This is a genomic window from Rhodovulum visakhapatnamense (assembly GCF_004365965.1).
In the GTDB taxonomy this organism is placed as follows: Bacteria; Pseudomonadota; Alphaproteobacteria; order Rhodobacterales; family Rhodobacteraceae; genus Rhodovulum; species Rhodovulum visakhapatnamense.
The window spans coordinates 1-56571 of record NZ_SOEB01000021.1 but is presented as its reverse complement, the minus strand read 5'-3'; the positions used below and the strand labels follow the sequence as shown (position 1 = coordinate 56571).

At 68.2% G+C, this 56571-nt stretch carries 54 protein-coding genes and 1 pseudogene (1 of these 55 only partly in view); 23 read left to right on the top strand and 32 right to left on the bottom strand.

From position 1 onward, the window contains the following. The 6 genes from EV657_RS16345 to EV657_RS16320 all read right to left on the bottom strand — a co-directional run. On the bottom strand, positions 1–101 hold the beginning of the coding sequence (locus EV657_RS16345) for a DUF1217 domain-containing protein (protein WP_134078906.1). Its footprint begins 1231 nt before the window's first position; the window shows 101 of its 1332 coding nt (coding positions 1–101); its start codon is at positions 99–101; the stop codon falls past the left edge of the window. Continuing rightward, the gene (flbT, locus tag EV657_RS16340; protein ID WP_113670923.1) at positions 98–508 is read right to left on the bottom strand and encodes a flagellar biosynthesis repressor FlbT; all 411 of its coding nucleotides are present in this window, start codon (positions 506–508) and stop codon (positions 98–100) included. The genes EV657_RS16345 and flbT overlap by 4 nt, the downstream gene beginning before the upstream one ends. After that, positions 505–888 carry a flagellar biosynthesis regulator FlaF gene (gene flaF, locus EV657_RS16335; RefSeq protein ID WP_165828196.1) on the bottom strand — a complete coding sequence of 128 codons (384 nt, stop codon included), beginning with the start codon at positions 886–888 and terminating at the stop codon, positions 505–507. Before flaF ends, flbT begins: the two co-directional genes overlap by 4 nt. Positions 889–968: 80 nt before the next feature. Continuing rightward, positions 969–2207, bottom strand: a complete 1239-nt coding sequence (locus EV657_RS16330; protein ID WP_134078905.1) for a flagellin — start codon at positions 2205–2207, stop codon at positions 969–971. A 209-nt stretch (positions 2208–2416) separates the two neighbouring features. Then, a complete protein-coding gene (locus EV657_RS16325) occupies positions 2417–2755 on the bottom strand; it encodes a hypothetical protein (RefSeq protein WP_075784559.1) in 339 nt (112 codons plus the stop codon). Next, positions 2742–3050, bottom strand: a complete 309-nt coding sequence (locus tag EV657_RS16320) for a rod-binding protein (protein ID WP_075784558.1) — start codon at positions 3048–3050, stop codon at positions 2742–2744. The genes EV657_RS16325 and EV657_RS16320 overlap by 14 nt, the downstream gene beginning before the upstream one ends. Before the next feature lie 116 nt (positions 3051–3166). On the opposite strand from EV657_RS16320, the gene EV657_RS16315 reads away from it, so the two are divergent. Further along, positions 3167–4888, top strand: a complete 1722-nt coding sequence (locus EV657_RS16315; protein WP_134078903.1) for a flagellar hook-length control protein FliK — start codon at positions 3167–3169, stop codon at positions 4886–4888. A 12-nt stretch (positions 4889–4900) separates the two neighbouring features. Continuing rightward, a complete protein-coding gene (locus EV657_RS16310; RefSeq protein WP_075784556.1) occupies positions 4901–5566 on the top strand; it encodes a flagellar hook capping FlgD N-terminal domain-containing protein in 666 nt (221 codons plus the stop codon). A 39-nt stretch (positions 5567–5605) separates the two neighbouring features. Here EV657_RS16310 and ubiB read toward each other — a convergent pair whose 3' ends face one another. Continuing rightward, positions 5606–7141, bottom strand: a complete 1536-nt coding sequence (gene ubiB, locus EV657_RS16305) for a 2-polyprenylphenol 6-hydroxylase (RefSeq protein WP_113670926.1) — start codon at positions 7139–7141, stop codon at positions 5606–5608. Then, positions 7142–7894, bottom strand: a complete 753-nt coding sequence (ubiE, locus tag EV657_RS16300; protein WP_075784554.1) for a bifunctional demethylmenaquinone methyltransferase/2-methoxy-6-polyprenyl-1,4-benzoquinol methylase UbiE — start codon at positions 7892–7894, stop codon at positions 7142–7144. Positions 7895–7979: 85 nt separating this feature from the next. On the opposite strand from ubiE, the gene mutM reads away from it, so the two are divergent. The 9 genes from mutM to gyrB all read left to right on the top strand — a co-directional run bounded on the left by mutM (position 7980) and on the right by gyrB (position 18049). Continuing rightward, a complete protein-coding gene (gene mutM / locus EV657_RS16295) occupies positions 7980–8831 on the top strand; it encodes a bifunctional DNA-formamidopyrimidine glycosylase/DNA-(apurinic or apyrimidinic site) lyase (protein ID WP_134078901.1) in 852 nt (283 codons plus the stop codon). A 62-nt stretch (positions 8832–8893) separates the two neighbouring features. Next, a complete protein-coding gene (locus EV657_RS16290; protein ID WP_075784552.1) occupies positions 8894–9670 on the top strand; it encodes an enoyl-CoA hydratase in 777 nt (258 codons plus the stop codon). A gap of 182 nt (positions 9671–9852) precedes the next feature. Next, positions 9853–10119, top strand: coding sequence for a 30S ribosomal protein S20 (gene rpsT / locus EV657_RS16285; RefSeq protein WP_075784551.1), 267 nt, complete (start codon positions 9853–9855; stop codon positions 10117–10119). Positions 10120–10708: 589 nt separating this feature from the next. Next, positions 10709–12064: a chromosomal replication initiator protein DnaA gene (dnaA, locus tag EV657_RS16280; protein ID WP_075784550.1), complete on the top strand. Its 1356-nt coding sequence runs from the start codon at positions 10709–10711 to the stop codon at positions 12062–12064. A 123-nt stretch (positions 12065–12187) separates the two neighbouring features. Further along, positions 12188–13306 carry a DNA polymerase III subunit beta gene (gene dnaN, locus EV657_RS16275; protein WP_134078899.1) on the top strand — a complete coding sequence of 373 codons (1119 nt, stop codon included), beginning with the start codon at positions 12188–12190 and terminating at the stop codon, positions 13304–13306. Positions 13307–13386: 80 nt separating this feature from the next. Continuing rightward, a complete protein-coding gene (gene recF, locus EV657_RS16270) occupies positions 13387–14499 on the top strand; it encodes a DNA replication/repair protein RecF (protein ID WP_113670995.1) in 1113 nt (370 codons plus the stop codon). Continuing rightward, positions 14496–14936 carry a VOC family protein gene (locus tag EV657_RS16265; protein WP_075784548.1) on the top strand — a complete coding sequence of 147 codons (441 nt, stop codon included), beginning with the start codon at positions 14496–14498 and terminating at the stop codon, positions 14934–14936. The genes recF and EV657_RS16265 overlap by 4 nt, the downstream gene beginning before the upstream one ends. Then, the gene (locus tag EV657_RS16260; protein WP_075784547.1) at positions 14933–15553 is read left to right on the top strand and encodes a LysE family translocator; all 621 of its coding nucleotides are present in this window, start codon (positions 14933–14935) and stop codon (positions 15551–15553) included. The genes EV657_RS16265 and EV657_RS16260 overlap by 4 nt, the downstream gene beginning before the upstream one ends. A gap of 78 nt (positions 15554–15631) precedes the next feature. Next, on the top strand, positions 15632–18049 hold the full coding sequence (gene gyrB, locus EV657_RS16255; protein ID WP_075784546.1) for a DNA topoisomerase (ATP-hydrolyzing) subunit B: 2418 nt from the start codon (positions 15632–15634) through the stop codon (positions 18047–18049). A 24-nt stretch (positions 18050–18073) separates the two neighbouring features. On the opposite strand, the gene EV657_RS16250 is transcribed toward gyrB, so the two are convergent. Then, positions 18074–18481 carry a hypothetical protein gene (locus EV657_RS16250; RefSeq protein WP_134078897.1) on the bottom strand — a complete coding sequence of 136 codons (408 nt, stop codon included), beginning with the start codon at positions 18479–18481 and terminating at the stop codon, positions 18074–18076. Positions 18482–18709: 228 nt separating this feature from the next. Between EV657_RS16250 and EV657_RS16245 the strand changes: the two genes are divergently transcribed. Continuing rightward, the gene (locus tag EV657_RS16245; protein WP_134078895.1) at positions 18710–19936 is read left to right on the top strand and encodes a S41 family peptidase; all 1227 of its coding nucleotides are present in this window, start codon (positions 18710–18712) and stop codon (positions 19934–19936) included. A gap of 9 nt (positions 19937–19945) precedes the next feature. On the opposite strand, the gene EV657_RS16240 is transcribed toward EV657_RS16245, so the two are convergent. From EV657_RS16240 to EV657_RS16185, 12 genes are all read right to left on the bottom strand, one after another. Further along, positions 19946–20359 (bottom strand): hypothetical protein, encoded by a 414-nt coding sequence (locus tag EV657_RS16240; RefSeq protein WP_113670930.1) that lies wholly within the window; start codon positions 20357–20359, stop codon positions 19946–19948. Then, entirely contained in the window at positions 20352–21509 is a 1158-nt protein-coding gene (locus EV657_RS16235; RefSeq protein WP_166673723.1) for an aldo/keto reductase, read from the bottom strand. Before EV657_RS16235 ends, EV657_RS16240 begins: the two co-directional genes overlap by 8 nt. A gap of 4 nt (positions 21510–21513) precedes the next feature. Then, positions 21514–22923: a radical SAM/SPASM domain-containing protein gene (locus EV657_RS16230; RefSeq protein ID WP_166673722.1), complete on the bottom strand. Its 1410-nt coding sequence runs from the start codon at positions 22921–22923 to the stop codon at positions 21514–21516. A gap of 135 nt (positions 22924–23058) precedes the next feature. After that, positions 23059–23844: a nickel pincer cofactor biosynthesis protein LarC gene (larC, locus tag EV657_RS16225; RefSeq protein WP_134078890.1), complete on the bottom strand. Its 786-nt coding sequence runs from the start codon at positions 23842–23844 to the stop codon at positions 23059–23061. Beyond that, positions 23841–24476 carry a nickel pincer cofactor biosynthesis protein LarB gene (gene larB / locus EV657_RS16220; protein ID WP_113670934.1) on the bottom strand — a complete coding sequence of 212 codons (636 nt, stop codon included), beginning with the start codon at positions 24474–24476 and terminating at the stop codon, positions 23841–23843. The genes larC and larB overlap by 4 nt, the downstream gene beginning before the upstream one ends. Further along, positions 24473–25300 (bottom strand): ATP-dependent sacrificial sulfur transferase LarE, encoded by an 828-nt coding sequence (larE, locus tag EV657_RS16215; protein WP_075784539.1) that lies wholly within the window; start codon positions 25298–25300, stop codon positions 24473–24475. Before larE ends, larB begins: the two co-directional genes overlap by 4 nt. Further along, positions 25266–25871 carry a nicotinate (nicotinamide) nucleotide adenylyltransferase gene (gene nadD, locus EV657_RS16210; protein ID WP_134078888.1) on the bottom strand — a complete coding sequence of 202 codons (606 nt, stop codon included), beginning with the start codon at positions 25869–25871 and terminating at the stop codon, positions 25266–25268. Before nadD ends, larE begins: the two co-directional genes overlap by 35 nt. A gap of 97 nt (positions 25872–25968) precedes the next feature. Then, entirely contained in the window at positions 25969–27471 is a 1503-nt protein-coding gene (gene ggpS, locus EV657_RS16205; protein ID WP_113670937.1) for a glucosylglycerol-phosphate synthase, read from the bottom strand. A 3-nt stretch (positions 27472–27474) separates the two neighbouring features. Then, positions 27475–28257 (bottom strand): HAD-IIB family hydrolase, encoded by a 783-nt coding sequence (locus EV657_RS16200; RefSeq protein ID WP_134078886.1) that lies wholly within the window; start codon positions 28255–28257, stop codon positions 27475–27477. Then, positions 28254–29378 (bottom strand): NAD(P)H-dependent glycerol-3-phosphate dehydrogenase, encoded by a 1125-nt coding sequence (locus EV657_RS16195; RefSeq protein ID WP_134078884.1) that lies wholly within the window; start codon positions 29376–29378, stop codon positions 28254–28256. Before EV657_RS16195 ends, EV657_RS16200 begins: the two co-directional genes overlap by 4 nt. A 495-nt stretch (positions 29379–29873) precedes the next feature. After that, positions 29874–30596: an LrgB family protein gene (locus tag EV657_RS16190; protein WP_113670939.1), complete on the bottom strand. Its 723-nt coding sequence runs from the start codon at positions 30594–30596 to the stop codon at positions 29874–29876. Next, a complete protein-coding gene (locus EV657_RS16185; RefSeq protein WP_134078882.1) occupies positions 30571–30993 on the bottom strand; it encodes a CidA/LrgA family protein in 423 nt (140 codons plus the stop codon). The genes EV657_RS16190 and EV657_RS16185 overlap by 26 nt, the downstream gene beginning before the upstream one ends. A 119-nt stretch (positions 30994–31112) precedes the next feature. Between EV657_RS16185 and EV657_RS16180 the strand changes: the two genes are divergently transcribed. From EV657_RS16180 to EV657_RS16170, 3 genes are read left to right on the top strand one after another with little or no spacing between them, the layout of a single operon-like run. Next, complete coding sequence (locus EV657_RS16180; protein WP_134078881.1) at positions 31113–31994, top strand: LysR family transcriptional regulator; 882 nt, start codon at positions 31113–31115, stop codon at positions 31992–31994. A 57-nt stretch (positions 31995–32051) separates the two neighbouring features. Beyond that, entirely contained in the window at positions 32052–34916 is a 2865-nt protein-coding gene (locus EV657_RS16175) for an error-prone DNA polymerase (RefSeq protein WP_134078879.1), read from the top strand. A 47-nt stretch (positions 34917–34963) separates the two neighbouring features. Continuing rightward, positions 34964–35845, top strand: a complete 882-nt coding sequence (locus EV657_RS16170; protein WP_134078877.1) for a hypothetical protein — start codon at positions 34964–34966, stop codon at positions 35843–35845. Between the two features lie 15 nt (positions 35846–35860). On the opposite strand, the gene EV657_RS16165 is transcribed toward EV657_RS16170, so the two are convergent. From EV657_RS16165 to EV657_RS16140, 6 genes are all read right to left on the bottom strand, one after another. Further along, complete coding sequence (locus tag EV657_RS16165) at positions 35861–37207, bottom strand: lytic murein transglycosylase (protein WP_166673721.1); 1347 nt, start codon at positions 37205–37207, stop codon at positions 35861–35863. Positions 37208–37324: 117 nt separating this feature from the next. Further along, positions 37325–39580, bottom strand: a complete 2256-nt coding sequence (gene rnr / locus EV657_RS16160; RefSeq protein WP_134078873.1) for a ribonuclease R — start codon at positions 39578–39580, stop codon at positions 37325–37327. Positions 39581–39646: 66 nt separating this feature from the next. Next, a complete protein-coding gene (gene dapE, locus EV657_RS16155) occupies positions 39647–40786 on the bottom strand; it encodes a succinyl-diaminopimelate desuccinylase (protein ID WP_134078872.1) in 1140 nt (379 codons plus the stop codon). Between the two features lie 147 nt (positions 40787–40933). Beyond that, positions 40934–41620: a fumarylacetoacetate hydrolase family protein gene (locus EV657_RS16150; protein ID WP_134078870.1), complete on the bottom strand. Its 687-nt coding sequence runs from the start codon at positions 41618–41620 to the stop codon at positions 40934–40936. A 7-nt stretch (positions 41621–41627) separates the two neighbouring features. Beyond that, positions 41628–43250, bottom strand: coding sequence for a D-alanyl-D-alanine carboxypeptidase family protein (locus EV657_RS16145; RefSeq protein ID WP_134078868.1), 1623 nt, complete (start codon positions 43248–43250; stop codon positions 41628–41630). 174 nt (positions 43251–43424) lie between these two features. Further along, complete coding sequence (locus tag EV657_RS16140) at positions 43425–44126, bottom strand: HAD family hydrolase (protein WP_075784483.1); 702 nt, start codon at positions 44124–44126, stop codon at positions 43425–43427. Positions 44127–44265: 139 nt separating this feature from the next. Between EV657_RS16140 and clpS the strand changes: the two genes are divergently transcribed. From clpS to EV657_RS16125, 3 genes are read left to right on the top strand one after another with little or no spacing between them, the layout of a single operon-like run. Next, on the top strand, positions 44266–44586 hold the full coding sequence (gene clpS / locus EV657_RS16135) for an ATP-dependent Clp protease adapter ClpS (RefSeq protein ID WP_134078919.1): 321 nt from the start codon (positions 44266–44268) through the stop codon (positions 44584–44586). 20 nt (positions 44587–44606) lie between these two features. Further along, complete coding sequence (locus EV657_RS16130) at positions 44607–45608, top strand: class I SAM-dependent methyltransferase (RefSeq protein ID WP_134078866.1); 1002 nt, start codon at positions 44607–44609, stop codon at positions 45606–45608. A 39-nt stretch (positions 45609–45647) separates the two neighbouring features. Next, a complete protein-coding gene (locus EV657_RS16125; RefSeq protein ID WP_113670948.1) occupies positions 45648–46457 on the top strand; it encodes an SDR family NAD(P)-dependent oxidoreductase in 810 nt (269 codons plus the stop codon). 14 nt (positions 46458–46471) lie between these two features. On the opposite strand, the gene EV657_RS16120 is transcribed toward EV657_RS16125, so the two are convergent. Then, positions 46472–46873, bottom strand: a complete 402-nt coding sequence (locus EV657_RS16120; RefSeq protein ID WP_075784486.1) for a hypothetical protein — start codon at positions 46871–46873, stop codon at positions 46472–46474. Between the two features lie 122 nt (positions 46874–46995). Between EV657_RS16120 and hemF the strand changes: the two genes are divergently transcribed. After that, positions 46996–47889, top strand: a complete 894-nt coding sequence (gene hemF, locus EV657_RS16115; protein ID WP_075784487.1) for an oxygen-dependent coproporphyrinogen oxidase — start codon at positions 46996–46998, stop codon at positions 47887–47889. A gap of 21 nt (positions 47890–47910) precedes the next feature. Here hemF and EV657_RS16110 read toward each other — a convergent pair whose 3' ends face one another. After that, positions 47911–48528, bottom strand: a complete 618-nt coding sequence (locus tag EV657_RS16110) for a TetR/AcrR family transcriptional regulator (RefSeq protein ID WP_075784488.1) — start codon at positions 48526–48528, stop codon at positions 47911–47913. 153 nt (positions 48529–48681) lie between these two features. Beyond that, positions 48682–49713: a uroporphyrinogen decarboxylase gene (gene hemE / locus EV657_RS16105; RefSeq protein WP_075784489.1), complete on the bottom strand. Its 1032-nt coding sequence runs from the start codon at positions 49711–49713 to the stop codon at positions 48682–48684. 104 nt (positions 49714–49817) lie between these two features. Here hemE and hemC point away from each other — a divergent pair, with 104 nt between their 5' ends. Continuing rightward, a complete protein-coding gene (hemC, locus tag EV657_RS16100) occupies positions 49818–50762 on the top strand; it encodes a hydroxymethylbilane synthase (RefSeq protein WP_113670949.1) in 945 nt (314 codons plus the stop codon). A gap of 136 nt (positions 50763–50898) precedes the next feature. Here hemC and EV657_RS16095 read toward each other — a convergent pair whose 3' ends face one another. Next, positions 50899–52317: an FAD-binding oxidoreductase gene (locus EV657_RS16095; RefSeq protein WP_243837680.1), complete on the bottom strand. Its 1419-nt coding sequence runs from the start codon at positions 52315–52317 to the stop codon at positions 50899–50901. Positions 52318–52495: 178 nt separating this feature from the next. Continuing rightward, entirely contained in the window at positions 52496–53116 is a 621-nt protein-coding gene (locus EV657_RS16090; RefSeq protein WP_243628185.1) for an arylesterase, read from the bottom strand. A 76-nt stretch (positions 53117–53192) separates the two neighbouring features. On the opposite strand from EV657_RS16090, the gene EV657_RS16085 reads away from it, so the two are divergent. From EV657_RS16085 to EV657_RS16075, 3 genes and pseudogenes are all read left to right on the top strand, one after another. Next, positions 53193–53888: an ABC transporter ATP-binding protein gene (locus EV657_RS16085; protein ID WP_113670951.1), complete on the top strand. Its 696-nt coding sequence runs from the start codon at positions 53193–53195 to the stop codon at positions 53886–53888. After that, the gene (locus EV657_RS16080) at positions 53885–56407 is read left to right on the top strand and encodes an ABC transporter permease (RefSeq protein ID WP_134078862.1); all 2523 of its coding nucleotides are present in this window, start codon (positions 53885–53887) and stop codon (positions 56405–56407) included. The genes EV657_RS16085 and EV657_RS16080 overlap by 4 nt, the downstream gene beginning before the upstream one ends. A gap of 80 nt (positions 56408–56487) precedes the next feature. Further along, positions 56488–56571 (top strand): annotated as a pseudogene (locus EV657_RS16075) (IS5/IS1182 family transposase); the annotation flags it as partial.

Below are 56571 nucleotides of genomic sequence, written 5' to 3'. Positions count from 1 at the left end.
GTCGGGCTCTTGTTGAAAGCATCCTGCTGGCGCTCCATCGAGCGTTCGAGGAAGCGCCAGCCGGCATAACCCGTCAGAGGGAGAACCGGCTGGAAACTCATTGGTCCCGAAGCCCCGCAAGAAGACGCTCTTCGCGCGGAAGAAGGCCGCGCAATGCCTTGAGCGCCTGGTAGTACTGGTCCTGCAGGACTGCATCGGTGGCCGCGGCAAGCTGCGCGCGGCTGTCCGGATCGGTCAACGCCTGGCTCAGTTGCTCGATCCCGCGCAGAAGTTGCGGACGCGCCTCGGTCGGCGTCGAGTCGCCGGAGAGCACCAGCTGGGCCAAATAGCAGACGCGGCGGACCGGAGTGTTGACCTCTTCGGGGTGGATCGCATCGCGCAGACGCAAGATGTTGGCATTCGGGGTCTTGATCGAAAGCCGGGTGCGCCGGTCGCCATTTTCGATCACCGCGCCATTCACCAGAACACGTTCTTTCGGACCGAGTTTAAGAACGAGGCCGCCACTCATGATGAGGCCTCCACCCGGACGGCGAGACCGCGCATGATTGCCGTATTGATCTCGATCAGAGGCAATGCCGTTGCACGACCGGCCAAGACCTCACCGGTATGGTGATCAGTGAATTCGTAGAGATAGAAGATCCGGGCGCGCAGGTCCGTGGGAAGTCCATTGTCCTTGTCTGCGACGTCTGCCGCGAGAATTCGCCACAGCTTGCGGTTTTGGTGCAGCGCGGCAGCCAACGCGGGAAAGGCGAGTTTGCCCGAATCGTGGGCTTGCTTGATCAGACTTGTGACCCTGCCGAAGGCGGCGTACTCGGTGGCGCGGGGGCTGCGGGTCTTGTTCTGGTTCGGCGCAGAATAGGCCGTTCGGGCCATCTGAAGTGCATTCACGTTCTGTCCTTCCATTCCTATCGTAGCTTTCAGCTCTCAGGCGGAGAAGGCCGGGGCGCTTCGGCCCCGGCCAGCCCTCCTTAACGGAAGAGCGACAGAAGGTTCTGCGGCCCCTGGTTGGCAATCGACAGCGCCTGGGTGCCCAGCTGCTGCTGCACCTGCAGCGCCTGGAGGCGGGCCGAAGCTTCCTCCATGTCGGCGTCGACGAGAGCGCCGATACCGGTTTTCAGCGAGTCGGTCAGGTTCTTGACGAATTCCGACTGGATTTCGAGACGCGACTCGATCGCACCGAATTGCGCCGCAGCATCGATCGAAGCGTTGATCATGGTTTCGACGTCCGCAATGGCCGTGGCGCCGGTGATGCTGAACCCGTTCAGCGCCCCAAGACCGCCGGTGCCCGCACCTTCGACACGAACCGTCACGGCCATGTCACTGCCGTCGCCCTTGCCGTTGCTGAAGACCAGGTCGCCAGGGGTGCCCGAGTCGTACTCGCCCGTGATCCCGTAGTTCGTGACGTTTCCGGCCGCATCGAAAGTCTTGCCAACGCCAGCAGCGTTGATCATGTCGGCCAGTTTGACCGCCACAAGATCCGAGGCCGTGTTGGAACCATTCACGTCGTCGGCGGTCACGGAATAGCTGTAGTTCTTGTTGTCGATCGTGACGGTGACGGTATCGCCAACGTCAAGGCCAGACAAGGCCACGCTTGCAGTGCTGCTATCCGTAATTGTGCCGCTGATCACGTTGGCGCCACCGGCGACAAAGGAAGTCCCATTGGTCGAGCCCGCGGCGACCGCACCGGTCGCGGCGGCGGCCGTGGTCGACAGGTCGATGGCGTCAACGGCAATGGTCGAGGCCGACACGCGGTTTCCGGAACGGTCAAGAGACGACAGGACAGTCTCGTTCGCAGCGCCGCTCTTGATCAGGTTCACCCCGTTGAACTGGGCAGCCCCGATGATCGATTCGACCTGGCCGATCAGCTGGTCAGCCTCGTTCTGCAGCTTGGCGGTATCGGCAGAGGGGTCCTGAGCCGCCACGACCTTGTCCTTGACCTGTCTCAGCAGATCGGTGATCGATTCGGTCGCGGTCCGGGCCACGCCGACCATCGCCTGACCGGTGGCAAGGCTGTCAGCGATGCCGCTGAAGCCCGACACGTCCGATTCCATCACTTTCGAGATGGCCCAGACGGCCGAGTTGTCCTTGGCGCTCGCGACCGCCTTGCCGGTGGAGATCTGAGCCTGGGTTTGATTGAGGTTCGAGTTGATGCTGCGAAGGGTCTGCAGCGCAACCATCGAGCTGGCGTTCGTCAGAATGCTGGTCATGGGTATGGTCCTTCCAAGTACAAGGCGCTTTGCGCCCAAGGGGTTAAGCCGCGTATAAGCGGCAATTGAAGGCGTTCTGACCCATACGGCTGCGGAGTTTCCCCGTGCCGTGCCACCCGTCTCAGGGTGCGCCCCGAACCTTTCAGTCCGGGGTTAAGGGACGACTAACTGGGGAAGGTTGTAATCGTCGGATTTGGCTAAAATAGGGCTCAGGCGCGGCGCGTGAGCGCCGAAGGGGTGGCACCGATACGGGTGCGCTCGCCGCGCTGCGTGTAGGTGTCCAGCGCCGCCGCCGGTTCGCGCAGCCGCTTCAGCGAGGCGCGGGCGGAGTCGAGCCCTTTCTCGACCGCCGCCAGCAGGCGATCGTTTCGCCGCGCCTTGCTGCGCAGCCGGTCCAGCGCGTCTCGGTCGGCCTCGGAAGGCATCTGTAACCGGGCGACCAGTTGTTCCTTCTCGTCGGTCAATGCGCGCAGCGCCGTGAAGTCGCTGTCCCGGAGCGCCTGATACTCGCGCTCGAGAAGGTCGGCGATCGTGTCAATCGAGGTCATCCATCCGCTCCTTGAGTGATTCGAAGATGCTTTCGGCAAGGCCGATACCCCCCGCGCGCGCCATTTCCGTGGCCTGGGCGTCGCGGAGGAAAGAGTTGAACTGGGATTCCCCGATGCCGCCACTGAACGCACCGCTGGACAATTCGCCGGACAGGTCGCCCAGACCGGCCGATTCGAGCATCTCGGACAGGAACTGGGCCTCGAGCTTCTCGGCGGCGGCACGGAGTTGGGCCAGACGGGCCTCGCGATCGGTGGCGCCGGTCGCGCCGGTCGGAGGCAGGGTGGGAGGCAGCATGGCGGAACTCCTAAACTGCGAGTCGTTTTTTCCGTTATTGGGGGAATCCGGTAAAGGACCGGTAACCGATCCCGGTCCAATCTGCGGCCAACTCCGACAGAAGTCTGGCGATACGCATGCAGGTTCCTTTCCCCTTCGATACGCTCGGCCCCTCCGGGCCTTCCCGATTCGACGCACCGGGCAGTTCCCGGCCTTCCAACACGGAGGGGTCGGATTTCCGCTCGGTCTTCGACGAGTCGACGCCCCCGGACCGGACCGAGCCGCCCGCTCGCGCCAAGGCCAGGGACAAGGCGTCCGAGGCCCCGCCGCGACGCGACGCCCCCCCCCCGGCCCCCGAAGATGCCGCGTCGGCCAAGACCGGCCCGGCAGAGACCGCCAAAGCGCCGGTGACCGAGGCCGAAGGCAAAGAAGCGCCCGGATCCGAAGCTGAGGCGGGCACCGCCAGCGACGGCCCGGCGGCGTCCGAGGGCGCGGCGCAGCTTGCATCCCTGGACCTTGCGCCCTCGGTTCCGCCCTCCTTGGCCGTGCCGTCGTCGGCTGCCGCCACACCGGATGTCGCGGCGGCCGAACCCGCAGCCCGGCCGACTCCGGTGGGAGCCGTCGAAACGGCGCGCGCGGCCACGGCCGAAACCGTCCTCCCCTCCGACCCTGCGGGACGAACGCCTACGACGGCCCCCGCCCCGGGAGGCACGCTCACGGAAAATGCGACGCTCCCGTCGGCGACGACCCTCCCCAAAACCGCAGCAGAGACCGCAACGGCGCCCGCCGTGCCTGGGACCATCGTCCCTGATGCCAAAGACCCGCAGGCTGGCGACGCCGCTTCCGTCGACACCGCCGCACAGGCTGCGATCAGGGCGACCACCAAACCGCAGCCAACGGCGACCGATCAAGGCGCACCGCAATCCCCGGCGGAAGGTGTCCAGGCGCAATCGGCCTCGGCGGCCGATTTGCACGTAGAAAGCCAGAAGACCGAACTCCGAACCGGCAAGGGAACCGAAACCGCATCGGCCCCGTCGCCCGAGCCCTCACAGGCGAAAGCTTCGGCAACGCAGCAACAGACCCAGGCGACCGTCGATCCCGCCGCCCAGACGCCCCGCGACACCCTGCAGGCCGCTGCGGCTCAGGCCAGTGCGGCATCGGCCTCTGGCGGCAGGTCGGAGGGGCGCGGCGAGCATCGGGGCCGCGACTCGCTCCGGCAGGAGGCCGCGGCCCCTGCCACGGGACCGCAGACGGCCTCCGCTCCGGCGGCGCTGGCGCAGGCGGATGGCGCGGCCGCCCCCCAATTGGCGGGCGCCGGGTCCGATGGGTCGGCGGTCGCCGACGGTGGCCGCGCCGATCCGGCTGCGGCGACCGAAGGCGGCCTGTCAGATCGCGCCGGATCCGACCAGGCGCGGTCTTCCGAGGCCGCACGCTCTGCGTCGGCTTCTCCCCAACTGGCCGATGCGCCGCGCACGGCGATGCGCCAGATGGCCGAATCGCTTCACCGCGCCGCGGACGGGTCGGTCCATCTGACGCTCAGCCCGGAAGAGCTTGGCCGCGTGCGGTTGACCCTGACCCCAAGCGATCACGGCATCACGGTCAGCATTCTGGCCGATCGCGGCGATACGCTCGACCTGATGCGGCGCCATGGCGACATGCTGGCCAGCGCGATGCGGGATCTGGGCTATGGCGAGGTCGTCCTCGATTTCGCCGGGCAGCAGCGCAGCAATCAGGGCCAGGCGCGCGGTTTTGCCGCCGCCGGGCTCACGCCGGGTGAAGACGGGGCCGACACGGGCCCGCTTGCCACGAACAGTACCTCTGCCCGCACGTCGGGCGGTGGCCTCGATCTTCGTCTTTGAAGGGAATTTACCATGGTTGACAGCGTCTCCTCCGCCGCCAGCGCCGCCACGAACTCGTCCTCCGCTTCGACCAGCGGCAACTCGAAGACGATGATCAGCAGCGACTTCGAAACCTTCCTGCGCATGCTGACCACGCAACTCGAGAATCAGGACCCTCTGAACCCGATGGAATCGTCGGATTATGCGCTGCAGATCGCGACCTTCTCGGGGGTCGAACAGCAGGTGCAGACCAACGAATTGCTCAAGGCCCTCTCGGCCAATCTGGGCGGCGGTGGCCTGTCCCAATACGGATCCTGGGTCGGAATGGAAGGCCAGGCCGCTGTTCCCGCGAACTATGACGGAGTGACGCCCGTCACGGTTTTCCCGGAGATCGACAAGGACGCTTCGACTGCCAAGCTTGTGGTGCGCGATGACACCGGCGCCATCGTGCAGTCCGAGCCCATCCCCCCCGACACCAAGACCATACTCTGGTCCGGCGGCGAGGACCACGAGGCAGGGCTCTACGATTTCATCGTGGAAAGCTATGCCGAGGATGGCAGCAAACTGTCAGAGGCCCAGGCCCGGATCTATGCCCAGATCGCGGAAGTCCGCACCAACGAGGGTGAGATCAGCATCGTCTTCGACAGCGGCACCATCGTCAAGGCGTCGGAGGTTTCGGCACTGCGCGATCCGGTCTGATCGCCGCGAAGGCGGCCCTCACGGGCCGCCTGACGGGTTTCAGGACAGCAGCAGCAGGGCCAATCCGGCGCCGATCCAGGTCAGCGCGGCGCCGGCGCCCATCCATAGCAGTGGCTGCAGCCAGGGACGCGGCGGTCGCGCAGCCTCGGACTGCGACTGGCGGATCAGCGCGGCTTCGGCCAGTTCCGGCAGCCGAGGCCCGAAGCGCGACAACACCCGCACGGTGCGGCTGAGATCGCGGACCACCGCCTTTGGCCCGATGTTCTCCTTGATGTATTCCTCGACGATCGGCCGGGCGACTTCCCAGATGTTGATCGACGGGTTGAGCGAGCGCGCCACGCCCTCGACCACGACCATGGTCCGCTGCAACAGGATCAGCTCGGTCCGGGTCGCCATGCCGAACCGCTCGGTCACCTCGAACAGATAGGCCAGGAGCTTCGCCATCGAGATATGGGTCGCGTCCATGCCGAAGATCGGCTCGCCGACCGACCGCAGGGCTTGGGCGAATTCGTCGATCTCGCGGTCGGCGGGCACGTAGCCCGCCTCGAAATGCACCTCGGCCACCCGGCGGTAATCGCGGCGGATGAACCCGTACAGGATCTCGGCATAGACCCGGCGGGTATATTCGTCGATCCGGCCCATGATGCCGAAATCGAAGCACTGGATGTCGCCGTTCGCACCGACCTTCATGTTGCCCTGGTGCATGTCGGCATGGAAATAGCCGTCGCGCAGCGCATGGCGCAGGAACATCGACAGCACGCGCTCCCCAATCACTCGGCGGTCATGACCCGCAGCGTCCAGAGCGGCGTTGTCGCCGATCGGCACGCCCTCGCACCAGGACATGGTCATGACCCGCTTCGAGGACAGCGGCCAGATCACCCGGGGCACGGTAAAGCCCTTGTCGTTCTCGGTATTGGCGGCGAATTCGGCCGCCTGGGCAGTCTCGATCCGCAGGTCCAGCTCGCCCGTCACCACCCCGTCGAAATGGGCGATCACATCGGTCGGGCGCAGCCGACGCGAGAACGGCGCCAACAGTTCGATGGTCGAGGCGGCGAAATAGAAGGCGTCGATATCCTTGCGGAAGTTACGCTCGACCCCGGGCCGCAGCACCTTGACCGCCACCAGCTCGCCGGTCCGGGCGATCCGCGCCCGGTGCACCTGGGCGATAGACGCGGCAGCGATCGGCTCGGAGAATTCCGAGAACAGCTCGTCGGCAGGCTGGCCCAACTCTTGGGCGATGGTTTCCTTGGCGATCTCTGTCGGGAAGGGCGGCAGCTTGTCCTGCAGGACCCGAAGCTGCACCGCCAGTTCGTCGCCCACCACATCCGGCCGGGTCGAGAGGATCTGGCCGAACTTGATATAGGCCGGGCCCAGCGCGGTGATCGCCCGGGTCGCGGGCGGCAGCGCCGGATCGCCCTTCTCGCCCAGCACCTTGAACGGCCAGCCCATGACCCGCGCCGCGGCGCGGACACTGGCGGGCGCCCCAAGTTGCTCCAGCACAAAGCGGTTCGCACCGGTGCGCTCCATGGTGGCCAGTGTCTGCACCAGCCGCCAGATGTTGTGAGGCCCGCGCACCTAGATCTTCCAGCCCGAATGCAGCGCCGCGATGCCCATCGACAGGTTGCGGTAGCTTACCTGCTCGAACCCGGCGGTCCGGATCATCCCGGCGAAGGTTTCCTGATCGGGGAACTTGCGGATCGATTCCACCAGGTACTGATAGCTGTCGCGGTCATTGACCACGAACTGGCCCAGCGGCGGGATCACGTTGAACGAATACCGGTCATAGGCCCATTGCAGCAGCGGGTTCGGCATCTGGCTGAACTCGAGGATCATCATCCGCCCGCCGGGTTTCAGCACCCGGTAGGCCTCGTTCAGCGCATCCTGAATGCGGGTGATGTTCCGCGTGCCGAAGGAATTGGTGAAGACATCGAAGCTGTTATCGGCGAAGGGCAGCGCCATGCCGTCGCCCACCACCCAGTCGAGACTGGCGGCGAGGTTGTCGGCCTCGGCCCGCTTGCGGCCCTCGACCAGCATCGATTCCGTCATGTCGCAGACTACCGCCGTCGCGCCGGGCGCGCGGCCGAGGAACCGGAAGGCGATGTCGCCGGTGCCGCCCGCCACGTCCAGAAGCCGCTGATGCGGCTGCGGCGCGAGCCAGTCCATCATCGCGTCCTTCCAGACCCGGTGGATGCCGCCCGACATCAGGTCGTTCATCAGGTCGTAACGCGAGGCGACGCGGGTGAAGACCCCGTGCACGAGCCCCGCCTTTTCTTCTTCGGCGACGGTCTGGAACCCGAAATGGGTGGTTTTCTGGGCACTCTCGGTCATGGGGCCTTGCCGTTCATTTGTCCGGCCCTTCTTATAGGGCGCTCTGCGGGGACTACAATCCGTTCTGCCATGAAGTGAAGGTCCGATGCCGGAATTGCCAGAGGTAGAGACAGTGCGTCGCGGCCTGGTCCCCGTGCTGGAAGGTCGCACCATCCTCGCGACGCATCTCAACCGCCCCGACCTGCGCTGGCCCCTGCCCGAGCGCATGGCCGAGCGGCTGACCGGGGCACGGGTGCTGCGGCTCGGGCGGCGCTCGAAATACCTGCTTGCCGAGCTTTCGACCGGCGAGACGCTGATCGTGCATCTGGGCATGTCGGGCCGGATCCTGGTCTCGGGGGTCACGCTGGGCCACTTTGTCCATGACCATCCGGCGCCGCAGAAGCACGATCATGTCGTGTTCGAGATCGAGGGCGGCGCACGGATCACCTTCAACGACCCCCGCCGCTTCGGCGCCATGGATTTGACCGCCACCACCGCGCTGGATTGTCACCGGCTGCTGGCCGGACTTGGCCCCGAACCGCTGGGCAACGGCTTTCATGAGCTTTACCTGATCGGGCGGCTCGGCGGGCGGCAAACGCCGATCAAGGCTGCGCTGCTCGATCAGCGTGTGGTCGCGGGGCTTGGCAATATCTATGTCTGCGAGGCGCTGCACCGGGCCGGGATTTTGCCCTTGCGTCAGGCGGGCCGAATTGCCGCAGCCCGGCTGGCGATCCTTGTTCCGGCGACCCGGACGGTTCTGGCCGAAGCCATCGAGGCGGGTGGCTCGAGCCTTCGGGACTATCGCCAGGCCGATGGCGAACTGGGCTACTTCCAGCACAATTTCCGCGTCTATGGACGCGAGGGCAAGCCCTGCCCCACCCCCGGATGCCCCGGCACCATTCGCCGAGTCGTCCAGTCGGGGCGGTCGACATTCTACTGTCCGCAATGCCAAAGATAGCTTGATCGCAGGCCCGAGACTGTTAAGGACTCGGGCTCGAACCGAACGGAGGCCGACAGTCCATGGCTTACAAGACGCTGATCGTCGAGATCGAGGACCACGTAGCACTGGTCCGCCTGAACCGGCCCGAGGCGCTGAACGCGCTGAACGGCGAGCTGATGGGCGAGCTGGCCGACGCGGTAAGCGAGGCCAATGCCAATGAAAAGGTCCGCTGCATCGTTCTGACGGGGTCCGAAAAGGCCTTCGCCGCCGGTGCCGACGTCCGGGAGATGAGCGAGAAGAGCTTCGTCGACGTCTTCGCGGGCGACCTCTTCACCCCCGAGACGGAACGCCTGCTGGCCTGCCGCAAGCCGATCATCGCGGCCGTGGCGGGCTATGCTCTGGGCGGCGGCTGCGAACTGGCGATGCTGTGCGACTTCATCATTGCCGCCGACACCGCTAAATTCGGACAGCCAGAGATTAACCTCGGCGTTGTTGCCGGGATCGGCGGCACCCAGCGCCTGACCCGCGCCGTCGGCAAGTCTAAGGCGATGGACATGCACCTCACGGGCCGCTTCATGGATGCCGAAGAGGCCGAGCGCGCGGGGCTCGTCAGCCGCGTCGTCCCTGCCAAGAAGCTGATCGAAGAGGCGATGGCCGCGGCGCAGAAGATCGCCGAGAAATCGGCGCTGACCACGATGGCGGTCAAGGAATGCGTCAACCGCAGCTTCGAGACGACGCTCCGCGAGGGGCTGCTGTTCGAGCGGCGGATGTTCCACATGATGTTCGCGACCGAGGACCGGGCCGAGGGCATGCAGGCCTTCGTCGAGAAGCGCGAGCCCCAGTTCCGCGACAAGTGACGCGCGGCGCCGGGCCTGCGCATTTTCCGGTTTCCTTTTCCGGCAAGCCCGACTATAAGCCGCGCCTTACATGCGTGTGAGGCCCGCTTTGGCCGGAATCAGCCGGTGGCATCGAAACCCGGCCGGGGACTCGTTGCGCGAGAGATTTTGACCACGAGACCCGGAAAAGGGAAAAGGACCACATGGCCAATTCGCCCCAAGCCAAGAAGCGCGCCCGCCAGAACGAGCGCCGCTATGCCGTGAACAAGGCGCGTCGCTCGCGCATCCGCACTTTCCTGCGGAAGGTCGAAGAGGCCATCGCCTCGGGCGATCAGGATGCCGCTGCGGCCGCCCTTCGTCAGGCCCAACCCGAGCTGATGCGCGGCGTCACGAAGGGCGTCGTTCACAAGAACACGGCGGCCCGGAAAATGTCGCGACTGGCCTCGCGGGTGAAGGCGCTGAACGCCTGATCCGGGGCTGATTCCGCCATAAAAACAAGGGCTCCGAAGGGCGCGGTCGCAAGGCTGCGCCCTTCGCTATTTGGGCTCCCTCCCCGGCCTCTATGGGCCTGCGGCAACACGCTCTGGATTCGTTCCGCGCATGCTCGCCGTCAAGGCCGAAGTTCTGTTGCACCCCTCACGACCCCCGGTCTACCGTCTCTAGGCGATTCACATCGACTTGGGGGGGCATGACGCGGAAAGACCCGCGCCACGATCTGCTTTTTATCCGGCCAGAGCCGGCATGAGAGACGATCGAGGGGGGGCTTGCCGGACAGGGCGTATATTCAGGGGATGCGCTCTGACCGAACGCTGCTGCGAGCCTGACGGAGCCTGGCTCTGTCCGTAGGGTTTTGTGTCATGTCCAAAGGACCGTGAGAGGCAAAGCGACTTGGGGACACCCGGGTGCCGCGATGGCGGAGCCCGGCAATGGAAGTGTCGCTTTTGCCGAAAGGGTCTTCTCCCGTTTCGATGCGCACCGGGGTTCCGACGGCCGCTCCATGACGGAGCGTCTCTCGGGCTGTCCGGTTTTGCGGGATCGGCTAAGAGCGGGCAAGAGAAGATGACAGACGACACCTGGGGACGCATTCGAGATGATCTGGAGAAATCGATCGGCAAGAACAACTTCGTAACCTGGATCGCTCCCTTGGAATTCCGCGCCCTCGAAGACGGGGTGGCGCGGTTCGGTGTCCCCACCAGCTTTGTCGGCGACTGGGTCAACCGTAACTTCGGCGACAAGATCCTCGAACATCTGACCCGCAGCGGTGTCGATGTGGACCGGCTGGAATTCGCGGTCGCGGCCCAGAAACCGGCAGAGCCCGCCCCAGCGGCGCAACCGCGCCGCGCCGCCGCGGCCGAGCGGCGCGACGAGGACGACATGCCGGGCGCGCCGCTGGACGCGCGCTTCACCTTCGACAGCTTCGTCACCGGCAAGCCGAACGAGTTGGCCCATGCCGCCGCGCGCCGCGTGGCCGAGGGCGGTCCGGTCGCGTTCAACCCGCTGTTCCTTTACGGCGGCGTGGGTCTGGGCAAGACCCACCTGATGCATGCCATCGCCTGGGATCTGCTGCACCGGGCGCCGGAAAAGAAGGTGGTCTATCTGTCGGCCGAACAGTTCATGTACCGCTTCGTGCAGGCGCTGCGCGAACGCGACATGATGGGCTTCAAGTCGCTGTTCCGCTCGGTCGACGTGCTGATGGTCGATGACGTCCAGTTCATCGCCGGCAAGGACAGCACCCAGGAAGAGTTCTTCCACACCTTCAACGCGCTCGTGGACCAGAACAAGCAGATCGTGATTTCGGCCGACCGTGCGCCGGGCGAGATCAAGGATCTGGAAGACCGGATCCGCAGCCGCCTGCAATGCGGGCTGGTGGTCGACCTGCACCCGACCGACTACGAATTGCGCCTCGGCATCCTGCAGCAGAAGGTCGAGCTGTACCGGATGCAATATCCGGGTCTGGTGATCGCGGGCGGCGTGCTGGAATTTCTCGCCCACCGGATCACCACCAATGTCCGTGTGCTGGAAGGCGCGCTGACCCGGCTTTTCGCCTTTGCCTCGCTGGTCGGCAAGGAGATCACGCTGGATCTGGCCCAGGATTGCCTGGCCGACATCCTGCGCGCCTCGGACCGCAAGGTCACCATCGAGGAGATCCAGCGCAAGGTCAGCGAGCATTACAACATGCGGCTCAGCGACATGGTCGGCCCCAAGCGGCACCGCACCATCGCCCGTCCGCGCCAGATCGCGATGTATCTCTCCAAGCAGCTGACCCAGCGCAGCCTGCCTGAAATCGGGCGCCGCTTTGGCGGGCGCGACCACACCACGGTCATGCATGCGGTCAAGCGCATCGAGGAGCTGCGCGGAAAGGACAGCCAGATCGAAGAGGATCTGGAGCTTTTGCGCCGCATGCTGGAGGCCTGATCGGCCCCGGCCCAGGGCGCCCCTTGACGCCCTTGTGAAAGTCTCGGACAGTCCAACAAAACGCTTGAGCGGGGGGGCGAAACCGTTAGGGTTCGCCTCCCGGGCGCAAGAGGAGCGAGGGGCATGAAATTCAGCATCGAACGCGGCACACTTCTCAAGGCGGTGGGCCAGGCGCAGTCGGTGGTCGAGCGGCGCAACACCATTCCGATCCTCGCCAACGTCCTGATCGAAGCCGAGGGGGCAAGCGTCAGCTTCCGCGCCACCGATCTCGATATCGAGGTCGTGGACAAGGCCCCGGCGACGGTCGAACGCGCGGGCGCGACCACCGTGCCTGCGGTCACGCTGCACGAAATCGTCCGCAAGTTGCCCGATGGCGCGCTGGTCGAGCTGTCGGATGACGGCGCCTCGGGGCGGCTGACGGTCAATGCCGGCAAGTCCCATTTCAATCTGGCGACGCTGCCGCGCGAGGATTTCCCGGTGATGGCCTCGTCGGAATACAGCTCGAACTTCACCGCCAAGGCGCCGGTGCTGCGCCGGCTGTTCGACAAGTCGAAATTCGCGATCTCGACCGAAGAGACCCGCTATTACCTGAACGGCATCTACATGCATGTGGCGACCGGCGAGGACGGGCAGGTGCTGCGCTGCGTCGCAACCGACGGCCACAGGCTCGCGCGGATCGACGCTGCCCTGCCCGCGGGCGCCGAAACCATGCCCGGCGTGATCGTCCCGCGCAAGACCGTGGGCGAGTTGCGCAAGCTTCTGGACGATGACGACATCGACATCGCGGTCTCGGTCAGCGAAACCAAGGTGCGCTTTGCCACGCCCGAAATTACCCTGACCTCGAAGGTCATCGACGGCACCTTCCCGGATTACTCGCGGGTGATCCCGATGAACAATGCCCGGCGGCTCGAGGTCGACGCGGCCGAATTCGCCCAGGCGGTCGACCGGGTGGCGACGGTCAGTTCCGAACGCTCGCGCGCGGTCAAGCTGGCGCTGGAAGAAGACCGGCTGACGCTGTCGGTCACCTCGCCCGACAGCGGCGCCGCCGAGGAAGAGCTGGCCGTGGCCTATGGCGACGAGCGGCTCGAGATCGGGTTCAACGCGAAATACCTGCTGGAAATTGCCGGTCAGGTCGATCGCGAGAATGCGGTCTTCCTGTTCAACTCGTCCGGCGATCCGACCCTGATGCGCGAGGGCGACGATGCCTCGGCGGTCTATGTCGTTATGCCGATGCGGGTCTGAGACCCGGTGAGCGAAGCGGAGCCCGGCAGATGCCGGGCGGCCTGCGGCGCGGGTATTTTCGCCAACAAGAAGGGCAAGCCGTGCCCGGGCTCTCGCTGACAGAGCTGACCCTTTCGCAGTTCCGCTCGCATGAGCGGACGCGTCTGGCGCTTGACGGGCGGCCGATCGCCGTCTTTGGCGCGAACGGGGCGGGCAAGACCAATCTTCTGGAAGCAGTATCGCTGATGTCGCCCGGCCGGGGCCTGCGCCGGGCCGGGGCCGAAGATCTGGCACGGGCACCGGGGCAGCTTGGCTGGAAGGTCGGGGCGGTGCTGGCCGGACCGGTGGCGGTTCACGAGATCGAGACCTGGGCCGAGCCGGGCGGCACGCGGCAGGTACGGCTTGACGGCAAGGCGGCCGCGCAGGTGGCCCTGGCGCGGATCGCGCGAATCCTGTGGCTGGTGCCGTCGATGGACCGGCTCTGGATCGAGGGGGCCGAGGGGCGGCGGCGGTTTCTGGACCGGATCGCGCTAAGCTTCGAACCCGGCCATGCCGAGGCGGCGCTGGCTTATGAAAAGGCGATGCGCGAGCGCAACCGCCTGCTGAAGGACGAGGTGCGCGACCCCCACTGGTTCGGCGCGCTCGAGGCGCAGATGGCCGAGGCCGGGGCGGTGCTGGGCGCCAACCGGCGGGCGGCGCTGGCCCGGCTCGACGCCGCGCAGGCCGAGGCCGAAACCGCCTTTCCCGCCGCGGCGCTGGCACTGGCGGGTCCCGAGGGCGCCGACCCCGAAGACCCCGAATCCCTGGCCGGGGCGCTGGCCGCGGGTCGGGGCCGCGACATGGCGGCGGGGCGGACGCTGGCCGGGCCGCACCGCGCCGATCTCGAGGCGGTCTTCACCACCAAGGGGGTCGCGGCGCGGCACTGTTCGACGGGCGAACAGAAGGCGTTGCTGATCGCGCTGATCCTTGCCAATGCGCGGGCGCTGGCGCAGGATTTCGGCGCACCGCCGCTTTTGCTGCTGGACGAGGTGGCGGCGCATCTGGATGCCGGACGGCGGGCCGCGCTGTTCGACGAAATCTGCGCCCTGGGGGCTCAGGCCTGGATGACCGGCACCGGGGCGGAGCTTTTTTCCGACCTGGGGGGCCGGGCGCAGTATCTTGAGGTGGCCGAAACCGGCGGCACCAGCCGGATCGAGAGGAGGGACAGCCCGTGACCCCGCAGCGCGTCACCCTGATCACGCTGGGCGTGGACGATCTTGACCGCGCCCGCGCGTTCTACGAGGCGCTCGGGTGGCGGCCCGCCGAGGCCGAAGCGGGGATCGTGGTCTTTCAGCTCCATGGAATGGCGCTGGGGCTTTTCGGACGGGCGGCGCTGGCTGCCGATCAGGGGCGCCCCGAGGCGGAGCTGGGCACCGGGGCGATGACGCTGGCGCAGAACTTTCCCGACCGCGCCGGGGTCGACTTGGCCTGGGAGGCCGCGCTGTCGGCCGGGGCCCAGCCGCTGAAGTCGCCCCGAGAGGTGTTCTGGGGCGGCTATTCGGGCTATTTCGCCGACCCCGACGGGCATGTCTGGGAGCTGGCGCATAACCCGTTCTGGCCGCTCGACGCCGAGGGACGGCTGACCGTGCCCCCCTCCCCGCCCGCATCATGACAGCCAGCGCCGCCGACCTGACGCTATACGCGGGCGCGGTGCTGATCCTCTTTCTGACGCCGGGGCCGGTCTGGCTGGCGCTGACCGCGCGGGCGCTGTCGGGCGGGTTCGCCGCCGCCTGGCCACTGGCGGCAGGCGTGATGGTGGGCGACGCACTCTGGCCGCCGCTTGCCATCTTCGGGCTGGGCTGGGCGGTGTCGGCCTTCGGAGGACTGCTGGCGATCCTGCGGCTTCTGGCCTCGGCGCTGTTCCTGACCATGGGGCTCATGCTGATCCTGCAGGCCGGGCGCGGAATCGTTGCTGACAGCCGCCTGACCCGGCCAGGCCGGATCGCAGGATTCCTGGCGGGGATGGCCGCGATCCTCGGCAACCCAAAGGCGATCCTGTTCTACATGGGCGTCCTGCCGGGCTTCTTCGATATCGACCGCCTGCAGGGTCCCGACATTGCCGCCATCGTGGCGATCTCGGTGCTGGTGCCGTTTCTGGGCAACCTGACGCTTGCGCTGTTCATCGACCGCGCGCGGCGGCTACTGGACGAGCCCCGGACGCTGCGGCGGGTCAACCGGATCGCGGGCGGCATGCTGATTGCGGTGGGGCTGGTCATTCCTTTCGCCTGATACCAAATATTGTGGCTCTTGCGTGACAATCCCACCACGACCCCGTATAAGATCGGCGACGAACAGAGGATCCAGCACATGGCCGAAAACGCACGGGTTGCCGAAGAATATGGCGCCGATTCCATCAAGGTTCTCAAGGGCCTGGAGGCGGTACGCAAACGGCCCGGGATGTATATCGGCGACACCGACGACGGCTCGGGTCTGCACCACATGGTCTATGAGGTCGTCGACAACGGCATCGACGAGGCTCTGGCCGGCCATGCCGACGCGGTGACCGTGAAGATTCACGCCGATTCCAGCGTCTCGGTCAGCGATAACGGCCGGGGCATTCCGGTCGGCATCCACGAGGAAGAGGGCGTCTCGGCGGCCGAGGTCATCATGACCCAGCTGCATGCCGGGGGCAAATTCGACCAGAACTCCTACAAGGTCTCGGGCGGGCTGCATGGCGTCGGCGTGTCGGTCGTGAACGCGCTTTCGGACTGGCTGGAACTGCGGATCTGGCGCGAAGGCCACGAACATTACGCGCGGTTCGAGCATGGCGATACCGCCGAGCATCTGCGCGTCGTCGGTCCCTCGGACGGGCGCACCGGCACCGAGGTCCGGTTTCTGGCCTCGACCTCGACCTTCTCGAATCTCGACTATTCGTTCAAGACGCTGGAAAACCGGCTGCGCGAACTGGCCTTCCTCAATTCCGGCGTCCGCATCGTGCTGGAAGACGAACGCGGCGCCGAGCCGCTGCGGTCCGAGCTGTTCTACGAAGGCGGCGTGCGCGAATTCGTCCGCTATCTCGACCGCCACAAGACCGCGCTGGTGCCCGATCCGATCTTCATGACCGGCGAACGCGACGGGATCGCGGTCGAGGTCGCGATGTGGTGGAACGACAGTTATCACGAGACCGTCCTGCCCTTCACCAACAACATCCCGCAGCGCGACGGCGGCACCCATATGGCGGGCTTCCGCGGGGCGCTGACCCGCAGCATCAACAACTACGCCATGTCGAGCGGCATCGCCAAGCGCGAGAAGGTCAACTTTACCGGCGACGATGCCCGCGAGGGACTGACCTGCGTCTTGTCGGTCAAGGTGCCAGATCCGAAATTTTCCAGCCAGACCAAGGACAAGCTGGTCAGTTCCGAGGTCCGCCCCGCGGTTGAGAGCCTGGTGAACGAAAAGCTCGCCGAATGGTTCGAGGAACACCCGCAAGAGGCTCGCAACATCGTCGGCAAGATCGTCGAGGCGGCGCTGGCCCGCGAGGCGGCACGCAAGGCGCGCGAACTGACCCGGCGCAAGACGGCGATGGACGTGGCCTCGCTTCCGGGCAAGCTGGCCGATTGCCAGGAACGCGATCCGTCCAAATCCGAAATCTTCCTCGTCGAGGGCGACAGCGCCGGCGGCTCGGCCAAGCAGGGCCGGGCCCGGGCCAATCAGGCGGTGCTGCCGCTTCGGGGCAAGATCCTGAACGTCGAACGCGCCCGTTTCGACCGGATGCTGTCCAGCCAGGAGATCGGTACGCTGATCACCGCGCTCGGCACCGGCATCGGGCGGGACGAGTTCGACATCTCGAAGCTGCGCTACCACAAGATCGTCATCATGACCGATGCCGATGTCGACGGCGCGCATATCCGGACGCTCTTGCTCACCTTCTTCTTCCGGCAGATGCCGAAGGTGATCGAGGGGGGCTTCCTCTACATCGCACAGCCGCCGCTTTACAAGGTCGCCCGCGGCAAGTCCGAGGTCTATCTGAAGGATCAGGCCGCGCTTGAGGATTATCTGGTCGAGATGGGCATCGACGGCGCGGTGCTGCAGCTGGGCGACGGCCAGCACCTGATCGGCAACGATCTGGCCCGGGTCATCGAAGAGGCCCGCCAGGTCCGCCGCATCCTGCAGGCCTTCCCGACCCATTACCCCGCGCATATCCTCGAACAGGCCGCCATCGCCGGGGCCTTCCGGCCCGGCCAGATCGACGCCGACCTGCAGGGCACGGCCGAGGCGGTCGCCCGGCGGCTCGACCTGATCGCGCTGGAATACGAGCGCGGCTGGCAGGGGCGCCCGACCCAGGACAAGGGCATGCGCTTCTCGCGCGTCGTCCGCGGCGTCGAAGAGGTGCGGGTGCTGGACGGTGCGGTGCTGCGCTCGGCCGAAGCCGCGCGGCTCGGGACCTTCACCGCCAAGCTGCAGGAGGTCTACGAACGTCCCGCCAAGCTCGTGCGCAAGGACCGCGACCAGCCGATCCATGCGCCTTCCGAACTGTTGCAGGCGATCCTCAGCGAGGGTGAAAAGGGCCTCTCGCTGCAACGCTACAAGGGTCTGGGCGAGATGAACCCCGAACAGCTTTGGGAAACCACGCTCGACCCCGAGGCGCGGACGCTTCTGCAGGTGCGGGTCGAGGATGTGGCCGAGGCCGACGACATCTTCACCAAGCTGATGGGCGACGTGGTCGAGCCGCGCCGCGACTTCATCCAGCAGAACGCGCTGAGCGTCGCCAATCTCGATTTCTGAGGCCGTTGCGTCGGACCCGGGGCCCTAGCCAGGCGAGCAGGTGAAGGCATCGGGATTGGCGACGGTCGCCACCACGCCCTGACAGGTCAGCGTCCGCCCGCCCGGCAGAGTGCAGGCAGCGGGCCCCTCGTCGGGAACCATCAGCCGCATCCTCCCGTACGGCCCGACGCAGAAGAGGCCCCGGTCTCGGTGACATGCGCGGTTTCGGGCTTCGGCCAGGGCGTCGGCATCGTCTTCGGGCTCGAAGATCAGCGCGATCCGGGTCAGTTCAGCGCGGGCAGCGTCTCTGCCCCGGTAGGCCATCGCCTCGAAAATCGTGCGCGCCGCCAGGGACCGGAAGGCCTCGGTCCGGCGCCTCGCAAGTGTCAAGCGCGGCAGCAGGTGGCGTGAGGGGCGCAAGGGCAGCGGCAAGGAAGAGGCACGGGGCAGCATCGTCGGTCCTCTGCTCGCAGGGTCGGGGCGCGCGGTCTGTCCGCCTCGATACCGCCGGCCAGTCGGATCAAGTGGCGCGCCCCGATCCCGCCCTGTCAACCGCGGGCCCCCTTTCGCACTCGCCGCCCCCCGGCGGCACCGAAAGGAGGGTTACAGCATTTCGGCTGGACCGGATCGGCCGGGCGCCGCATCATCAAGCAAACGCCGTTCGGGCAGGAGGGGCCGAACGTGTCCTATCAGCGATCCGACTGGCTGGCCGATCTGGACTTTCTCGAAGGGGCGGTCGCGCTCTGGTGGGCCGGTCGGGCGCGTCATGCCGAACTTGACGGCACCGATCCGGGAGCCGTGTTTTCGGCGTTGCGCGCGGTCGAGCCTGCGGGCGATCTCTGGGCCGGGGCACGGGCGCTTCGCGGCGGGCTTTGGGCGCTGGGCGATTGTCACCTGAGACTGGCACCCAGCGTGATGGGGGCAGAGACCGGCTGGCAGTCGGGGCTGGCCTTCGCGCCCACGCCCGAAGGCCCGGCGCTTCTCTGGGCCGATCCTGCGATTTCGGCCTATCGGGCGGCCTCGGTCGGCGATCTCCTGACCGCCATCGACGGCGTTCCGGCCGAAAAGGTCCTGGCATCCCTCCGGCTGCGCCCCGGCTCGACGCCCCGGCAGAGGCACCTCTTTGCCCTGCAAAGCCTCTCGCACCGCGACTGCCTGCCGGGCGAGCCCCCCCTGCCCCGATGCCTGACCCTGACCGATGCGCGGGGGCACGATCTGACGCTTGCGCCCGAGTGGCGCACGCAGGACCCCGCCGCCCCGCCGCCGCCTGCGGTGCGCGCCCGGCGGATTGGCGACCGGACCGGGCTGATCACGGTGCGCAGCTTTGCCTGTCGCGACCGGACGGGTCAGATCAGCGATGCCGAGATGGCGCGCCAGCTTGACGCCGCCCTTGCCGGGCTTGAGGGGTGCGACCGGCTGGCAATCGACCTGCGCGGCAATGGGGGCGGGCGCGACGAACAGGCCCGCATGCTGGCAACAAGGCTGACCGGTGCGCCGCTGGTCTGGATGCGCCATGCCCATCCCGCCCCCTATGGCGGAGAGCTCGGGCGGTTCGAGGATCTGATCCTTACGCCCAAAGCCACGCCCCAGCCCTCCGGGCTGCGGCTGCTGATCGACGCGGGCACCGCCTCGACCGCCGAGATCTGTGCCGCGGCCCTTGCCGCCCTGCCCGGCGCGGCCCTGGTCGGCAGCCCAAGCGGCGGCGCCGTGGGCGATCCGGTCGAGTTCCGCCTGCCGCGGTCGCTTCTGGGGGTTTTCGTGCCGGTTGCCCGCTATGCGCGGCCCGGCACCGATACACCGATCGAGGGCGCGGGGCTCGTCCCCGACATCGAGGCCGCGCCCGGGGCCGTCGATCTGCGCGAGGGCCGCGATCCGGTTCTGGACGCGGCGCTCGCCTCGTTCGACTGATCCGCGCCGCTATTTCTGCCGACGATTGGCCAGCGTCAGGATCATCGAGTTCATCTTTTCCATGTCGGAATGGAGCCGCAGCAGATCGACCTGCGGCTTGGGCAGCAGCACCCCAAGCTCGCGGGCGATGTTGATCGGGATGTCATCGGTCAGCGCCGCCGTCCCGCACGTGCCGCAGGTCCCGCAAGTGCCGCAGGTGCCACAGGTTCCGCAACTGGCGAGCACATCCCATTCCTCGATCCGTTGCCCGGGTTTGAGGATCACTTCGATCTCGCTCAGATCCACCTGCGGCGGCTCGGCGCGGATGACCTTGATCATCGCCTCCGCCAGCTCCTGCTGGAGCGCGTTGCGGAGCTTCTTCTTCTGCTCCTCGGGCAACTGCTCGGCAGTCACCTTCTTGAAGCCCTGGACTTCGTCAGCCATGCGTATTTTCCTCCTCTGTCTGTCTGGAACCGGCTGGACGGGTGGCTTGGGTCAACCGCGCATGCGCACGATGCAGCAGGCGGGCGATATCGAAATCCTCGGGGCAGACCTCGGCGCATTTTCCGCAGCGCGCGCAGGCCGAGGCATCGGGCTGCATCCGGGCATATTTGAACCGAGCGATCCCGGTCATGCCGAAAAAGCGGTCCTGATCGAGCAGGCGAAACACCTTGGGAATTTCGATCCCCTCGGGGCAGACGCCCAGACAGGCGGCGCAACGGGTGCATTCGCCGGGAGAGGCCGCCGCCACCCGGGCCTCAAGCCTCTGGCAGGCCCCGGGGTCCGGCCCGACGCCGATCCCTGCGGCCAGGTTCCGGCGCAGCTCGGTCCGGCTGGCCATGCCAAGCACGGCGGTCGCGATACCGGGCTGCATCAGCGCATAGCGGATCGCCCCCGACAGCGTGTCCTGACCGGTGGCGGGATCGGCCAGAAACCCAAGCCGCGGCGCGCCATGTTTCATCTCGCCGCCCGCCAGCACCTTCATCACCACGACGCCGACACCGTTTGCGCGCGCCGCGGGCAACAGCCGGTCGCGATAGTCGGAAATGGGCGCGCCGAACACCGTCTCGCGGCCAAGCACGTTGAAAGGAAACATCACCACATCGAAGGCGCGCTCCTCGATGGCGCGCAGGATGACCTCGGTCGGGGCATGGAACGAGGCGCCGGTCGCACGCACCAACCCCGCCGTCCGGGCCGCGACCGCGACATCGCAGAACCCGCCCAGTTCGGTGCAAAGCTCATACTCGCGCATCGTCTCGACCATGTGCGTCATCCACAGATCGATATGGTCCCGGCCCATGGCCCGAAGCGAGGTCTGCAGATCGCGCAGGCAATGCGGCCCGCCCCGCGCGCCGGTCTTGGTGGCGATGGTCAGCCCGTCGCGCACGCGGGGCGGCAGATGGGCGATCACCGCCTCGCCGTTCACATAGCTGCGCGCGGTGTCGTAATAGGTGATGCCGCAGTCATAGGCCTCTGCCAGCAGCCCGGCCCAGTCGGCCGCGGCCCCGTGGCGGAACGGGCTCGACCCGATCCCCATCGCCGAGACCTCGATCCCGGTCTTGCCCAGCGGGCGTCTGTCGAGAGCCAGCGCCATGGCCTCAGGCCTCGACGGCCCGGGCCGCGACGCTGCGGATCTCGTCGATCCGCACGATGGCCGCCTCGACCAGCGCATGTTTCATCCGGCAATATTGCGGCAGCGGGTCGTCCGAGCCGTGCCCGGTCTGCGACTGATGCAAGCAGCCGCCGCCGCAGAGATACCGCGCCCAGCAGTCTTGGCAGACCGGACGGTCGTCGACCATGGTCAGGAAGCGGCTGTCAAGCTCGGTCGGCCCCTTGTCCTCGGCGATGCTGGAATAGGGATCGCGATAGATCCGCTGGCATTCATAGATGTTGCCATCGGGCGCCACCGTCACCTCGGACACGCCCGCGCCGCAGCCATAGACCACGCGCTGCTGGCGCAGGATCTTGAGGATCGTGCCCTTCATTTCGTCGGGCAGGCCGGTCCAGGTCTCGAAGGCGCGGCCCAGATAGCGGTCGTAATGGGCCAGAAATTCTTCCCAGTCGGCCTCGTCGAACTGCGCCTCGCGGGCGTCGGTCGCCACCACCTCGAACGAGACCCTCTCGCCGCCCAGCGCGCTCAGCCCGCGGGTCACGGCATCGGGGTCCTTGTTGGCACGGGTCAGCACCGCGCGCAGGTTGAAATCGGCGCCCTTCTCGGCCAGCCTTTTGATATTGGGCAGGATCGCGGGCATGGTCGGACGGCCGTTCTTGAAGGTGCGAAAGCGGTCATGGGTCCGGCGGTCGCCATCGACGCTGACCTGCACCGTCACCCCGTGATCGACCAGAAAGCCCACCCTCTCTTCGTTCAGCAGCGTGCCGTTGGTGATCAGGTACTTGCTCAGGTCCTTGCCCTCGCGCGCGGCCCAGGCGTCGATCCGCTCGACGACATGGGTCAGCACCTCCCAGTTCAGCAGCGGCTCGCCGCCGTAAAGCTGCACATGCGCCTTCGGCCCTTCCTGATGGCGGAAGAACCACTCGAGCACCTCGTCGGCCCGCTCGCGGGTCATGACATTGGGCTTCTGATAGATCGGCACGTCCTTCTCGAAACAGTAACTGCAGCCCATGTTGCAGCCGCCCGCCAGCATCAGGACGAGGTTCTTGAAGGGCGGTCGGCCGGGCCGCGGTACCGGTTCGCAGGACAGCTCGCCCGCCACCAGCATTTCGAGAAAGCGCAGGTAGTGGGCGCGGATCTCGGCCTCGGACAACTCGCCCGCCAGATCCTCGACGATTTCGGGCAGGCTCATGCGCGCGGCACGGTCCAGAACCAGAGCCGCCCCTCGGTCAAGCTTGAAGATCGCGTATGACCGGCAGTCGAAGGCGTAGTGCTGGCCGTCGCGGGCAAAGACATGCACCTCGACCGGCATAAGGTAGTCTGTCTGGTAAACCGGCGCTGCAGAGGGGGTCTTGCGGCTTTCGCCCGCGGACGCGGGCACAGTCGTGGCGGTCACGGGCATCGCACACCTCGCGGTCAATGACTTTCGGGAACAAACGCCACTCGGCACGCGCCGCCAGGCTCGGCAAACGCAGAGAACGGAAACAAATTGCCTTTAATTTCATTATTATCTGCGCAAGTTAACGTTAAGTCAAGTGGACTCACTGCCTGGCTCTGTCAAGCCCTTGGGCCGCTGTTCCACTGGGGCCAACCCCGCATCGCCCAGCGCGAAAAGCGCCCCGTTCGGCACCTCCGGCAGCACCCGCCCGCCATAGATCCGGGCGGTCTGTCGAATCACCATTTCGGGCCAGTATCCGAAGGCGAACCCGGCTGCGCGCAGGAAGGCGATGGCGGTCGGGGTCACGGTTTCGCCGGTCGAGGCAAGACCGCGGACCGGCACCCCGCGCAGAAGCTCCTGCACCGCAGGCGCGGGCGTCGGCAGCGGGCCATGGGCACAGCGGACCGTCCCGTCGCATAGCGGCAGCGGGCTGCAGACCAGCCGGTCGGGCGCAATCCGGGCCAGCAGCTCGGCCGCGACACAGGTGTCGAGGATCGAGTCAAGCGCGCCGACCTCGTGAAAGGCGATTTCCCCGGGCGGGCGGCCATGAACCGCGCCCTCGGCCTCGGCCAGCAGGGTGAAGGCCCGCGCCGCGACCGTCTTCGCCGGGGCGGACAGGTGGCTGGCCTCGATCAGCGCCAGAATATCGCCGAGGCGGCGGTGGGCATGTTCATGCGGCAGCCGGACCCGCGCCTGCCAGCCCGAGATGCCCTGCAAGGCATGCGGCCGGATCTCGACCGCATCGGGGGGCAAGGGCAGACCGGTCGCGGCCAGAACCGAGCCGATATCGGCCGCCTCACCCGCCATCACCGCAAGCCCCGCCAGCAGCATGTCGCCGCTGAGCCCCGACGGCGTCCGGATCACCAGAACGCCGCTCACCGCGCCCGCCCCGCAAGGATCCGCAGCGCCGCCGAGGCCGCGCCGAAGCCGTTGTCGATATTGCAGACCAGGACCCCTTGGGCACAGCTGGCCAGCATCGCGTTCAGCGCCGTGCGCCCGCCCTCGGCCGCGCCATACCCGACCGACGTGGGCACCCCGATCACCGGCACGCCCACCAGCCCGCCGATCACCGACACCAGTGCCCCGTCCATGCCCGCCACCGCGATCACCGCATCGCTGTCCCGGATCGTCTCGATCTGCTCTTCCAGCCGCCAGAGCCCGGCCACGCCGATATCGGCGATCAGGTCCGGCGAGAGTCCGCCAAAACGAAGCGTGCGCAGCGCCTCGATCGCCACCGGCAGATCGGCGGTGCCCGCCGTCACCACCCGCACAATGCCCGTCCGCGCGGGCAGACAGCCATTGACGATGGCAGTGCGCGAGGCGGGGTCGTAATCCTCGGGCGGGGCGGCCAGCGCGGCATGGCGCTCGGGCGCCAGACGCGTCAGCAGTGCGGGCCGACCCTGCAGCGCCTCGAGGATCGCGTCGAGATCGGCCAGCGCCTTGCCCTCGCAAAGGATCGCCTCGGGCTGGCCGATCCGGCGCGGCCGGTCGTGATCGAGCCGCACCCTCATCGCGCCCCGCGAAACGCCCGGCCCGGCGCATAGGGGCGCGGGTCGAGCCTGAGGTCACGGATGCCCGGATCGATGGCGCGGGCCTCGGCGGCGACGCGGGCGATCAGCCCGGGTCCGATCCGCGCGCCCTCGCCCGCCTCGACCTCGATCAGCATCAGATCGCCCCGGCGGCGGCAACGCAGCACCGAAAGCCCGGTCTCGGCCCGCAGCCGGTCCTCGGCCCGCTCGACCGCGCGCAGCCGTTCGGGCGTGACGGCAAGCCCGGTGTAAAGGCGGCTTGCCAGGCAGGGCGAGGCGGGCAGATCGGCGAAAGCGAGGCCCAGCACCCGGGCCAGCGCCCGGATATCGGCCTTGCCGATCCCCGCCTCGACATAGGGATGCCGCACGCCCAGCGCCTCGGCGGCGCGAAGGCCCGGGCGATACTCGCCCAGATCGTCGGCATTGGTGCCCGAAAGGATCGCGACCGGCCCGTCGAGCGCGGCCGTCACCTGCCGAAGGGTGGAATAAAGCCGCTGCTTGCAGAAGAAACAGCGGTCGACCGGGTTGGCCAGATAGTCGGGGTCGGAAAACTCGCCCGCATCGACCAGATCGAGCGCCCAGCCCTCGGCGCTGGCCTGCGCACGAACCCGTGCTGTGGCGGCGGCCGGGACGGCGGGGCTGACGGCATGAACGACGCGCGTGGCGTCCGGCGCCTGCCGATGAGCGAGTGTCGCCAGAAGCAGGCTGTCGATCCCGCCGCTGCAGGCCACCGCCCGCAAGGGCAGTCCTGCCAGCACGGCGCCAAGCCGCTCAGGCAAAGCGGGCTGCGGGGCCGGGCCGGGCATAGGGCTGCTCTGTCATCAGATAGGAGATCACCGCCGGAGGGCAGAGTCCGTCGAGCGGCGCGCCTGCCGCCAGACGCGCGCGGATCTGGGTCGAGGAGAGGTCAGGCAAGGGTCCATTAAGCCGCCCGACCCAGGGCGGCGCCGCGTCGAGCGGATGACCGGGCCGGGCCAGCGCAACGATACGCGCACCGGCACGGATCTCGTCGATGCCGCGCCAACGTGGCAACAGCGCCAGCTTGTCGCTGCCGATCAGCAGAACGATCTCGGTGCCGGGCGGCAGCGTTTCGCGAAATACGGCCAGCGTGTCGACGGCGAAGGGCGACGCGCCGGGACGGCATTCGACATTGCTGACCTCAAGCCAGGGGCGGCCTTCGCAAAGGCACCGCAGCATCGCAAGCCGATGCGCCGCCGAGGCGACGGCCTGCGCCTTGGGACCGGGCCGCGCGGCGGTCGAGTTTGCCGGGATCAGGATGACACGGTCTAGGTCAAGGGCCTGCCGCGCCAGCACCGCCGCCGCCAGATGCCCGTCGTGAACCGGATCGAAGCTTCCGCCGAACAAAGCGACGCGCACCGTACCCTCCCCACCGAAAGCCCGTCTTCCGCAGGCTCATGCTAGCAGAGGCGGGGCGCCCTGTCGCCCCGCAAGGTTCCGCTGCGTCAGGAAAAGACTACGCGGCGGGCAAGGCGGCCGCGCCCAGCGTCGGACCGGACAGCGCCTCCATCTGATGGTTGGCCCAGAACCGGACGTCGTGGCGATGCACCACATCGCGAAGCGCCGCCATGCGGTCGCGGCGTTCGGCCGCCGGCATGTCCAGCGCCTGGGCGATGGCGCTGTCCATCGAGCGGTGCGAGAACGGGTTGGTCAGCAGCGCCGCCCCCATCTCGACCGCGGCGCCCGCGAATTCCGACAAGACCAGCACCCCGTCTCCATCCACCCGTGCGGCGCAAAACTCCTTGCAGACCAGGTTCATCCCGTCTGCCAGCGGCGTGATCCAGGCGACATCGGCGGCGCGGTAATAGGCGACCAGATCCTCGAACGGGATCGCGCGCGAAATCAGCACGATGGGCTGCCAGTCGAGGCTGCCGAAACGGCCGTTGATCCGCCCCGCCATCTGTTCCAGCTCGTTCTGGATGTTCTCGTAAACCGTCATGTTGCGGTTCGCGGGCACCGAGACATGCATCAGCCGGACCTGGCCGCGCAAATCGGGCTGTGCCTCCAGCAGCCGCTCGTAGCTCAGCAACTGGTCGATCCCGCCCTTGGTGTAATCGGTACGCCCGACCGACAGCAGCAACTTGGCGCCGCCCATTTCCGTGCGGATCTCTTCGGCGCGGCGGGCGGTTTCCTCGCGCCGCGCGACCGCGTCGATATAATCGGCATCCACCCCCACCGGCGAGGCCTGCACCGCAACCCGCCGGTCTTCATAGACCAGTTCGGTCGGCACGCTGCGTTCGGAAAGCGCGGTCACCTCGGCGGCGAATTCCGGCTCGACCTTCTGGCGCGCCGTCACCTCGACATCGAGAAGGCTGCGCGCGGCCGAGACGAAATTCGACACATAGCGCGGGATGTGAAAGCCCACCACGTCGCAGGCCAGAAGGCTTTGCAGGATCTCCTTGCGCCAGGGCAGCACGTTGAACATGTCGGCCGCCGGGAAGGGCGTGTGGTGGAAGAAGCTGATCTTCACATCGGGGCGCAGGGTCCGCAGGTAGCCCGGCACCAGCCAGAGATTGTAGTCATGCACCCAGACGACGGCCCCTTCGGCGGCCTCGGCGGCGGCGGCCTCGGCAAAGGCCCAGTTCACCTCGCGAAAGGTCGGCCAGTCGACGGGGTCGTAATTGTAGCGTTCCTTGAAGGAATGCAGGATCGGCCAGAACGCCTCTTTCGAGGTGACGTGGTAGAAGCTCTTGACCTGGTCGGCGGTCAGCGGCAGCCGCGAGACCGTGTACTTGCCGAAAGCGTCGTCGACCTCGATCACCCGCTCGAAATCGGGACTGGCCGGGTCCTCGGCCTGTTTCCAGGCGATCCAGGCGCCTTTCTCGAACCTGCCGAAGAAGCTCTTCAGGGTCGGCACGATGCCATTCGGGCTCTTGTTTTCTCGCAGGACGATCTTTCCGTCTTCCTCCACCTCCTCGTAGGGCTGGCGGTGATAGACGATGACCAGATCCGAAGGCATGTGTCAGGCTCCTTTGGGCAAAGTGTGAAGATCGAAAGCGGCGATGGCCTCCATGATGCCCGCGGCGCCATGCGCCCGGGCGATGTGCAGATGGTCGAGATCGCGGACCCGCTCGACCAGGGCGGGTTCGGAATTGCCGACGGCAACGGCGTTGAGACCGCATTCCAGCATCGACAGGTCGTTCAGCGTATCGCCCGCGGCCAGCACCCGGCCCTCGGGGATGGCCAGATGCGCGACCAGCCGGCGCAGGGACGGCCCCTTGGACACGCCCTTGGGCAGCACGTCGAAATAGCAGTCGGCCGAGATCAGCCAGTCGAGCCCCATCGCCTCGACCTTCGCCTCGGCCGAGGGATCGTAGGTCTCGGGGTCCATGTCGAAGCTGACGCGGTAGCGGAACTCGGTGGGTTGCAGCGTCAGCCCCGGATGGCCGTCAAGCGCCGCCCGCACCCGCGCGCCGCTGTCGCCCCAGCGCCGCGAGATATCCTCTTCCAGCCCCGGGATCGGCCGGATCGCCTCGCCGGGATGGACCTCGGCAATCGAGGTGCCGACATCGCCGACCACGTATTCGGGCCAGGGCAGGCCGTTCTCGGCGCACATCTCCATGATGAATTCCGGGTCGCGCCCGGTGACGAAGATCAGCCCCACGCTGGCGCGGTTGGCCTCGATCCAGTCGTAAAGGCGCTGCCGCTCGGCCTCGGTCCCGCCAAGGAAGGTGCCGTCCAGATCGGTTGCCAGCACGAAGCGGCGGTCCGACAGCGGCGGGTGGGGGGCGGTGGCAAGGTTCATGAGGACACTCCGAAAGGCAGGGGAACGGTCGGGGCGGGATGGTCGAGCGACAGCATCAGCGCGCGCGGCTCGGCCTCGATCGGCCGGGTCCAGAGCGCCGAGAAGCTGCTTTCGAGATCGGCGCCCTCGTGCAGCACGGCATTGACGGTCTCGCAGATCGGCATCGGCACCCCGATCCGGCGGGCCAGATCGACGACCGAGCGGGCATTGACCTCGCCCTCGACGACGACCGGGCGGCCGCCGAAACAGTCGGTACGCGCGATGCCCTGACCCAGCTGGGTGCCGAGCGCCATGTTGCGCGAGGTGGTCGAGGAACAGGTCAGCGTCAGGTCGCCCGCGCCCGAAAGCCCGGTCACGGTCTCGCGCTGCCCGCCCAGCGACTCGGCCAGCACCTTCATCTCGTCGACGCCGCGGGCGATCAGGGCCGCGCGGGTATTTTCGGCGAAACCAGCGCCTGACATCATCCCGCAGGCAATGGCGATCACGTTCTTGACCGCGCCGCCGACCTCGACGCCGACCAGATCGTCCGAGACATAGGGCCGGAAGCCGTGGCCGCCCACCGACATCGCCATCCGGGCGGCCGCGCTCGCGTGGGGCGCCAGCCGGTCGGCATAGGTGAAGGGAAAGGCCACGGTCGCCGCGGTCGGGTGACCCAGCGCGGTCTCGCGCGCAAAGGTCGGCCCCGAAATCGCGCCGATCGGGTGGCCCGGCAATTCCTCGGCCGCGACCTCGGACAGCAGAAGCCCCGAGCCAAGCTCGATGCCCTTGGCGCAAAGCGCGATCGGGATGCCCGGCGGCATATGCGGCGCCGCGGCCCGGCACATCTCGCGCAGGGTCGCCGACGGCGTGACCATCAGCACCGCCTCGGCCCCCTCCAGAGCCTCGGCCAGCGACGCGGTCGCGCGCAGCGTCTCGCCAAGCTCGATACCCGGCAGGTATTGCGAATTCTGCCCGGTGGCGGCGATCTCCTGCGCCAGCGCCTGCCGCCGCGCCCAAAGCCGCACCGCCCGGCCGTTCCGGGACAGCACACGCGCCAGCGCCGTGCCCCAGGACCCGGCGCCCAGCACGGCGACCGTCCCGAACGGAGAGGATTGCCGGTCTGCGGCTGCGATATCTTTCATCTCGAGTCGGGCTCCCTGCCACCTGTCGGAAGGACGGGCCCGGGAAAGTGACGCAGAGGCGCATCCGGGCCGGCCCGCGGTCCGCCATCGCGCGGCCGCCCTATCGATGCCGTTGCGATACGGGAAGGATACGGGGCGCAAGCGTTGCGATACGCGCAAGCCAAAGCTATGCCATTACTTCGCCAAATCAAGTATACGCCGCATCGCAGCATCAGCGCGGGCCGAGATCGAAGGCGATTTCATTCGCTTCGCACAGGAAATATGCGCCGCGACCGATTTTTGCGCCATTTGGCCAATCGAGCCACCCCTGCCTTTCTTTAACGGAAAAAAAGGCCATTCCGGCTGGCGTCGGGCTGCTCGATCCACGATTTCGCCCCCCCTTACCCCCGTCCCCCGCCCCCGTCGCGCGCCCGCCAAGGGCCTGCATCTCCGGTTTTTCATTCGCCCTACAAACCATACCCGACACTAAGCATCTATCGGTTCGGTGCGTCCCGCTTATCCGGCGGCAAGACGGGCGGCCGAGACCAGCAGCGGCGCGAGGCAGACATTCAGCAGACCGACCAGCACCATGACAAGCCCCGCGACCGCCCCCTCGACCCGGCCGATCCGATGCGCCCGGGCAGTGCCCGCGCCATGGGCGGCGACCCCCAGAAACGCGCCCCGCGCCAGTGCCGAGCGTACCGGTAGCCAGGCCAGCACCACGTCGCCCAGCGCCGCGCCCAGAACGCCGGTCACCACCACGAAGACAGCCGTCAGGTCGGGCAATCCGCCGATATCGGCCGAGACCTCCATCGCGAAGGGCGTGCTGATCGACCGGGGCAGCAGGCTCAGCCTCAGGCTTTGGTCCAGCCCGAAAAGGCTCGCCAGCCCCCAGCTGACCGCCACCGCCGTCGCGCTGCCCGCCACCATTCCGACCAGCAGCACCGGCCAGGTGCGCCGGATCAGGGCGCGCTGTTCGTAGATCGGCACCGCGAAGGCCACGGTCGCGGGGCCCAGCATCAGCATCAGCCAGCCCGCACCCCGGATATAGTCGCGATAGCTTTCATGCAGCGCCAGCACCGCGATCATCAACAGAGCGGGGGCCACCGCCAGCGGCATCAGCCACCAGCGCGGCCAGCGCCGGTAGACCCGCTTGGCCAGCAGGTAGAACCCGACCGTCAGCGCCGTCCATCCGGCAACCGGCGCAAGCTGGTCAATCCAGTGCAGAAGGCTGTCCATCGGCCCCGATCCCCCAGCGGCAGCACAGCTCGACCGTCAGCGCGGTCACCGCCATCACCGCGAGCGTGCCCAGAACGATGATCAGCAGGATCTGAAGCCCCAGCAGCCCCAGAAACTCGCGGTGGTTCAGCACCGCCAGAACGGCCGGCACGAAAAACAGCAGCATCTCGGCCAGAAACCAGTTCGCGCCCCGCCGCAGCGTGCCCGCGCGGATCAGCCCCGATCCCAACAGCCCCAGCGCCGCCGCCATCCCGACCAGCCCGCCAGGAAGCGGCAGCCCGGTCAGACGGACCGCCCCCTCGCCCGCCAGCCAGAACCCGACCAGAAGGCCGACCTGCACCAGACGGCTCCGGCGCAGGGCGATGCGAAGCCGTCGGAAAAGGGTATGCGCGGTCACGGTCGGGCTCCTGAAGGTCCGCGGGGGGGGAGGACGCCCCGCAAGGGCTTGATGTGGGCAAGATGCCGCATTCTTCAAATGACTTGTTTGACTGGCCTCAAGTCACTATTGGAATGGAGATGGAATTCAGGACGCTCCGGGTCTTTGTCGAGGTCGTGCGCGCGGGCGGGTTTTCGGCCGCCTCCGGGCGTGTGCATGCGACCCAGTCGACCATCAGCAAGGCGGTGCGCCAGCTCGAGGACGAGATCGGGGTGCCGCTGCTCAATCGCGGCCCGGCGGGCGTCACCCTCACCGCCGCGGGCCGGATCGTGTTCCAGCGCGGCCAGGCCCTGCTGGCCGACCGCGAGACGCTGATGACCGAGTTGCAGGAACTGGCCGGTCTCAAGCGCGGGCTCCTGCGGATCGGCCTGCCGCCGATCGGGTCAAGCGAGCTTTTCGCGCCGGTCTTCACGCTTTACCGCCAGCGCTATCCCGGGGTCGACATCACGCTGGTCGAACATGGCAGCGACCGGCTCGAAGAACTGCTGCGGGCCAGCGAGATCGACCTGGCCGCGTCCCTGCTGCCGGTGTCGGACGAATTCGACTGGCGGCCGGTGCATCGCGACCCGCTGGTCGCGCTGATGGCCCCCGACGCGCCGCTGGCGCAAAGCGCGGGGCCGGTCACCCTGGCCGATCTGCGCGCCATGCCCTTCATCCTCTTCGACAGCGGCTTTGCGCTGAACCGGATCATCCGCGCGGCCTGCGCCCGGCACGGCTTCGAGCCCGAGGTGACGGCGCGGTCGAGCCAGATCGACTTCATCATCCGGCTCGCGGCCGCCGGGCTGGGCGTGGCCTTCCTGCCCCGGCTGATCGCCCGGGCGCGGGTGCATGTGCCGGTGGCGCAGGTGCCGCTGGACGAACCCTCGACCGACTGGGTGATGGCCACGCTCTGGCGGCGCGGCGCCTATCTGCCCCAGGCCGCCCGCGCCTGGCTGGAGATCGCGGCCAGCCGCCCCGACTAGCCGGGGCCGAAGCGGACTCCCGGATGGAACAAAACGGGAATATACTCCCGACTCGCCATGTTCGCCGAACTCGACGCCACCTCGAATTTCACCTTCCTCACCGGGGCCTCCCATCCCGAGGAATACATGGCGCGCGCCGCCGAGCTGGGGCTTGCGGCCCTGGCCATCGCCGACGAGAACACGGTGGCGGGCATCGTCCGCGCCCATGTCGCCGCGCGCGAGATCGCCCGGGCCGCGGACCGGGGCGAGGCCGCGCCCACAGCCCTGCCCCGGCTGATTCCGGCCACGCGGCTGGTGCTGACCGACGGGCTCGACCTCACCCTGCTGCCGCGCGACCGCGCCGCCTGGGGGCGGCTTTGCCGGATGCTCTCGACCGGGCGGCTCCGGGCCGCCAAGGGCGCCTGCCAGCTCGGCCTCGACGACCTCATGGACTGGGGCGACGGCGCCGAAATCCTGCTCCACCCGCCACAGGCGCAACGCCTGCAGGGCGGCGCGGGCGCATGGCGGCCACAGGCGGACCGGCTGACGCGCCGCTTCCCCGGCGCCGTCGCGCTTGCGATGGCCCCGGCCTATGACGGCGACGACGCCGCCCGCTTCGACCGCCTGGCCGCGCTCGCCGCCGATCTGGGGCTCGACCCCGTCGCCACCGCCAGCCCGATCCTGCATCACGGCCGCCGCCGCAGGCTGGCCGATGTGCTGACCGCGATCCGAACCGGCACCCGGGTCGACGCGCTGGGCCGGGCGGCGCTGGCCAATGCCGAATGCCGCCTGCGCAGCGAGCCAGAGATGCTGCGGCTGTTCCGCGGCCACGAGGCCGCCGTCCACCGCGCAGGCGAAATCGCCCGGCGCTGCGGCTTCTCGCTCGACGAGTTGCGCTACGAGTATCCCTCGGAATGCGGCGATGGCGAAACCGCCGCGCGGCGCCTCGCTCGGCTGGCCGAGGCCGGGCTGGCCTGGCGCTATCCGCAGGGCGCCCCCGCCAAGGTCCGGGCGATGATGGATCACGAACTCGCGCTGATCGGCAAGCTCGGCTATGAGCCCTATTTCCTGACCGTCAACGACATCGTGGCCTTCGCCCGCGCCCGCGGCATTCTCTGCCAGGGCCGCGGCTCGGCCGCCAATTCGGTCACCTGCTATGCGCTCGGCATCACCTCGGTCTCGCCCGAGATCGGCACCATGGTCTTCGAACGCTTCGTCTCCGAGGCCCGGGACGAGCCCCCCGACATCGACGTCGATTTCGAACACGAGCGCCGCGAAGAGGTGATCCAGCACATCTACGACCGCTACGGCCGCCACCGCGCCGGGCTTTGCGCCACCGTCATCCATTACCGCGGCAAGCGCGCGATCCGCGAGGTCGGCCGCGCCATGGGGCTCAGCGAGGACACGCTGGCCGCCCTGTCCAGCCAGGTCTGGGGCTGGGGCTCGGGCCGGATCGCGCCCGAGCGGCTGGCCGAGATCGGGCTCGACCCCGCCGACCCGCGGCTCCGCCGCACCCTCGAGCTGATCGAGGAAATCCAGGGCTTTCCGCGCCACCTCTCGCAGCATGTGGGCGGCTTCGTCATCACCGAAGGCCGGCTTGACGAGCTGGTGCCGCTCGAGAACGCCACCATGGAAGGCCGCACCGTCATCTGCTGGGACAAGGACGACATCGACGCGCTGGGCATTCTCAAGGTCGACGTGCTGGCGCTGGGGATGCTGACCTGCCTGCGCAAGGCCTTCGATCTGATCGACGGCCACCATGGCAGGCGCTTCGACCTCGCCACCCTGCCCGCCGAGGACCCGGCCACCTATGACATGCTCTGCAAGGCAGACAGCCTTGGCGTGTTTCAGGTCGAAAGCCGGGCGCAGATGAACTTTCTGCCCCGGATGCGGCCGCGCAGCTTCTACGATCTGGTGATCCAGGTCGCGATCATCCGGCCCGGGCCGATCCAGGGCGACATGGTCCACCCCTATCTGCGCCGACGCAACCGCGAGGAAGAGGTGCGCTTTCCCTCGGACGCGCTGGGCCAGGTGCTGGGCAAGACCCTGGGCGTGCCGCTGTTCCAGGAACAGGCGATGCAGATCGCCATCATCGGCGCGAACTTCTCGCCCGAAGAGGCCGACCGGCTGCGCCGCTCGCTTGCCACCTTCAAGAAACACGGCAGTGTCAGCGAATTCCGCGACCGGTTTCTCGCCGGAATGGCGGCGAACGGCTATGAGGCCGAGTTCGCCGAACGCTGCTTTTCCCAGATCGAGGGCTTCGGCAGCTACGGCTTTCCCGAAAGCCATGCCGCCAGCTTCGCGCTTCTGGTCTATGCCTCGGCCTGGATCAAGCGCCACCACCCGGCGGTCTTTGCCTGCGCGCTGCTGAATTCCCAGCCGATGGGGTTCTACGCCCCCGCCCAGATCGTGCGCGACGCCCGCGCGCATGGGGTCGAGCTGCGCCCGGTCTGCGTCAATGCCAGCCGCTGGGACAACGCGCTGGAACCCGACGGCCGCGGCGGGCTGGCGCTGCGGCTGGGCTTTCGCCAGGTGCGCGGCCTGCCCGAGGACGACGCCGCCTGGATCGCGGCCGCGCGCGGCAACGGCTATGCCTCGGTCGAGGATCTCTGGCGCCGGGCCGGGCTTGGCCCCGGGCTGCTGACGGTGCTGGCCGAGGCCGACGCCTTCGCCGCGCTGGGGCTGTCCCGGCGCGAGGCGCTGTGGGCGGCCCGGGCGCTGGGCGGCCCCGAACGCATCGCCTCCCCCTTGCCGCTTTTCGCCCGCGACCTCGACGGCGAGGGCCGCGCCGAACCGACCGTCGCCCTGCCCGCCATGACCGAGGGCGAAGAGGTCGTCGAAGACTATCTGGCCCTGCACCTGACGCTTCGCGCCCATCCGGTGGCCTTCCTCAGAAAGCGACTGACACCCGACTTTCCGGTTGCTAGAATACCCCCAGATTGAAACGGTTTCGCCGTTTCGTGCTTAACGGTCGTCGAGGGAGACTGGCCATGATCCGCAAGGCACCTTCCCGCGCCGTCAGGCAAACGCCCTCGCCCGCCGCGACACGCCCCGTCTCGGCCCTGCAGGACGCCGCCGATGCCAGTCCGGCCACACGGGCGCTCCGGACGCTGCAGACCAAGGCTCAAGGCGCCGCCCAAAGCGGCACAACCGCCCCGCTTCAACTGAAAAGCCGGCAGACGGTCAGCGGCGAATTCCTGAATGGCGGCTACGCCGCCAATATGACCATAGGCTTCTTCGGCCATCACATCGCGCTGAACGGGCACGACAATCTCGCCGCCGTCCGCACCCATGCCGCGCGCAATCCGCCGCCGCAGACCAACACGGTCATCATGGATGCGCACGCCCTCAAGACCGGCCTTGCGGCTGGTGCCTGGGCCGACCTGGGCAATGCCTGGCGTGTCACGACGGCCGGAAACGTGACCCTGCAGGACACGACCAAGGCCCCGGGCCCGTTCAATGGCAGCTTTCCCGGAAATGCCGCTCTGCTGCCGCCCGCGACCACCGGTGCCGATGCCGATCGCTTCACGGTGGCAAACGGCGTCGTGACGGCGGTGACCGACGCGACCCAGCAGGAAGTGGCCAATGCCGTCGCGCAGATCGGCGCCTATCCTCCCGGCACCAAGAAAGACCGGCGCCGGGACTATCGCAAACGGCTCGTCGAGGCGATCAACGCGGCGCGAACCGCCGCGGCCGAGGCCGGGCAGGCCGCCTGGGTCACGGGAAATTTCAGTCAGATCGGCGCAACCCCGGTCGCCAACAACCCGGCGGTGACCACGCTGGCCCAGATCAACGCGATCGCCAAACGTCAGGCGCAGGTAAGCGTTCGCGTCGACAAGGACAGCGGCAACATCTTCCACTACGGCGCCTGAACGGACCCGGCGGCCTTATCTCAGCCGCCGCAGCACCGCCATGCTGGCATAGCCGTCGGGGACCAGCCCGACCGCGCTTTGATAGGCCCGAAGTGCCGAGACCGTGTCGGGTCCGATCCGTCCGTCGACGCCCTTGGTGTCGTATCCGGCGCGGGTCAGGCGTTCCTGCAACTCCTTGCGTTCGGCCGAGGCCAGCACCTGATCGTCGCGCGGCCAGCCCCCGAGGATCGGCCCGCCGCCCTTCAGCCGGTCGGCCAGATGCCCGACCCCGATCACATAGGCATCGGCGGGGTTGTAGCGTTCGATCACCCGGAAATTGTCGAAGATCATGAAGGCCGTGCCCCGCGCGCCCGCGGGCAGCAGGATCGCCGCGCGGCCATAGTCGCGCACCGCCCGGCCGTTCATGTCGCGTACCCCCATCCGGGCCCAGTCCGAGGGAAGATGCGTGACCGACCGGTCGGCCAGCCGGTGATCGAAGCCCCGCGGCAGCTGCACCTCGACGCCCCAGGGCTGCCCCCTGGTCCAGCCGAAATGCGCCAGATAGGCCGCGGTCGAGGCCAGCGCGTCGGTCGGATCGTCCGACCAGATGTCGCGCCGCCCGTCGCCGGTGAAATCGACCGCATGCGCGAGGTAAGAGCTTGGCATGAACTGAGTATGGCCCATCGCCCCGGCCCAGCTTCCGGTCATGTGCCGGGCATCGGTATCGCCCGCCTGAATGATCTTCAGCGCATCGACCAGCTGGGTCTCGAAGAACGCGGCGCGGCGGCCGTCATAGGCCAAGGTCGCCAGCGAATCGACGATCGGGGCCGAACCGCGATAGCTGCCGTAAGAGGTCTCCATGCCCCAGATCGCGGCGACAATTTCCTTGTCGACGCCATAGCGCGCCTCGATCCGGGTCAGCACCGCGCCGTATTGCGCCAGCGCCGCACGGCCGTTCTGCACCCGGGTCTCGGACACTGCGCTGTCGAGATAGTCCCAGATCGGCTTGACGAATTCCGACTGGTTGCGGTCGCGCCGGATCACGTCGGCCTGGAAGGTCACGCCCTCGAAGGCAAGGTCGAAGACGCCCGGCGCAATGCCCTGCGCCAGCGCCCGCCCGCGAAAGCCCGCGATCCAGCCCGGAAAGCCCCGCGCCTCGTCGGCGATGGTATCGGCCGCGACCGCCTCGGCCAGGGCGGCGGCGACGGCGGGCCGCAGGTCCGGGCGGGTTTCGGGGCGCAGGCTCCGGCTCATTTCCGGCGTCTCCGGACGGGGCAAGGGACGGGGCGCGCGGTCGAGAACCGCATCGGCGGGACTGCCCAGGCCAAGGGCAACCCCAAGGGCAACCCCGAGGCCGGGGGCCAAGGATCTGTGTCGGGTCATCTGCTCGCACCTTTTATCAGGCTTTGAGCCAGTGTAGCGCAGGTCCGTTCAACCGCAAAGCGGGGTTTCGGGGGCGGCTTTCGCCCGGCCGCCCGCAGGCGCCGGACCGCGCATCGCCTAGCGCCGGGTCCGCTTGACCTTGCCCTTGACCTTGTCCGATTTTGCCTTGGCGCGGACCACCTTGCGCCGCACCGGCTTGCCCCGCCCGCGCACGGCCCCGCGCGGCACCGCCCGGTCCTCGATCGACAGAAGCTCGAAGGTCAGCCCGCCGGTCACCGGCACCGCCTCGGCAAGCCGTACCGTCACCCGCTGGCCGATGCCGATCACCAGCCCGCTATTGGACCCCATCAGGGTCTGGGCATCGCGGTCGTGGTGGAAATACTCGTTCCCGAGCTCGCGGATCGGAATGAGCCCGTCGGCCCCGGTCTCGTCGAGCGAGACGAAGACGCCGAACCGCGCGATCCCCGAGATCCGGCCGCCGAATTCGTTGCCGACCCGTTCCGACAGATAGGCGGCAAGGTAGCGGTCGGTGGTGTCGCGCTCGGCCGCCATCGAGCGGCGCTCGGTCTCGCTGATATGCTTGGCGGTGGCTTCCAGTTCGTCGACATCCTCGGGGCCGAGCCCGTCCTTGCCCCAGCCATGGGCCGAGATCAGCGCCCGGTGCACGATCAGGTCGGCATAGCGCCGGATCGGCGAGGTGAAATGCGCATAGGATTTCAGTGCCAGACCGAAATGGCCGAAATTCTCGGGGAAGTAATAGGCCTGGGTCATCGAGCGCAGGGTGGAAAGATTGATGAGTTCTGAAAACTCGGTCCCCATCGCCTGATCGAGCAGGTCGTTCAGCTGGCGCGTATGCAGCACCTGGCCCTTGGCCAGTGTGAACCCCGAGGCGCCAGCCACCTCGCGCAGCGCGTCAAGCTTTTCGGGGCTCGGCTCTTCATGGACGCGGAACAGCAGCGGGCGTTGCAGCCGGGTCAGCTCCTCGGCGGCGGCGACATTAGCCAGCACCATGAACTCCTCGATCAGCCGGTGCGCGTCCAGCCGGTCGCGGAACCTGACCGAGGCCACCTTGCCCTCGTCGGACAGCTCGATCCGCCGCTCGGGCAGATCGAGATCGAGCGGCTGGCGCGCCTCGCGCGCCCGGATCAGAGCGCGATAGGCGGCGTAAAGCGGGTGGATCACCTCGTCGAGCAGCGGCGCGATGCGGTCCGAGGGCTTGCCCTCCTCGGCCGACTGCACCTCTTCATAGGCGAAGGCCCCGGCCGATTGCATCAGCCCGCGGGTGAAGCGGTGCGCGATCTTGCGGCCCTCGGCGTCGATGGTCATCCGGACCGCGATGCAGGCCCGCGGGACGCCTTCGTGCAGCGAGCACAGATCGCCCGACAGCCGGTCGGGCAACATCGGCACCACCCGGTCGGGGAAATAGGTGGAATTGCCCCGCCGCCGCGCCTCGCGGTCGAGCCGCGAGCCCGGGGTCACGTAATGGGCGACATCGGCGATGGCGACCCAAAGGACATGCCCGCCCGGATTCGCGGGATCGTCATCGGGTATTGCCAGCACCGCGTCGTCGCGGTCGCGCGCGTCCGCGGGGTCGATGGTGACCAGCGGCAGCGCCCGCAGATCCTCGCGGTTGCCCAGCCCCGCGGGCTTGGCGCGGTCGGCCTCGGCGATCACCTCGTCGGGGAAGTCGTCGGGAATGCCATGCTGGTGGATGGCGATCAGGCTGACCGCCCTCGGCGCGGTCGGATCGCCCAGCCGCTCGACAATGCGGGCCTTCGGCAGCCCCATCCGGCCGCGCGGCCCCGCCAGTTCGGCCTCGACCAGTTCGCCATCCTTCGCGCCATGGGTCAGGCTGGCGGCGACCGTCCATTCCTTGTCGGCGCCCTTGTCGATGGGCACGATCCGCCCGCCCTCGGTGGCCTTGCGGAAGATCCCCAGAATGCGTTTCGGGTTCGAGCCGATCTTGCGGATCAGCCGCGCCTCGTATTGGTGATCCTCGGCGCGGACCTCCTGCAGCTTGGCCAGGATCCGGTCCCCCTCGCCAAGCGCGGCGTCGCTTTGCCGGGGCAGGAACAGCACCTTCGGCGCCGCGCCCTCGCCATGCCATTCCAGCGGCCGGGCAAAAAGATCGCCATCGGCATTGGGCGCGAGGATCGAGAGAACGGTCACCGGCGGCAGCTTTTCGGGGTCGCGGTAGGTGCGCTTGCGCTTTTCCAGATGACCCTCGTCCTCAAGTTCCTTCAGCAGGCGCTTGAGGTCGATCCGGTCGGCCCCCTTCAGCCCGAACGCCTTGGCGATGTCGCGCTTGTTGGTCTGGCCGGGATGGGCGGCGATCCAGTCGAGGATCTCGGTCTTGGAAGGAATGCGGGTCATGGCCGAGACCTAGCACGCGGCCCTTTCGCCGTCAGCCGGAAAGCGCGGGCGCCGGGGCCAGGCAGATCAGCCGAAATAGCCGCTCAGGATGCGCGTGTAGATCCGCTTCAGCTCGTCGATCTGGGCGGTCTCGACCCGTTCGTCGACCTGATGCATGGTCTTGCCGACCAGCCCGAATTCGACCACCGGGCACAGGTCCTTGACGAAGCGCGCATCCGACGTGCCGCCCGAGGTCGACAACTCGGGCCGCCGCCCGGTCTCGGCCTCGACCGCATCGGCCACCAGCGCCGAAAGCGGGCCAGGGGGCGTGACGAAGCTCTCGCCCGAGACCTTGATTTCCATCGCGATCTCGATGCCGGTCTCTTCGGTGACGCGGGCGGCCTCGGCGGCCATCCAGTCGGCGAGGCTCTCCGAGCTGTGCGCCTCGTTGAAGCGGATGTTGACGGTGGCGCGGCACTGGCCCGGGATGACATTGGTTGCCGGATTGCCGGTATCGAAGGTGGTCACGGCCAGCGTCGAGGGGTCGAAATGCCGGGTGCCCTGATCGAGGCTGTAGGCATCGAGCCGCTGCACCAGCCGCGCCAGCGCCGGGATCGGGTTGCGGGCGCGCTGCGGATAGGCCGAATGCCCCTGCACACCCCGCGCGGTGAAATAGGCCGTCATCGACCCGCGCCGCCCGATCTTCATCATGTCGCCCATGGCCTCGCGGCAGGTGGGCTCGCCGACCAGACAGACCGCCATATGCTCGCCCTCGGTCTGCATCCAGTCCAGCAGTGCGATGGTGCCATCGGTCGCGTCGCCCTCCTCGTCCCCGGTCAGGGTCAGCACGATGGCGCCATCGGGCGGGGTCTCGGTCACGAAGTCGATGGCGGCAGCCACGAAGGCCGCGACGCCCGATTTCATGTCGGTGGCGCCCCGGCCCCACAGCTGGCCCTCGCGAATCTCGGCGCCGAACGGGTCGGCGGTCCAGGCGGCGGTGTCGCCCGCGGGCACCACATCGGTATGGCCGTTGAAGCCGAAGGTCCTCTCATGCCCCCGCCCGCCCCAGCGGGCGAAGAGGTTCGACGTGCCGTTCCGGTCGACCCGGCGGCAGTCGAACCCGGCCGCCGACAGCCGCGCGGCCAGCAGCACAAGGGCACCGCCCTCGGTGGGCGTGACCGAGCGGCAGCGGATCAGCTCGGCGGTGAGGGCGACGGGATCGGTCATCGGCGGCTCCGGCGTGGCGTTCGGTCAGACCGATACCCCTGCGGACGCCATGCCGCAAGGCGGCGTGGACCTGTCGGAGCCATCCCTTTTGCCGCCCGGGGGCAGCCGCCCGCGCGCGGCGCGCGGCACGCGAGCCCCCCGTTGGGCCTAGAGGACGCGGGTCGAGACCCGGCCGACGCCCTCGATTTCGACGGTACAGGTCTGTCCGCAAGCGATCGCGCCCACGCCCGCCGGGGTGCCGGTATAGATCAGGTCGCCCGGGGCCAGCGCGACCAGCCGCGACAGATGCGAGACGATCTCGGGCACGGACCAGATCATGTCGCCAAGATCGCCCTCCTGCCGCAGCACGCCGTCGACATGGCAGGCGATCCGGCCCCGGGTGGGATGGCCGATCCGGGCGGCGGGCCGCAGCGCGCCGCAGATCGCCGAGGCGTCGAAGCCCTTGGCCATGTCCCAGGGACGGCGCGCGGCCTTGGCCTCGGCCTGCAGGTCGCGCCGGGTCAGATCGTTGCCCGCCGCATAGCCCCAGACATGGTCAAGCGCGGCCGCCGCCGCGATGTCGGCGCCGCCCCGGCCCAGGGCGACCACCAGTTCGGCTTCGTGATGCAGATCGGCCGTGGCGGGCGGATAGGCGATATCGGCATCGTCCGTCACCAGCGCATCGCCGGGCTTGGTGAAGAAGAAGGGCGGCTCGCGGTCGTCCGCGCCCATCTCGCGGGCATGCTCGGCATAGTTCCGGCCGACGCAGAAGATCCGCCGCACCGGGAACCGCGCCGTGTCTGCGGCGATGGGCAGCGCGGGGACAGGCGGAAGCGGCAGGGCGTAGGCGGTCATCGGCGGATCACGACGGGGGCTGGCCGAAGGTGCTGCAGGTCGAGCCGTGCGATTGCAGGCGGCGACAGGCCTGGTCGGCCTCAAGCTCGGTCATGCCGACGAAATTGGCCTCGAACCCGCGGCGGCCCTGCACCACCTTGCGCAGGGCGTTGTCGAGAATGCCCATTTCCTGCAGGGCGGTGCGCAGCAGCACGCGCTCGGCCTGATAGCGCGAATTGTAGTTGCCGACATTGATCCCCCAGTAGCGCCCGCCCGAAGACGACATCCGCGACACGATCTGGGGTTCGTCCTCGGCCAGGGCCAGTTCGACCGCATCAGGCGCGGCGGGCGGGGCGGAGGCCGCTGCGGCGGCCGCGGCCGCAACGGCGGCAAGATCGGTGGCCGCGGGTTCGGAGGCTGCCGGGACCGCTGCGGCGACCGCCACAGGGTCCGCGACAGGGGCCGGCGTCACCGGCGCCACGGCTTCGGGGGCCAGACCGGCCGGCCGGGCCCGGGGCGGTATCGAGACCGCGAGGACCGCCGCACCCGATGCTGACGCGACCTCCGCCTCTGGCGCGGACGCCGCGGCGGGCGCGGGAACGGTCAGTTCGGCCTTGGCCGCGCTGACCGACGTGCTGACATCGGCGGCAAGGGCCGCGATCAGCGCCTCGGTCGGGGCAGCGGCGCCGGGCCGGGCCCGAGGCCGCATCGAGCGCGCCATCACCGCAGGCGCAGACGCGGATGGCGCGGCCTCGACCGGCGGCACGGCCGCAAGGCGGGCGGCTCCGGTCAGATAGGGCGGCTTTTGCGGGCTGCGCAGGGCGACGCGGCTGGGCGCCTTGCGGAAACCCAGATCCAGGAGCTTGGCGACCTCGGCATTGCGCGCGGCCGTGCTGCGCCCGCCCAGAACCGTGGCGATGATGCGTTCCTGACCACGGATGGCAGAGCCCACGAGGTTGTAGCCCGCCGCATTGGTATAGCCGGTCTTGATCCCGTCGGCGCCGGAATAGCTGCCAAGAAACCGGCGGTTGGTGCTGTAGACCTGACGCCCGCCGGCATCGTCGGTGACCCGCGAGAAAATGTTGTAATAGCCCGGATAGTCGTAGACGACATGCCGCGCGAGAATGGTCAGGTCGCGCGCGGTCGACAGATGGCCCTCCTCGGTCAGCCCGTTGGCATTGCGGAAGGTGGTGCGGTTCATGCCCATTGCCCGGGCGGTGCGGTTCATCCGCCGGGCAAAGGCGGCCTCGGACCCCTCCAGCGCTTCGCCGATGGCGGTGGCCGCGTCATTGGCCGATTTGATGGCGGCGGCGCGGATCAGATACTTGAAGCGGATCTTCTGACCGGCGCGCAGGCCCAGCTTGGAGGGCGGCTCGGAAGCCGCATGCGCCGAGATGGTCACCACGGTTTCAGGGGAAATCTCGCCATGCTCGATCGCCTCGAAGGCAAGATACAGCGTCATCATCTTGGTCAAGGAGGCCGGGTGCAGCCTCGTATCGGCGTTCTCGGCATGCAGCACCTCGCCGGTCCGGGCATCGACCACGAACGAGGCCGAGGGCGCGGCCCGAAGGCCGGTCGCGGCGATCGAAATGCCAAATGCAAGGATTGCGAATAGAAGCGCGTGCCGAACGCACAGACTCGCTCGTCTCACCGGGACCTGCCTTTTCACTGCCTCTCGCCACCCGATTGTCGTGCCGGGCGGTCTGTTTCAGCGGCACCCTACCACGTTGCGGAATGAGGGAAAACAGCTCTGTTTCAATGGGATTGGGGCCGATCCTGGGACATTGCAACATGTCGCGGTCACGCCTGCGACATCTACAACATGTCAGCCCAGCCGCGCGATCAGGTCCGGCAATTCGCCAAGGTGTTGCAGTTCGGCAAAGCGGGCATGGGCGCGGGGCGGGTCGGCATGTTCCAGTTCCCAGGTCAGGTCATGCGGCACGAAGACCCCCCAGGCGCCCGCCTCGATGGCGGGAATCACGTCCGATTTCAGAGAGTTGCCCACCATCATCGCGCGCTCGGCACCGTCGCCGTGGCGGGCGAAGATGGCGCCGTAGCGCGGCGCCGTCTTGTCGCTGACGATCTCGACGCCGTCGAACAGCTCGCCCAGCCCCGACTGCGCCAGCTTGCGTTCCTGATCGAGAAGATCTCCCTTTGTTATCAGAAGGATGCGATACGTTCCTGCAAGTGCCAGAATGGCCTCCCGGGCCTCGGGCATCAGCTCGATCGGGTGACGCAGCATCTCCTGCCCGGCCGCCAGCAGATCGCGGATGACGGCGGCGGGAACCCGCTCGTCGGTGACCTCGATGGCGGTCTCGATCATCGACAGAACGAAGCCCTTGATGCCGAACCCGTAATGCCCGACGTTGCGGCGCTCGGCCTCCAGCAGCCGGTCCATCAGCGCCTCGGGCGGAGCGAAATCTGCCAGCAACTCGGCGAATCGCGCCTGGGTCAGTCGGAAGAACCGTTCGTTCTGCCAGAGCGTATCGTCGGCATCGAAACCGATGGTTGTCAGCTGTCCGGCCAATCGCGTTCCCTCGTGCGGCACTGCGCCCTTTTCAGACCGGCCCTTTTCAGACCGGCGCGCTCGCATATATAAGATCACTTGAACCGAACACCACCACCTTCGCCGGAGCCCGGACCCCGTGACGAACGACCTTCGCATGATGGCCGACAAGAGTGGCGACCCCGAAGGCGAAACCGGGGTCATCACCAAGACCAAGCCAAAGACCCAGCGGCCGCCGCTTTACAAGGTGCTGTTGCTGAACGACGACTACACGCCGATGGAATTCGTCGTGCATGTGCTGGAGCGTTTCTTCGGCATGAGCCACGCCCATGCCTTCGAGATCATGCTGGTCGTGCACAAGAAGGGCGTCGCCGTGGTCGGCGTGTTCAGCTTCGAGGTGGCCGAGACCAAGGTCGCCCAGGTGATGGATTTCGCCCGCCGCCACCAGCACCCCCTGCAATGCACGATGGAAAAGGAGTAGGGCCCGAGGCCCGCCCGTCCATGACCGTTTCCAGACTGACCCTGGCGCTGCAAGGCGGTGCCGTTTCGTTGCCGCCCGAGGGGCGGATCGCCGTTTTCGACGCCCCGGCCGCGGCCGACCTGTCGGCCCTGCCCAAGGAGCGGGTGCAGATCGTGCAGGGCTTCGCCCCCGATCATGCCGCCTGGGCCACGCGCGGCTGGGACGTCGCGGTCGCGCCCTCGGGCGCGTTCTCGGCCGCACTTGTCCTGCTGCCGCGCGCCAAGGCCGCGGCCCAGGCCCGGCTGGCCGAGGCGCTGGGGCTGACCGGCGGCGGGCCGGTGCTGGTCGACGGCGCCAAGACCGACGGGGTCGACAGCCTGCTGAAGGCGCTGCGCCAGGGCGGCGCCGAGGTCTCGGCCCCGTTCGCCAAGGCCCATGGCAAGACCTTCTCGGTCCGGGCCGATCCTGCGGACTTCGAGGCCTGGCGCCCCGGCGCGGGCGAGATGGTGGCGGGACGTTACCGCACCCTGCCCGGCGTCTTCTCGGCCGATGGCGTGGATCGCGGCTCGGCGCTTCTGGTGGGCGCGCTGCAGACGCCGCTGAAGGGCCGGGTTGCCGATCTGGGCGCGGGTTGGGGCTATGTCGCCGCCGAGGCGCTGGCCGCGCATCCCGGTATCGCCGAGATGCATCTGATCGAAGCCGACCACGCGGCGCTGAGCTGCGCGCGCGAGAATGTCCCCGACCCGCGCGCCCGGTTCCACTGGGCCGACGCCATTGCCTTCACCGCCGAGAGGGGCTTCGACACGGTGCTGACCAACCCGCCCTTCCATGTCTCGCGCGCCGCCGATCCGGGGCTCGGGCGGGCCTTTCTGGCGGCGGCGGCGCGGCTGCTGGCGCCGCATGGACAGGCGCTGATCGTTGCCAACCGGCACCTGCCCTATGAACGGGATCTGACCGCGCTGTTCGCGGAAACCCATGAAATCGGCGGCGATGCGGGGTTCAAGATTTTGCTGGCGCGGCGGCCGTCTCGCCGCCCCCGGTGAAATCGCATAGTCTGACCAACCGAATCAGGAGGCTTCTCGATGTCCTTCTCCATCCAGGGCAAGACAGCCATCGTCACCGGCGCGGCCAACGGGCTGGGACTGGCCATCGCCCGGCATTTCAGCGACCGCGGCGCGAATGTGATGTTCGCCGACCGGGACGAGCCCCGGCTGGTCGACGAATGCGGCAAGAATCCCGAAACCGAAAGCACGGTGCGCTACTTCGCGGGCGATTTGCGCGAGCGGCTGACCATCGCCAACCTGCTGTCGGCCACCATCGACGCCTTCGACCGGATCGACATCCTGGTCAATGCCAGCCGCCAGATGGTGCTGTCCGATCCGCTGGACCCCGACAATGACGGGTTCGACGTGATGATGGAACAGAACGTGATGACCTCGCTCCGGCTCAGCCAGATCGTGTCGCGGCGGATGATCCGTCAGGCCGAGGAGGCGGGCCAGACCGAGGGACAGGCGGGTGCCATCGTCAACATCTCGTCGATCGCCGCGACCCGTACCCATGGCGAGCTTCTGGCCTATTCGGTCAGCTGCGCGGCGCTGGAACAGCTGACCCGCTCTATGGCGGTGGCGCTGGCGCCGCACCGGATCCGGGTCAATGGCGTGGCCTTCGGCTCGGTGATGTCGGCGAGCCTGCAGAACATCCTCAAGGATCAGCCCGACTACCGCAACGAGATCCGCGCCCACACGCCTCTGGGGCGCATCGCCAAGGCCTCGGAACTCAGCGAGACGGTGCAGTTCCTGTCGTCGGACGCGGCGCAGTTCATGACCGGCCAGATCCTGGCTGTCGATGGCGGGCGTACCCTGATCGACCCGGTGGCCGCGCCCGCGCACTGACGCGCCCGCCGGCTCTATCCCTTTTCGTCGCCCGGATACCGTGCCTCGCAGGCGGACAGCGCGCGCGCGGCGCGCCGCGCGGCCTCGGTCCGCTTGGCCTTCAGCTCGGCGAGGTTGCGCCGTTCGGCGGCCAGATCGACCGTCACCGGCACCTCGCGGATCCCCACATCGGGATAGTCGCAGAAGGTGAACCCCATCGCCGGGCTGCGCCCGAAACGTGACCCGTAGCAGAAATCGAACCGGGTGCGTTCATACGGTTCGCGGCGATAGCCATAGCCGCGCGCGATCGTCTGTTCGGACTCGCGGATCAGAGTGTCGAGCACGCGCAGGTCGTAAAGCGCCGCCCGTTCGCAGGACTGGCGCGGGGTGGCACAGGCGGCAAGCGGCAGAAGCATCAAGAGGGCAAGCTTACGCATCGAAGGACTCCCGGTCGGATGGCGCATCCTACGCCGCGGCGCGCGGCAACGGAACCGTGCGGCATGGTGGCGCGGGCGGAGATAAGCTGATAACCGGTTAACAAAACAGGGAGACCCGCGCGATGACCGAAATGTTCGACGACCGAAAGGCGCAGGCTTCGGCCTGGTTCCGCCGCCTCCGCGACGAGATCGTGGCCGCCTTCGAGGCGCTGGAAGAGGCCCCGCCCCCGGCCCCGGTGGCCGAGCTGCCGCCCGGGCGGTTCAACGTGACCGAGACCCGTCGCCAGTCCGAGGACGGATCGGATGCGGGCGGCGGCCTGATGAGCGTGATGCGCGGCGGCCGGATCTTCGAGAAGGTGGGCGTCAATGTCTCGACCGTCTATGGTACGCTGAACCCGCGGGCACAGGCGGCGATGGCCGCGCGCAAGGGGCTGGAGGGGATGAAGGACGACCCCCGGTTCTGGGCCTCGGGGCTGAGCCTCGTCGCCCACATGCGCAATCCGCACACGCCCGCCGTCCATCTCAACACCCGGATGTTCTGGACCCCGCAGGACTGGTGGTTCGGCGGCGGCACCGATCTGAACCCCTGCCTGCCCCATGACGAAGATACGGCGGATTTCCACGCGGTGCTGAAGGCCCATTGCGACCGCCACGACCTCAGCCATTACCCGCGCTTCAAGGCCTGGGCCGACGAGTATTTCTATGTGCCGCATCGCGGCCGGGTCCGGGGCGTCGGCGGCATCTTCTTCGACGATCTGAATTCGGGCGACTGGCCGGCGGATTTCGCCTTCACCCAGGATGTCGGCCGCGCCTTCCTGCCGGCCTTCCTGCCGCTGGTCGAACGGCGCGCAGGCACCCCCTGGACCGAGCGCGACCGCGAAGCACAGCTGGCGCATCGCGGTCTTTATGCCGAATACAACCTCCTTTACGACCGCGGCACGCGCTTCGGGCTTGAGACCGGGCATGACCCGGAAGCCGTGCTGATGAGCATGCCGCCGCTGGCCAGCTGGCCCTGAGCCCGCGAGAATGGCCGGGTTTCAGTCGTCGCCGGACGCGCAGATCAGGTCGATCAGTAGGTCGAGGGTCTGCGCGGCCTGGTCCCATTTGCCGCCCGACCGGTTCGGGCCATCGGCATCCAGCGCCAGAACCGCGACGCCATGGATCGTGGTCCAGAGCAGAAAGGCAAGCTCGCGCGCCTTGCCGGTGCTCCGTCCCCGATACGCACGACAGCGCCGAACGCCCTCGGTCAGCGCCTCGAGCGAGTCGGGCGGAACGATGACGTCGATGATATGGGCGATCCCGCCATCGCCCGGATCGCAATAAAGAAGGCGATAGAGCGCAGGGTTCGTCCGGGCGAACTCAAGATGGGCGCGGCCGCCCTCGCGCAGGCGAGTGGGCGGGTGCCCGTCCGGGTCGAAATAGCGGGCGGTCAGCCGGGCCGCGAGCCGGTCGTAGCAGACCCGCCGCAATTCCGAGACCAGCGCATCCCGGTCGGGAAAGGCGGCCCGCACCCGGCTTTCGGGGACGCCCGCGGCCTCGGCCACCTCGCCCAGCGTGAACCGCGCGGTTCCGCGCTCGCGCAGCAGCACGATCAGGGCATCCACGACCCTGACGCGAAAGCCGGACGCAGCAAAGAGTTCGGACGGTTGGGCCATGGGGTCCCGGTCAAGGCATGGGGCAAATTCAACTATAGCTAGCGACCACAACGGACACCTTCAACCTGACCAAAAGGCGGGCCTCGGCGGGAAAACGCCCGCGCGAAGCGATCCGCGCGGGCGTTTGCCGGGTTCCGTCCCGAAGGGTGCGCCTTAGGCGCGCAGGGCCTCGAGCATCACCGTCACGTTCTCGGGATCGGCATCGGGGGTGATGCCATGGCCGAGATTGAAGATATGCGGCCCTTTCGAGAAGGCCTCCTTGATGCGCCTGGTCTCGTCGATCAGCGCCTGACCGCCGGTGACCATCAGTTTCGGGTCCATGTTGCCCTGGACGCAGCCGTCCTTCTGCACGTTCTCGACCGCCCATTCGGCCGAGACCGAATTGTCGAGCGCGACGCAATCGGCGCCGGTCGCCTTGGCGAAACCGACATACTTGTCGCCCGCCTCGCGCGGGAAGGCGATGCAGGGCAGGCCCGGATGGCGCGCCTTCATCTCGGCGATGATCCGTTTCGCGGGTTCCATCGCGTATTTGTCGAAGGCCTCGCCCTTCAGCGACCCGGCCCAGCTGTCGAAGATCTTGACCACTTCGCAGCCCGCCTCGACCTGTTTCGACAGGTATTCGATGGTGGCGTCGGTCAAGAGGTCGATCAGCGCGGCAAAGGTCGCCTCGTCCTCCGTGCGCAGCGCATGGGCCGGAGCCTGATCCTTGGTGCCGCGACCGGCGATCATGTAGGTCGCGACCGTCCAGGGGGCGCCCGCGAAGCCGATCAGAGTGGTTTCCTTCGGCAGCTCGCGCGACAGGATCCGGCAGGTCTCGTAGACCGGCGCCATGTGGTCGTGGATGTCGTCCTTGCCCTTCAGCGCCTTCAGCCCTTGCGCGTCGGTGATCGTCGACATGCGCGGGCCTTCGCCCGTTTCGAACCACAGCTCGGCGCCCAGCGCCTGGGGCAGCAACAGGATGTCGGCGAACAGGATGGCGGCGTCGAACCCGTAGCGGCGGATCGGCTGCAGCGTCACCTCGGCCGCAAGTTCCGAGTTGTAGCAGAGCGACAGAAAGTCGCCCGCTTCGGCCCGGGTGGCCCTGTATTCGGGCAGATATCGCCCCGCTTGCCGCATCAGCCAGACCGGGGGCACGTCCATCGTCTCTCCGGAAAGTGCCCGCAGCAGTTTTTTAGTTTCCGCCATCGTCGTCCCCGTTTATGTGTGCGGCCTGTCGTCCCCTGCTTGCGTCAGCATGTCAAGACAGGCCGAGTTGTCAGGACGACGTGACGCGATTAGAGGTTTGGCGCATGGCTATCACACTTCCTTCCCCCGCTTCACCCCTCAAGATCGGCACGCGCGGCTCGCCGCTCGCGCTGGCTCAGGCCCATGAAACCCGCGAACGGCTGATGAAAGCGTTCGATCTGCCAGAGGATGCCTTCGAGATCGTGGTCATCAACACGATCGCCGACCGGGTGCTGGACCGGGCGCTGAAGGAGATCGGCGGCAAGGGTCTCTTCACCAAGGAGATCGAGGACGCCATGCTGGGCGGCCAGATCGACATCGCGGTCCATTCGACCAAGGACATGGCGGTCGCGCAGCCCGAGGGGCTGGTGCTGGACACCTTCCTGCCGCGCGAGAATTACCGTGACGCCTTCATCTCGAAAAGCGTCAAGGGGCTGAAGGATCTGGCCGAGGGCGCTGTGGTCGGCACCTCGTCGCTGCGCCGCCGGGCCCAGCTGCTGAACTACCGCCCCGACCTGAAGGTGGTCGAATTTCGCGGCAACGTGCAGACCCGGCTGAAAAAGCTGGAAGACGGCGTGGCCGAGGCAACCTTCCTGGCCATGGCCGGGCTGAACCGTCTGGGGCTGGAAGAGGTCGCGCAATCGACCATCGAGCCCGAAGAGATGCTGCCGGCCGTGGCGCAGGGCGCCATCGGGATCGAGCGGCGCGTCGACGATGCGCAGGCCGCGCATCTGCTCGAGGCGCTGCATGACAAGGCCACGGGCGAGATGATGGCTTGCGAACGCGCCTTCCTCGACGCCCTCGATGGGTCTTGCGAAACCCCCATTGGCGGGCTTGCGCTGCACGAAGGCGGCAATCTGTGGCTGCGCGGCGAGATCCTGCGCCCCGACGGGTCCGAACGGATCGCGGGCGAGGATCGCGCGACCATCGAGGACGCGGCCGAGATGGGCTTTGCGCTGGGCAAGAAGCTGCGCGAGCAGGCGGGCGAAGGCTTCTTCGACTGGGAGTGATCCCGTCCGGGACGATCCCCCTCATCGGACCCGCAGCCATAGGGACCAATCGTCAGACGCCCGGCCTTTCGGCCGGGCGTTTCCGTTTTCAAGAGTGCGCGTCCGGTCCGGGACCGGCCGGTCGTCCCTTGGACGGTCAGTCCTGCCCCGGCGGGATCAGCTTGCCGGGGTTCATGATGTTCTGGGGGTCGATCGCGGCCTTGATCCGGCGCATCACGTCCAGCGCGACCGGATCCTTGCGGCGGGTCATGGTCGAAAGCTTCGATAGCCCGATCCCGTGTTCGGCCGAGAAACTGCCCCTGAGCGCCGCGACCTCGTCCTCGACGGCCTCGCGGATGATCTCTTTCATCTCGGGGCGGTCGGTCGCGGGCCAGACGGTGTAATGCAGGTTGCCGTCCCCCAGATGGCCGACATTGACCGTTTCGGCGCCGGGATCGATCTCCTGCAGCCGCGCCTCCATCCGGTCGAGGAAGGTCCCCACCAGATCGAGCGGCAGCGCCACGTCATTGTCGATGACCGGCTGGCGCGAAAAGCAGATTTCGGCCGACAATTCGCGCCGCTGCCAGATCTCGGCCCGCTGGGCCTCGTTCTGGGCGACGACCGCGTCCAGGACCTCGCCCCGCTCCATCGCCTCGGCCAGCGCCTCTTCGAGGATCGCCACGACCGGCAGGCGGCCATCGGGGCCGGGGGTCGCGTCGCGGGGCGCGGTGGCGCCGATCTCGACCATGATGTTGATCTCGTGCGGCTCGGCGAAGGGCGGGCGCAGCTCGGGGCGGCAGCGGAAGAGGTGGCGCATGAAGTTGCCGGGCATGTATTCGAAGGCCTCGACGGCGCCGCCGGTGGTCTCCTGCAGCCGGTTCAGCAGATCGAGCGCGGCGGGCAGGCTTTCGACCGCGGCCATCGCCGTGGCATAGGCGCGCGGCCTGGGAAAAAGCCGCACCACCGCGGCGGTGATGATCCCCAGCGTGCCCTCGGCCCCGATCATCAGATCCTTGAGGTCGAGCCCGGTATTGTCCTTGTAAAGCGGGCTCATCACATCCATCACCCGGCCGTCGGGCAGCACCGCCTCGAGCCCGAGGCAAAGCGCCCGGGTGGTGCCGTAACGCAGCACGTTGGAACCGCCCGCATTGGTCGACAGCACCCCGCCGATCCGCGCCGAGCCGCGCGCGCCGAAGGTCAGCGGAAAGACCATGTCCTGGGCGGCGGCCGCGTCGTGCAACTGCGACAGGATCACCCCCGCCTCGACCGTCGCGGTCCGGGCGCGCGGATTGATCTCGCGGATCCGGTTCAGCCGCTCGACCGAGACCATCAGAGCGCCCTCGGCATAGGCGCCACCCGAAAGCCCGGTATTGCCCGCGACCGGCACGACCGGAATCCGGTGCTGCGAGGCGAAGGTCACGATGGCGGCCAGCTGGTCGCGGTCGGCCGGGCGCAGCACGGCGCGGGGCGCGCTGTCGTATTTGCCGGTCCAGTCATGGGCATAGCGCCGGGTGTCGTCGCCGGTCAGCACATGGGCGGGGCCGAGAAGCTCGGTAAGGTGGGGGATCGGGTCCAAGGGTGCCTCCGTAAGTCGGAAAGCACCTAACGCCATGCGGGCAGGCTTGACCAGAGGCTTGGGGCCTTGGCGCCGGACTATGGGGACACCATTCCTGTTCCAAAGGCGCGCCTTGCGGCGCAAGATCCCTGTCTCGGGCCCGGCCTTCGGGCCGGTCCCTCGGGAGGGCGTCGCAGGGTCAGCCTCCCGCCGCGACCTTGGCGCGCGCGACCAGTTCCAGAACGCTTGGCCCCATTGCCTCGACGACCCGCGCGACGCCCTCGGCCGAGGGGTGGATGCCATCGGCCTGCATGTAGCGCGCCATCGCCGCGCCGCGATCCGGCAGGTCGGTCAGGCCCTTGAGGAAGTTCGGGAAATAAAGCGCGTCATGGGCCTTGGCGAGTTCGGGATACATCGCGTCGAAAGCCGCCTTGAACTCGGGGCCGTAATTGCCCGGCGCATCGAGCCCGACCAGCAGGACCGGCACGTGAGCCGCATCCGCCCGGGTCAGGATCGCGTCCAGATTGGCGCGCGAGGCGGCCGGGTCGATGCCGCGCAAGAGATCGTTTCCGCCCAGCGCCACGATCAGCCCGCCGACCTCGGGCGTCAGCGTCCAGCCGATCCGCGACAGCCCGCCCGCCGTGGTATCGCCCGAGACCCCGGCATTCAGCACCGTAACCTCGGCCCCCTGCGCGTTCAGCCAGGCTTCAAGCTGGGGCACGAAGCCCTCCTCCTGCGGCAACCCGTAGCCCTGGGTCAGGCTGTCGCCCAAGGCGGCGATGGTGACCGGTTGGGCCGTGGCGGCTGTACCAGCCAGCACCAGGGCCGCGGCGAGCTTGAGCGTGCGGCGCGCGGCCCCATATCGAAGGAGAGGCAGGCAACGGAGGCAGCGCTCGATGGCAGACCCGATTCTTTCGCTCAGCGACGTCACCTTGACGCTCGACGGCAATGCCGGGCCGGTCGAGATCCTGCATGGCATCTCGCTCGACGTGACGCCGGGCGAGACGCTGGGGCTGGTCGGTCCGTCTGGGTCGGGCAAGTCGTCTCTCCTCATGCTGATGGGCGGGCTCGAACGGGCGACCTCGGGCCGCGTGCTGGCGCTGGACCGCGACCTGACGGCCATGAACGAGGACCAGCTTGCCCGGTTCCGCAGGGAACATATGGGCGTGGTCTTCCAGTCTTTCCACCTGATCCCGACCATGACCGCGTTGGAAAACGTGGCGACGCCGCTGGAACTGGCCGGTCATCGCGACGCCTTCGAGCGCGCCGCCGACGAATTGCGCACGGTCGGGCTTGGCGCGAGGATGGACCATTACCCCAGCCAGATGTCGGGCGGCGAGCAGCAGCGCGTGGCGCTGGCCCGCGCCGCCGCGCCGCGCCCGCATCTGCTGCTGGCCGACGAGCCCACCGGCAATCTCGACGGCGCCAACGGGGCGGCGATCATGGACCTGCTGTTCGGGCTGCGCGACCGCCATGGCGCGACGCTGGTGCTGGTGACCCATGCCCCCGATCTGGCCGCACGCTGCGACCGGGTAATCGAGCTGGCCGACGGACGGATCGCGGGCCAGACCGCGCGGAGGGCCGCGGAATGAGCCTGCCGGTCGCGGCGCGGATCGCCCGTCGCGAGCTGCGGGGCGGGCTGCGCGGGTTTTACGTCTTTCTCGCCTGTCTTGCGCTGGGGGTCGCCGCCATCGCCGCGGTCGGGTCCGTCCGCGAAAGCATCGAGAGCGGGCTGACGCGCGAGGGCGCGGTGCTTCTGGGCGGCGATGCCGAGATGACGCTGACCTACCGCTTTGCCTCGGACGAGGAACGCGCCTGGATGGAGGGCGTGTCGGACGCGCTGTCGGAAGTGGTCGATTTCCGCTCGATGGTGGCGGTCGTGCGCGACGGCGAGACCGAGCGCGGCCTGACCCAGGTCAAGGCGGTGGACGACGCCTATCCGCTTTACGGCGCGGTCGCGCTCGACCCGCCGCTGCCGCTGGATCAGGCCATCGCCGGGAATGGCGCGGTGATGGAGCGGGTGCTGGCCGACCGGCTGGGGCTGAAGCCGGGCGACAGCTTCCGGCTGGGAACCGCCGATTACACGCTGTCGGCGGTGCTGGCGCGCGAACCCGACGGGGCGGGCGACGGCTTCGGGCTGGGGCCGCGGCTGATCCTGCGCACAGCGGCTCTGGAGCCCTCGGGCCTCCTGGCGCCGGGCACGCTGTACGAGGTCAAGTACCGGCTGAAACTGCCGCCCGGCCATGACATCGCGGCGCTGGAGCGCGAGGCCGGGACGCGCTTTGCCGACCGGGGCATGCGCTGGCGCGACGCCCGGAACGGCGCGCCCGGCATGACCCGCTTCGTCGACCGCATGGCGTCCTTCCTGGTGCTTGTCGGGCTTGCCGGACTCGCGGTCGGCGGCGTCGGCGTCTCGGCGGCGGTGCGGTCCTATATCGACGGCAAGACCGAGGTCATCGCCACGCTGAAGACGCTGGGCGCCGAGGGCTGCACGATCCTTGCCGCCTATCTGATGCAGATCGGGGTGCTGGCCGGGCTGGGCATCGGGCTGGGGCTTGTGCTGGGCGCTGTGCTGCCGCTGGCGGCGGGGCCGCTGATCGAGCCTCGGCTGCCGGTCCCGGCCGATTTCACCGTCCATGCCCGCCCGCTGGCCGAGGCCGCCGTCTATGGCGTGCTGACGGCGCTTCTCTTCACGCTCTGGCCGCTGGCGCGCACCGAAGAGGTGCGGGCGGCGGCGCTGTTCCGCGACGCCTCGGGCCGGGTCCGGGCCTGGCCCCGGCCGCGCTATGTGGCGGCAACGACGGGGCTGGCGCTTTTGCTGATCGGGGTGGCGGCCGCCTTCTCGGGGGTGCCGAAGCTGGCGCTCTGGGCGGCGGCGGGCATTCTGGGCGCGCTGGGCCTTCTGGTGCTGGCGGCGGCGGCGCTGCGCCTGATCGCGCGGCGCGCGGCCCGGGCGCGGGCTTTGCGCGGGCGCACCGCGCTTCGGCTGGCGATGGGCGCGGTCGGCGGCCCGGGGGGCGAGACCCAATCGGTGGTGCTGTCGCTGGGACTCGGCCTTTCGATCCTCGCGGCAATCGGGCAGATCGACTGGAACCTGCGCAGCGCGATCCAGCAGGACCTGCCCGACCGCGCGCCGTCCTATTTCGTCGTCGACATCCAGCCGGGCCAGCTTGACGGCTTCCTGCAACGGCTGAACCGGGACCCGGGCGTCAGCCGGGTCGAGACCGCGCCGATGATGCGCGGCGTCATCACCCGCATCAACGGCCGCCCCGCGCGCGAGGTCGCGGGCGATCACTGGGTGGTCACGGGCGACCGGGGCGTGACCTATGCCGCCGAGCCGCCAGAGAACACCGTGGTCACCGACGGGCTCTGGTGGCCCTCCGATTATGACGGGCCGCCGCAGATCAGCTTTGCCCGCGAGGAAGCCGAGGAGATCGGTCTGAAGCTCGGCGACGAGATCACCGTGAACATCCTGGGCCGCGACATCACCGCGACGGTCACAAGCTTTCGCGAGGTCGATTTCTCGACTGCCGGCATCGGCTTCGTGATGACGATGGACCCGGCCGCCGTGCAGGGCGCGCCGCATACCCATATCGCCACGATCTATGCCGATCCCTCGGCCGAGGCGGCGATCCTGCGCGATCTGGCCTCGGCCTATCCCAACATCACCGCGATCCGGGTCAAGGACGCGATCGACCGGGTGGCCGAGGTGCTGGCGGGCCTTGCCGCGGCCATCGCCTATGGCGCCTCGGCCACGCTGGTGACCGGGGTGATCGTGCTGATCGGCGCTGCCGCGGCGGGCCAGCGGACGCGGATCTTCGAGGCCGCGGTGCTGAAGACGGTGGGCGCGGTCCGGGGCCAGATCCTGGCCTATTTCGCACTTCGCTCTGCCATGCTGGGCGCGGCAGCGGGAGCGGTCGCGATCCTCGCGGGCGGCATCGCCGGCTGGGCGGTGATGCGCTTCGTGATGGAGGGCAGCTACCGGTTCGAGCCGGTCTCGGCTCTGGCCATCGTCCTCGGCGGAGCGCTCGCCACGCTGATCGCGGGGCTCGTCTTCGCCTGGCGCCCGCTGGCCGCGCGCCCGGCCCGGGTGCTGCGGGCACGGGAATAGCGCCTGGCGCGCGGGCCTAGGTCGTGTTGACAAAAGGGATTCCGCTCGTGCGTAGGGCATGATTCAAGGTGGCATCTGCGATGGAGACCAGCTTGGCACGAGATCTTATGTCGGACGAGGAATGGGCGTTCTTCGAGGGTTTCATACTCGCCGTCCGCGCCCCG

Excerpts from the sequence above, each read along its gene's own strand:
- EV657_RS16125 (WP_113670948.1), top strand. The coding sequence starts at position 45,648 with ATGTCCTTCTCCATCCAGGGCAAGACAGCCATCGTCACCGGCGCGGCC.
- EV657_RS16320 (WP_075784558.1), bottom strand. The coding sequence starts at position 3,050 with ATGCTGCCTCCCACCCTGCCTCCGACCGGCGCGACCGGCGCCACCGAT.
- EV657_RS16290 (WP_075784552.1), top strand. The coding sequence starts at position 8,894 with ATGGCTTACAAGACGCTGATCGTCGAGATCGAGGACCACGTAGCACTG.
- flbT (WP_113670923.1), bottom strand. The coding sequence starts at position 508 with ATGAGTGGCGGCCTCGTTCTTAAACTCGGTCCGAAAGAACGTGTTCTG.
- hemF (WP_075784487.1), top strand. The coding sequence starts at position 46,996 with ATGACCGAAATGTTCGACGACCGAAAGGCGCAGGCTTCGGCCTGGTTC.
- EV657_RS16260 (WP_075784547.1), top strand. The coding sequence starts at position 14,933 with ATGACAGCCAGCGCCGCCGACCTGACGCTATACGCGGGCGCGGTGCTG.
- rnr (WP_134078873.1), bottom strand. The coding sequence starts at position 39,580 with ATGACCCGCATTCCTTCCAAGACCGAGATCCTCGACTGGATCGCCGCC.
- clpS (WP_134078919.1), top strand. The coding sequence starts at position 44,266 with ATGGCCGACAAGAGTGGCGACCCCGAAGGCGAAACCGGGGTCATCACC.
- hemE (WP_075784489.1), bottom strand. The coding sequence starts at position 49,713 with ATGGCGGAAACTAAAAAACTGCTGCGGGCACTTTCCGGAGAGACGATG.
- larE (WP_075784539.1), bottom strand. The coding sequence starts at position 25,300 with ATGCCCGGCCCGGCCCCGCAGCCCGCTTTGCCTGAGCGGCTTGGCGCC.
- EV657_RS16175 (WP_134078879.1), top strand. The coding sequence starts at position 32,052 with ATGTTCGCCGAACTCGACGCCACCTCGAATTTCACCTTCCTCACCGGG.
- rpsT (WP_075784551.1), top strand. The coding sequence starts at position 9,853 with ATGGCCAATTCGCCCCAAGCCAAGAAGCGCGCCCGCCAGAACGAGCGC.
- dnaN (WP_134078899.1), top strand. The coding sequence starts at position 12,188 with ATGAAATTCAGCATCGAACGCGGCACACTTCTCAAGGCGGTGGGCCAG.
- EV657_RS16195 (WP_134078884.1), bottom strand. The coding sequence starts at position 29,378 with ATGAAAGATATCGCAGCCGCAGACCGGCAATCCTCTCCGTTCGGGACG.
- gyrB (WP_075784546.1), top strand. The coding sequence starts at position 15,632 with ATGGCCGAAAACGCACGGGTTGCCGAAGAATATGGCGCCGATTCCATC.
- EV657_RS16170 (WP_134078877.1), top strand. The coding sequence starts at position 34,964 with ATGATCCGCAAGGCACCTTCCCGCGCCGTCAGGCAAACGCCCTCGCCC.
- EV657_RS16315 (WP_134078903.1), top strand. The coding sequence starts at position 3,167 with ATGCAGGTTCCTTTCCCCTTCGATACGCTCGGCCCCTCCGGGCCTTCC.
- ubiE (WP_075784554.1), bottom strand. The coding sequence starts at position 7,894 with ATGACCGAGAGTGCCCAGAAAACCACCCATTTCGGGTTCCAGACCGTC.
- EV657_RS16325 (WP_075784559.1), bottom strand. The coding sequence starts at position 2,755 with ATGACCTCGATTGACACGATCGCCGACCTTCTCGAGCGCGAGTATCAG.
- EV657_RS16200 (WP_134078886.1), bottom strand. The coding sequence starts at position 28,257 with ATGAACCTTGCCACCGCCCCCCACCCGCCGCTGTCGGACCGCCGCTTC.
- EV657_RS16310 (WP_075784556.1), top strand. The coding sequence starts at position 4,901 with ATGGTTGACAGCGTCTCCTCCGCCGCCAGCGCCGCCACGAACTCGTCC.
- EV657_RS16250 (WP_134078897.1), bottom strand. The coding sequence starts at position 18,481 with ATGCTGCCCCGTGCCTCTTCCTTGCCGCTGCCCTTGCGCCCCTCACGC.
- EV657_RS16085 (WP_113670951.1), top strand. The coding sequence starts at position 53,193 with ATGGCAGACCCGATTCTTTCGCTCAGCGACGTCACCTTGACGCTCGAC.
- EV657_RS16190 (WP_113670939.1), bottom strand. The coding sequence starts at position 30,596 with ATGGACAGCCTTCTGCACTGGATTGACCAGCTTGCGCCGGTTGCCGGA.
- EV657_RS16110 (WP_075784488.1), bottom strand. The coding sequence starts at position 48,528 with ATGGCCCAACCGTCCGAACTCTTTGCTGCGTCCGGCTTTCGCGTCAGG.
- mutM (WP_134078901.1), top strand. The coding sequence starts at position 7,980 with ATGCCGGAATTGCCAGAGGTAGAGACAGTGCGTCGCGGCCTGGTCCCC.
- larB (WP_113670934.1), bottom strand. The coding sequence starts at position 24,476 with ATGAGGGTGCGGCTCGATCACGACCGGCCGCGCCGGATCGGCCAGCCC.
- ggpS (WP_113670937.1), bottom strand. The coding sequence starts at position 27,471 with ATGCCTTCGGATCTGGTCATCGTCTATCACCGCCAGCCCTACGAGGAG.
- dnaA (WP_075784550.1), top strand. The coding sequence starts at position 10,709 with ATGACAGACGACACCTGGGGACGCATTCGAGATGATCTGGAGAAATCG.
- EV657_RS16330 (WP_134078905.1), bottom strand. The coding sequence starts at position 2,207 with ATGACCAGCATTCTGACGAACGCCAGCTCGATGGTTGCGCTGCAGACC.
- EV657_RS16235 (WP_166673723.1), bottom strand. The coding sequence starts at position 21,509 with ATGGCGCTGGCTCTCGACAGACGCCCGCTGGGCAAGACCGGGATCGAG.
- EV657_RS16080 (WP_134078862.1), top strand. The coding sequence starts at position 53,885 with ATGAGCCTGCCGGTCGCGGCGCGGATCGCCCGTCGCGAGCTGCGGGGC.
- EV657_RS16150 (WP_134078870.1), bottom strand. The coding sequence starts at position 41,620 with ATGACCGCCTACGCCCTGCCGCTTCCGCCTGTCCCCGCGCTGCCCATC.
- hemC (WP_113670949.1), top strand. The coding sequence starts at position 49,818 with ATGGCTATCACACTTCCTTCCCCCGCTTCACCCCTCAAGATCGGCACG.
- EV657_RS16180 (WP_134078881.1), top strand. The coding sequence starts at position 31,113 with ATGGAATTCAGGACGCTCCGGGTCTTTGTCGAGGTCGTGCGCGCGGGC.
- EV657_RS16130 (WP_134078866.1), top strand. The coding sequence starts at position 44,607 with ATGACCGTTTCCAGACTGACCCTGGCGCTGCAAGGCGGTGCCGTTTCG.
- EV657_RS16120 (WP_075784486.1), bottom strand. The coding sequence starts at position 46,873 with ATGCGTAAGCTTGCCCTCTTGATGCTTCTGCCGCTTGCCGCCTGTGCC.
- dapE (WP_134078872.1), bottom strand. The coding sequence starts at position 40,786 with ATGACCGATCCCGTCGCCCTCACCGCCGAGCTGATCCGCTGCCGCTCG.
- EV657_RS16240 (WP_113670930.1), bottom strand. The coding sequence starts at position 20,359 with ATGGCTGACGAAGTCCAGGGCTTCAAGAAGGTGACTGCCGAGCAGTTG.
- EV657_RS16165 (WP_166673721.1), bottom strand. The coding sequence starts at position 37,207 with ATGACCCGACACAGATCCTTGGCCCCCGGCCTCGGGGTTGCCCTTGGG.